The 57,671-nt window shown below is 50.8% G+C and carries 50 protein-coding genes (2 of these 50 cut by a window edge); 4 read left to right on the forward strand and 46 right to left on the reverse strand.

Annotated elements, in window-relative coordinates:
- The 3 genes from QW71_RS05910 to QW71_RS05920 form a co-directional block, all read right to left on the reverse strand.
- A protein-coding gene (locus tag QW71_RS05910) for a hypothetical protein (protein ID WP_039294721.1) crosses the window boundary here: on the reverse strand, nucleotides 1-558 show its 5' end (the start). The gene continues 945 nt to the left of window position 1, outside the view; the window shows 558 of its 1,503 coding nt (coding positions 1-558); its start codon is at nucleotides 556-558; the stop codon falls past the left edge of the window.
- A 192-nt stretch (nucleotides 559-750) separates the two neighbouring features.
- Nucleotides 751-2,490, reverse strand: coding sequence for an ABC transporter ATP-binding protein (locus QW71_RS05915; RefSeq protein WP_039294724.1), 1,740 nt, complete (start codon nucleotides 2,488-2,490; stop codon nucleotides 751-753).
- The gene (locus tag QW71_RS05920; RefSeq protein WP_039294727.1) at nucleotides 2,487-4,226 is read right to left on the reverse strand and encodes an ABC transporter ATP-binding protein; all 1,740 of its coding nucleotides are present in this window, start codon (nucleotides 4,224-4,226) and stop codon (nucleotides 2,487-2,489) included. Before QW71_RS05920 ends, QW71_RS05915 begins: the two co-directional genes overlap by 4 nt.
- A 170-nt stretch (nucleotides 4,227-4,396) precedes the next feature.
- On the opposite strand from QW71_RS05920, the gene QW71_RS05925 reads away from it, so the two are divergent.
- Complete coding sequence (locus tag QW71_RS05925; protein WP_039294731.1) at nucleotides 4,397-5,266, forward strand: LysR family transcriptional regulator; 870 nt, start codon at nucleotides 4,397-4,399, stop codon at nucleotides 5,264-5,266.
- 455 nt (nucleotides 5,267-5,721) lie between these two features.
- Here the strand turns inward: QW71_RS05925 and htpG are convergent, their stop codons facing one another.
- Nucleotides 5,722-7,605 carry a molecular chaperone HtpG gene (htpG, locus tag QW71_RS05930; RefSeq protein ID WP_039294734.1) on the reverse strand — a complete coding sequence of 628 codons (1,884 nt, stop codon included), beginning with the start codon at nucleotides 7,603-7,605 and terminating at the stop codon, nucleotides 5,722-5,724.
- Between the two features lie 224 nt (nucleotides 7,606-7,829).
- On the opposite strand from htpG, the gene QW71_RS05935 reads away from it, so the two are divergent.
- Nucleotides 7,830-8,282 (forward strand): GyrI-like domain-containing protein, encoded by a 453-nt coding sequence (locus tag QW71_RS05935; protein WP_039294737.1) that lies wholly within the window; start codon nucleotides 7,830-7,832, stop codon nucleotides 8,280-8,282.
- Between the two features lies 1 nt (nucleotide 8,283).
- Here QW71_RS05935 and QW71_RS05940 read toward each other — a convergent pair whose 3' ends face one another.
- Nucleotides 8,284-8,970 (reverse strand): MBL fold metallo-hydrolase, encoded by a 687-nt coding sequence (locus QW71_RS05940; protein ID WP_039294740.1) that lies wholly within the window; start codon nucleotides 8,968-8,970, stop codon nucleotides 8,284-8,286.
- Nucleotides 8,971-9,030: 60 nt separating this feature from the next.
- Entirely contained in the window at nucleotides 9,031-9,927 is an 897-nt protein-coding gene (locus tag QW71_RS05945) for a LysR family transcriptional regulator (RefSeq protein ID WP_039294743.1), read from the reverse strand.
- Nucleotides 9,928-10,046: 119 nt separating this feature from the next.
- On the opposite strand from QW71_RS05945, the gene dapA (QW71_RS05950) reads away from it, so the two are divergent.
- Nucleotides 10,047-10,922: a 4-hydroxy-tetrahydrodipicolinate synthase gene (dapA, locus tag QW71_RS05950; RefSeq protein WP_039294745.1), complete on the forward strand. Its 876-nt coding sequence runs from the start codon at nucleotides 10,047-10,049 to the stop codon at nucleotides 10,920-10,922.
- A gap of 444 nt (nucleotides 10,923-11,366) precedes the next feature.
- Here the strand turns inward: dapA (QW71_RS05950) and QW71_RS05955 are convergent, their stop codons facing one another.
- The 20 genes from QW71_RS05955 to sleB all read right to left on the reverse strand — a co-directional run bounded on the left by QW71_RS05955 (nucleotide 11,367) and on the right by sleB (nucleotide 33,489).
- Nucleotides 11,367-12,911, reverse strand: coding sequence for a DEAD/DEAH box helicase (locus QW71_RS05955; RefSeq protein ID WP_039294748.1), 1,545 nt, complete (start codon nucleotides 12,909-12,911; stop codon nucleotides 11,367-11,369).
- Nucleotides 12,912-13,084: 173 nt separating this feature from the next.
- A complete protein-coding gene (locus tag QW71_RS37800) occupies nucleotides 13,085-16,033 on the reverse strand; it encodes an EAL domain-containing protein (RefSeq protein WP_052769911.1) in 2,949 nt (982 codons plus the stop codon).
- A gap of 195 nt (nucleotides 16,034-16,228) precedes the next feature.
- Nucleotides 16,229-16,801 carry a phosphate propanoyltransferase gene (gene pduL, locus QW71_RS05965; RefSeq protein ID WP_039294751.1) on the reverse strand — a complete coding sequence of 191 codons (573 nt, stop codon included), beginning with the start codon at nucleotides 16,799-16,801 and terminating at the stop codon, nucleotides 16,229-16,231.
- A gap of 154 nt (nucleotides 16,802-16,955) precedes the next feature.
- Nucleotides 16,956-17,945 (reverse strand): dipeptidase, encoded by a 990-nt coding sequence (locus tag QW71_RS05970; RefSeq protein ID WP_039294754.1) that lies wholly within the window; start codon nucleotides 17,943-17,945, stop codon nucleotides 16,956-16,958.
- A gap of 236 nt (nucleotides 17,946-18,181) precedes the next feature.
- A complete protein-coding gene (locus QW71_RS05975; protein ID WP_019910496.1) occupies nucleotides 18,182-18,442 on the reverse strand; it encodes a stage V sporulation protein S in 261 nt (86 codons plus the stop codon).
- Between the two features lie 202 nt (nucleotides 18,443-18,644).
- Entirely contained in the window at nucleotides 18,645-19,439 is a 795-nt protein-coding gene (locus QW71_RS05980) for a TIGR00282 family metallophosphoesterase (RefSeq protein ID WP_039294761.1), read from the reverse strand.
- Nucleotides 19,440-19,700: 261 nt separating this feature from the next.
- Entirely contained in the window at nucleotides 19,701-21,242 is a 1,542-nt protein-coding gene (rny, locus tag QW71_RS05985; protein ID WP_039294762.1) for a ribonuclease Y, read from the reverse strand.
- A gap of 308 nt (nucleotides 21,243-21,550) precedes the next feature.
- Nucleotides 21,551-22,285, reverse strand: coding sequence for a regulatory protein RecX (locus QW71_RS05990; RefSeq protein ID WP_039294765.1), 735 nt, complete (start codon nucleotides 22,283-22,285; stop codon nucleotides 21,551-21,553).
- Nucleotides 22,286-22,420: 135 nt separating this feature from the next.
- A complete protein-coding gene (gene recA / locus QW71_RS05995; protein WP_039294766.1) occupies nucleotides 22,421-23,485 on the reverse strand; it encodes a recombinase RecA in 1,065 nt (354 codons plus the stop codon).
- Nucleotides 23,486-23,769: 284 nt separating this feature from the next.
- Nucleotides 23,770-25,059 (reverse strand): competence/damage-inducible protein A, encoded by a 1,290-nt coding sequence (locus QW71_RS06000; RefSeq protein ID WP_039294769.1) that lies wholly within the window; start codon nucleotides 25,057-25,059, stop codon nucleotides 23,770-23,772.
- Between the two features lie 59 nt (nucleotides 25,060-25,118).
- Nucleotides 25,119-25,706 (reverse strand): CDP-diacylglycerol--glycerol-3-phosphate 3-phosphatidyltransferase, encoded by a 588-nt coding sequence (gene pgsA, locus QW71_RS06005; RefSeq protein ID WP_039294770.1) that lies wholly within the window; start codon nucleotides 25,704-25,706, stop codon nucleotides 25,119-25,121.
- A gap of 150 nt (nucleotides 25,707-25,856) precedes the next feature.
- Nucleotides 25,857-26,348 carry a YajQ family cyclic di-GMP-binding protein gene (locus tag QW71_RS06010; RefSeq protein ID WP_039294773.1) on the reverse strand — a complete coding sequence of 164 codons (492 nt, stop codon included), beginning with the start codon at nucleotides 26,346-26,348 and terminating at the stop codon, nucleotides 25,857-25,859.
- A 233-nt stretch (nucleotides 26,349-26,581) separates the two neighbouring features.
- Nucleotides 26,582-26,743, reverse strand: a complete 162-nt coding sequence (locus tag QW71_RS40885; RefSeq protein WP_167347618.1) for a hypothetical protein — start codon at nucleotides 26,741-26,743, stop codon at nucleotides 26,582-26,584.
- A gap of 83 nt (nucleotides 26,744-26,826) precedes the next feature.
- Complete coding sequence (locus QW71_RS06015; protein ID WP_039294776.1) at nucleotides 26,827-27,786, reverse strand: RodZ domain-containing protein; 960 nt, start codon at nucleotides 27,784-27,786, stop codon at nucleotides 26,827-26,829.
- A gap of 29 nt (nucleotides 27,787-27,815) precedes the next feature.
- On the reverse strand, nucleotides 27,816-28,583 hold the full coding sequence (locus QW71_RS06020) for a DUF3388 domain-containing protein (RefSeq protein WP_039294778.1): 768 nt from the start codon (nucleotides 28,581-28,583) through the stop codon (nucleotides 27,816-27,818).
- 147 nt (nucleotides 28,584-28,730) lie between these two features.
- The gene (locus tag QW71_RS06025) at nucleotides 28,731-28,991 is read right to left on the reverse strand and encodes a DUF3243 domain-containing protein (RefSeq protein ID WP_036692667.1); all 261 of its coding nucleotides are present in this window, start codon (nucleotides 28,989-28,991) and stop codon (nucleotides 28,731-28,733) included.
- Between the two features lie 115 nt (nucleotides 28,992-29,106).
- On the reverse strand, nucleotides 29,107-29,874 hold the full coding sequence (ymfI, locus tag QW71_RS06030; RefSeq protein ID WP_039294785.1) for an elongation factor P 5-aminopentanone reductase: 768 nt from the start codon (nucleotides 29,872-29,874) through the stop codon (nucleotides 29,107-29,109).
- Entirely contained in the window at nucleotides 29,874-31,154 is a 1,281-nt protein-coding gene (gene yfmH, locus QW71_RS06035) for an EF-P 5-aminopentanol modification-associated protein YfmH (protein ID WP_039294788.1), read from the reverse strand. The genes ymfI and yfmH overlap by 1 nt, the downstream gene beginning before the upstream one ends.
- A 2-nt stretch (nucleotides 31,155-31,156) precedes the next feature.
- Entirely contained in the window at nucleotides 31,157-32,437 is a 1,281-nt protein-coding gene (gene yfmF / locus QW71_RS06040) for an EF-P 5-aminopentanol modification-associated protein YfmF (protein WP_039294789.1), read from the reverse strand.
- A gap of 185 nt (nucleotides 32,438-32,622) precedes the next feature.
- The gene (sleB, locus tag QW71_RS06045) at nucleotides 32,623-33,489 is read right to left on the reverse strand and encodes a spore cortex-lytic enzyme (RefSeq protein WP_039294792.1); all 867 of its coding nucleotides are present in this window, start codon (nucleotides 33,487-33,489) and stop codon (nucleotides 32,623-32,625) included.
- Nucleotides 33,490-33,662: 173 nt separating this feature from the next.
- Here sleB and QW71_RS06050 point away from each other — a divergent pair, with 173 nt between their 5' ends.
- On the forward strand, nucleotides 33,663-35,639 hold the full coding sequence (locus tag QW71_RS06050; RefSeq protein ID WP_039294795.1) for an AraC family transcriptional regulator: 1,977 nt from the start codon (nucleotides 33,663-33,665) through the stop codon (nucleotides 35,637-35,639).
- Nucleotides 35,640-35,713: 74 nt separating this feature from the next.
- Here QW71_RS06050 and QW71_RS06055 read toward each other — a convergent pair whose 3' ends face one another.
- The 20 genes from QW71_RS06055 to rbfA form a co-directional block, all read right to left on the reverse strand.
- Nucleotides 35,714-38,392: a DNA translocase FtsK gene (locus QW71_RS06055; protein ID WP_039294798.1), complete on the reverse strand. Its 2,679-nt coding sequence runs from the start codon at nucleotides 38,390-38,392 to the stop codon at nucleotides 35,714-35,716.
- 94 nt (nucleotides 38,393-38,486) lie between these two features.
- Nucleotides 38,487-38,702 (reverse strand): YlzJ-like family protein, encoded by a 216-nt coding sequence (locus QW71_RS06060; RefSeq protein WP_039294800.1) that lies wholly within the window; start codon nucleotides 38,700-38,702, stop codon nucleotides 38,487-38,489.
- On the reverse strand, nucleotides 38,699-39,433 hold the full coding sequence (locus tag QW71_RS06065) for an ATP-dependent Clp protease proteolytic subunit (RefSeq protein WP_235441405.1): 735 nt from the start codon (nucleotides 39,431-39,433) through the stop codon (nucleotides 38,699-38,701). The genes QW71_RS06060 and QW71_RS06065 overlap by 4 nt, the downstream gene beginning before the upstream one ends.
- Nucleotides 39,434-39,611: 178 nt before the next feature.
- On the reverse strand, nucleotides 39,612-40,631 hold the full coding sequence (locus QW71_RS06070; RefSeq protein ID WP_052769912.1) for an anti sigma factor C-terminal domain-containing protein: 1,020 nt from the start codon (nucleotides 40,629-40,631) through the stop codon (nucleotides 39,612-39,614).
- The gene (locus QW71_RS06075) at nucleotides 40,628-41,125 is read right to left on the reverse strand and encodes an RNA polymerase sigma factor (RefSeq protein WP_039294804.1); all 498 of its coding nucleotides are present in this window, start codon (nucleotides 41,123-41,125) and stop codon (nucleotides 40,628-40,630) included. Before QW71_RS06075 ends, QW71_RS06070 begins: the two co-directional genes overlap by 4 nt.
- Before the next feature lie 167 nt (nucleotides 41,126-41,292).
- Nucleotides 41,293-42,972 carry a ribonuclease J gene (locus QW71_RS06080; protein ID WP_039294807.1) on the reverse strand — a complete coding sequence of 560 codons (1,680 nt, stop codon included), beginning with the start codon at nucleotides 42,970-42,972 and terminating at the stop codon, nucleotides 41,293-41,295.
- A gap of 573 nt (nucleotides 42,973-43,545) precedes the next feature.
- On the reverse strand, nucleotides 43,546-44,421 hold the full coding sequence (dapA, locus tag QW71_RS06085; RefSeq protein ID WP_039294810.1) for a 4-hydroxy-tetrahydrodipicolinate synthase: 876 nt from the start codon (nucleotides 44,419-44,421) through the stop codon (nucleotides 43,546-43,548).
- Nucleotides 44,422-44,437: 16 nt separating this feature from the next.
- Complete coding sequence (gene dapG, locus QW71_RS06090) at nucleotides 44,438-45,658, reverse strand: aspartate kinase (RefSeq protein ID WP_039294812.1); 1,221 nt, start codon at nucleotides 45,656-45,658, stop codon at nucleotides 44,438-44,440.
- Between the two features lie 134 nt (nucleotides 45,659-45,792).
- Nucleotides 45,793-46,692 (reverse strand): dipicolinate synthase subunit DpsA, encoded by a 900-nt coding sequence (dpsA, locus tag QW71_RS06095; RefSeq protein WP_039294814.1) that lies wholly within the window; start codon nucleotides 46,690-46,692, stop codon nucleotides 45,793-45,795.
- A gap of 134 nt (nucleotides 46,693-46,826) precedes the next feature.
- Nucleotides 46,827-47,423 (reverse strand): dipicolinate synthase subunit B, encoded by a 597-nt coding sequence (locus tag QW71_RS06100; RefSeq protein ID WP_039294817.1) that lies wholly within the window; start codon nucleotides 47,421-47,423, stop codon nucleotides 46,827-46,829.
- Entirely contained in the window at nucleotides 47,424-48,320 is an 897-nt protein-coding gene (dpsA, locus tag QW71_RS06105) for a dipicolinate synthase subunit DpsA (RefSeq protein WP_039294820.1), read from the reverse strand.
- A 425-nt stretch (nucleotides 48,321-48,745) separates the two neighbouring features.
- Nucleotides 48,746-49,192: a dUTP diphosphatase gene (dut, locus tag QW71_RS06110; protein ID WP_200905892.1), complete on the reverse strand. Its 447-nt coding sequence runs from the start codon at nucleotides 49,190-49,192 to the stop codon at nucleotides 48,746-48,748.
- A complete protein-coding gene (locus QW71_RS06115) occupies nucleotides 49,170-50,435 on the reverse strand; it encodes a pitrilysin family protein (RefSeq protein WP_039294826.1) in 1,266 nt (421 codons plus the stop codon). The genes dut and QW71_RS06115 overlap by 23 nt, the downstream gene beginning before the upstream one ends.
- A gap of 79 nt (nucleotides 50,436-50,514) precedes the next feature.
- On the reverse strand, nucleotides 50,515-51,501 hold the full coding sequence (locus QW71_RS06120; protein WP_039294829.1) for a polysaccharide deacetylase family protein: 987 nt from the start codon (nucleotides 51,499-51,501) through the stop codon (nucleotides 50,515-50,517).
- A gap of 254 nt (nucleotides 51,502-51,755) precedes the next feature.
- Nucleotides 51,756-53,858, reverse strand: coding sequence for a polyribonucleotide nucleotidyltransferase (gene pnp, locus QW71_RS06125; RefSeq protein WP_039294832.1), 2,103 nt, complete (start codon nucleotides 53,856-53,858; stop codon nucleotides 51,756-51,758).
- Nucleotides 53,859-54,080: 222 nt separating this feature from the next.
- Complete coding sequence (rpsO, locus tag QW71_RS06130) at nucleotides 54,081-54,350, reverse strand: 30S ribosomal protein S15 (RefSeq protein WP_019910460.1); 270 nt, start codon at nucleotides 54,348-54,350, stop codon at nucleotides 54,081-54,083.
- Nucleotides 54,351-54,500: 150 nt separating this feature from the next.
- The gene (locus QW71_RS06135; RefSeq protein ID WP_039294836.1) at nucleotides 54,501-55,448 is read right to left on the reverse strand and encodes a bifunctional riboflavin kinase/FAD synthetase; all 948 of its coding nucleotides are present in this window, start codon (nucleotides 55,446-55,448) and stop codon (nucleotides 54,501-54,503) included.
- Between the two features lie 37 nt (nucleotides 55,449-55,485).
- Complete coding sequence (truB, locus tag QW71_RS06140) at nucleotides 55,486-56,400, reverse strand: tRNA pseudouridine(55) synthase TruB (protein WP_039294839.1); 915 nt, start codon at nucleotides 56,398-56,400, stop codon at nucleotides 55,486-55,488.
- Nucleotides 56,397-57,377 (reverse strand): bifunctional oligoribonuclease/PAP phosphatase NrnA, encoded by a 981-nt coding sequence (locus QW71_RS06145; protein ID WP_039294842.1) that lies wholly within the window; start codon nucleotides 57,375-57,377, stop codon nucleotides 56,397-56,399. The genes truB and QW71_RS06145 overlap by 4 nt, the downstream gene beginning before the upstream one ends.
- A 27-nt stretch (nucleotides 57,378-57,404) precedes the next feature.
- Nucleotides 57,405-57,671, reverse strand: partial view of a 30S ribosome-binding factor RbfA gene (gene rbfA, locus QW71_RS06150; RefSeq protein WP_039294844.1) — the 3' portion only. The gene runs 81 nt beyond the window's last position; only the last 267 of its 348 coding nucleotides appear in the window; its start codon lies off the right edge, out of view; it ends in the stop codon at nucleotides 57,405-57,407.

Consider the following 57,671-nt stretch of genomic DNA (forward strand, 5'->3'; position numbering starts at 1 on the left):
AAACAAGTCTACTCCGAAACATTTGGACAAGGACTTCAATCTTATTTGTCCGCCTCGATTAATATGCTCTTTGCAGGCATGAATAATGGACTGAATTCCTCTTTCTTTTATTTTATTGTTTTCATTATGATTCACTTGAAGCCAGTCATGCCAAGTGCTATCTTTTCCATAACCTACGCTATACAGAGTAGAGGTAGACTTTTTAAATTTCATATCATAATACCAACCCAGACCAATATTGTTCATTTCCTCTATGCTGTTGCTCTGAATATAATAATCAATTAATTTTTTCGTGAATTCTTCATCGAAAGTCTCATATTCTTGTAATAAGTTTTCGATTATTGTACAGATTCTCACGTAGTAAATAGCTATTTTCATTTTATTTTGCGAGGATTGACTGCCATCTGGTAAAATAATTCTTAGTTTTTTAAGCAGTACTGAATCATCCCTAAACACTGCTTGACCGCTTCCAATGTTATGTAACATCTCTAAGTCATTGTATGTATCTTCGCTAATTTTACCATCAAATGCTCCATGTTTTTTTAGAGCAATACTCATAGATAGAGCCTCCTAAATCTTAAAATGTTATTATTTGATAGTTATTTTTCCCAACCTTGTGATTCAATCTATAAATATTGCTAATTATAACTATTCTCTATCATAGTTACAAAGCAAAATTGAACATTACAAAAAGACTGCATCAGCAAAGTGTGCAGTCTTTTCGTAAAATATAATTAACGGCGAAGCTCGTTAAACCGCCATAAACTGGCTATTATACAAGCGGGCGTAATACCCACCGCTCTCCACCAGCTCCTCATGCGTTCCGCTCTCGACAATGTCGCCGTCCTTCATGAACAGAATGAGGTCCGACTCACGGATCGTGGACAGCCGGTGGGCAATCACGAAGCTGGTACGGCCGGAGATCATCGCCAGAAAAGCCTTCTGAATCCGCACCTCCGTCAGCGTATCAATACTGCTTGTGGCCTCATCCAGAATAAGCATCGGCGGATCGACGAGCATCACACGGGCGATGGTAAGCAGCTGCTTCTGGCCTTGGGAGAGATTATCTCCCGAGCCGCTTATTTTCGTATTATAGCCCTCGGGCAGCCGTTTGATGAAGCTGTGTGCATTCGCGGCTCTGGCGGCGGCAATGACCTCCGCTTCCGTTGCTTCCGGCTTGCCGTAAGCGATATTATCGCGGATCGAACCTCCGTACAGCCAGGTATCCTGCAGCACCATCCCGAAGTTACGCCGCAGACTGTCCCGGGTAATCGAAGTAATGTCCGTACCGTCAATCCGGATGGTGCCGCTGTCGACTTCATAGAAGCGCATCAGCAGGTTGACCAGCGTGGTCTTCCCCGCTCCGGTCTGGCCGACAATCGCCACGCGTGTACCCGGCTTCACCTCCAGACTGAAGTTCCGGATCAGCGGCCGTTCCGGGGTATAGGCAAAGCTTACCTTGTCGAAGGTAATCGTACCCTGACTTCCCTTCATCACTACAGCACCCGGAGCATCCGGATTCTCCTGCGGCAGATCCAGAATGTTGAAAATACGCTGCGCCGATGCCGTCGCCGACTGCAGCTGGGTAATGACCCCGGTAATCTCATTGAACGGCTTCGCGAACAGATTCGAATAGATCAGGAAGCTGGACAAATCCCCGACGGAAAAATGTCCCCCGATCACAAGCGCACTGCCGATCATCGCGATCACCGAGAAGGTAATGTTGTTTACAAGTCGTGTAGTCGGATTAGAGAGGGAGCCGTAGAATTGTGATTTGATCCCTGTCTTGTACAGCTCATTATTCCGCTCTGCGAAGCCTGCAAAAGAGCGGTCCTCATAGTGATAGGCCTGCACTACCTTTTGTCCGCCGACAAGTTCCTCCACATAACCGTTGAGCCCGCCGAGGATTTTGGCCTGCTCCCGGAACATCTGCTGCGAACGCATTGTAATGAAACGGGCAACGAAGAAGGTCGCCGGTGCAGACAACAGCACCACCAGCGTCATCACAGGGCTGATATAGAGCATTAGCCCGATAGCCCCGGCAATGGTCACGATCCCCGTCAGCAGCGTGGAGAAGCCCTGCAGCAGCCCGTCAGAGACAGCATCCATATCGTTCACGAACCGGCTGATGCTGTCGCCTTGCGGATGATTATCATGAAATTTCAGCGGCAGCGCGTCCAGCTTGTCAAACAGCTCGCGGCGGAGATCGTAGACTGTCCGGTAGGCAAGCTTATTCGTATAGTAAGTGAGCAGCCAGCCGAAGAAGCTGCCAACCAGATATACGGCTCCCAGGATCAGCAGCAGGCGGAAAATCTCCGGGAAGTCCACCTGATCGGGCCCGATCATATGGTCAACCGCGCGGCCGATCAGCAGCGGTCCGGTCAGGCTGGCAATCACACTCAGAATGGCGCAGATGACTGCCCCGATGGTTATTTTCCGGTATTGGCTTGTATATCTAAACAGCCGTTTCCAGGTCGCCCTGCTATTCATTGTACGGCCTCCTCGCTTGAGAGCTGGGACATGCAGATTTCCTGATAGACCCCGCAGCTCTCCAGCAATTCTTCATGGCTGCCGATACCGGCAATCCGCCCTTCATCGAAGACAATAATCTGATCCGCCTGTCTTACGGTACTCACCCGCTGGGATACAAGCAGAACTGTCCTATCTCCGCTGTTCTCGTTCAGTGCACGGCGCAAAGCTGCATCCGTGGCAAAATCCAGCGCACTGGAGGAATCATCCAGGATGAGTATAGGCGGACGCCCTACAACCGCCCGGGCAATCGTCAGCCGCTGCTTCTGTCCTCCGGACAAATTATGTCCTCCGCGTGCGACAAGGGTATCCAGTCCCTCCGGCAGCTTGGCAATGAACTCTTCCGCCTGGGCCACCGCTGCTGCAGACAAAATCTCTTCCCGGGTTGCAGAGGCCTTGCCCCAGCGGATGTTATCGGCAATTGATCCTGTGAACAGCATGGCCTTCTGCGGCACAATGCCAATTCTTCTCCGCAGCTGCTCCAGCCGGTACTGCCGCACATTCACACCTTCCACCAGAATTTCACCCTCTACTGCATCATAGAACCGCGGAATGAGGTTCACGAAGGTCGACTTGCCGGAGCCGGTACTGCCGATTAGTCCGACCGTCTCCCCCCGGTGTATGTCGACCGTGATATTCTCCAGCGCAAGCTCACCGGTTGTGTTATACCCGAACGAAACATTGCGGAAGGAGATTGCAGGCAGCGAATCATCACGCTTGGCCGCCGGCGCATCTGCCGCAACCTCGGCAACCGATGCCGTCATTGCCAGTACCTCGTTGACACGGTTGGCGGATGACGAAGCTTTGGTGAACAGAATAACGAGATTGGATACCACAATCAGCGCCAGCAGGATCTGGGTCACATAGTTAATGAATGCAATAATCTCCCCCTGTGACAGCCGCCCGGCATCGATATGAATGCCGCCTGCCCACAGAATGGCGATAATCGCCGCGTTAACCACCAGCGTGGTCATCGGGCCCAGCCAGGCGGATATACGTCCGACCCGGATTGCGGTCTGCGTCAAATCCTCAGAAGCTTCATTGAAGCGCTGCTTCTCCCGGCGGCTCTCGGCAAAAGCGCGGATGACCCGGATACCGGACAGATTCTCGCTAAGCACCAGCGCCAGACGGTCCAGCTTAGCCTGATATTTGCGGTAGAGCGGCGAGCTGCGCGTAATGATGAAATACAGAATGACTCCGAATACCGGAGTAGCCGCAATCAGGATCAGCGACAGCCGGAAATCCAGAATCATCGACATGATGATCGCCCCGATGCAGATGAACGGCGCACGGATAACCAGCCGGATCAGCATGGCAACGGCCAGCTGGAGCTGATTGACATCATTCGTGATCCGGTTGATCAGCGATGGCGTGCCGATAATATCAAGCTCTGCGTATGATAACGATGAAATATGCTTGAACATTTTGTTGCGCAGCGATGTGCCGAAGCCCTGAGATGCCCTGGCTGCGTAATACTGGCAGATCATGGAGCAGCCGAAGCCGAGGATGGCCATCAGCACCATCAGGGAGCCCATACGGTAGACATAGGCACTGTCCTGCCTGCCAATCCCGTTGTTGATAATCAGGGCCACAATCGTCGGCAGCAGCAGCTCCAGAATCGCTTCCAGCAGCTTGAAGATCGGCCCGATGATCACTTCTTTCCTGTAAGGCTTTAGAAAAACAGCAATTTTGAACACAGTAATCCTCACCTAACCTACGTAATATGTATTCGTTCTTGAAAAAAACAAAAGACCCGTTATGATTATGTCATACCTGCTTACATATTAATAATATTGGTTTCGTATCTTTGCCATATGAATTTCATATGGAATGTGATTGAAGACGCGGGACGGGAGGCTGTAATAACATGGATATCCGCCAATTGAAATATTTCCTGGCGATTGCCGAGGAAGGTCAAATCACCTCAGCAGCCAGGAAGCTGCAAATGGCCCAGCCGCCGCTCAGCCAGCAGCTGAAGCTGCTGGAGGAGGAGCTCGGGGTCAAGCTGGTTGAACGCGGTCCGCGCAGCATCCAGTTAACCGATGCGGGAATTATTTTGCGTAACCGGGCACAGCAAATTCTTGAATTAACAGATTCGACCACGAGAGAAATCAATGATTTTGCCAAAGGACTGAAGGGCAGCCTCTCGATCGGCACCGTCTCCTCCTCCGGAGCCACCCTGCTGCATGACCGGCTGGGCGAATTCCACAAAAACTATCTGGGCGTTACTTTTGAAATTCATGAAGGCAATACGTTTATGATCATCGATCTGCTGAACAAAGGCATCGTCGAAATCGGCATTATCCGCACCCCTTTTAATTCCAGCAACCTGGAATGTCTCTATCTCAATTCGGAGCCGATGATTGCCGTTATGACCCCTGTTTATGACTGGAATTCAAGCGAAACGGCTATTTCACTCGGAGAGCTTCAGCATAAGCCGCTTATCATTTACCGCCGCTTTGAGCAGCTCATTCGTGAGACCTGCCTGGAGCATGGCTTTGAACCGCAAATTTTCTGCATGAACGATGATGCGCGGACCACCCTGCTCTGGGCCAACGCCGGACTTGGCATCGGGATTATTCCCAAATCTGCCTTTGAGCTCGCGAATCACAGCAACCTGATCTATAAGGAGCTCCGGTGTGAAGCGCTGCATACCCGTGTAGCCGCCGTCTGGATCAAGGACAAGTATTTGTCGTCGCTGGCTACCAAGTTTATCGAGACTTTCCGGGTACGCTGAACGCTGAACCCTGAACATACCATTCCGGCTCCGCAGAAGTGCAGTTATCCGGCCCGGATATTCTGGAGGATGTATGTCCAGTTTCTGCTTCCTTCATCCTGTCCTTCAGGCCGCCTCTACCCTGCATCCCGCTGGCAGAACCCGGGATTCTGACGTTTCACACCGCATGGACTAAATGTTGTACATCTTACAACTCAGCTAACAGAATACCAAGGTGTTCACACAGATTGTTGTATGAAATACAAGAATTGTCCCGCTAATCCGCCCGGAGGAGCATAAATACTGCCTTTTATACAACAATCTTGAATTATAGCCGGGATTATAGTGGAATTGTTGTATTTTGGGCAGGATTTTATATTGACTCTACCCTTCAACCCAAAAACACCCCGCACTGGTCTGCACCAGTAGCGGGGTATTCTTGTATCGCAGGTCCTCTGGCCGGCGCGAACGCCGGTTTAGACCATGATTTTGCAAATATCGTTCGTGAACTGCACCGGATCGTTAACCTGCAGACCTTCGATCAAGAGCGCCTGGTTATACAAAAGGTTAGTGTAAAGACCCAGCTTCTCCTTGTCGCCTTCGGCAGCAGCCTTCAGCGATTTGAAGACATCATGGTGAATGTTGATTTCCAGCACCTTATCCGCTTGTACATCCTGGCCGCCGTTAGGCATAGCCTTGAGGATTTTCTCCATCTCGATGGTCAGCTCGCCTTCAGTGGACAGGCAGACCGGATGGGATTTCAGCCGCTTGGATGCTTTGACTGCCTTCACTTTGCCGGACAGGATGCCCTGCATCGCTTCGAACAATCCCTTATTCTCATTCTCTTCCGCTTCAGAAGGCTTATCCTCGGCACTTTCTTCAATCCCTAAGTCACCGCTGGATACGTTCTTGAATTCCTTCTCTTTGTAGGACATGATCATCTTGATTGCGAATTCATCGATATCGTCGGTGAAGTAGAGGATTTCGTAACCCTTGTCCAGCACCATTTCCGTCTGCGGCAGCTTCTCAATGCGTTCCACCGATTCACCGGAGGCATAGTAGATGAACTTCTGGTCTTCCGGCATTCTTTCCACATATTCAGCCAGCGTAACCAGCTTCTTCTCCTTGGAGGAGTGGAACATCAGGAGGTCCTGCAGCGTTTCTTTTTCCATACCGTAGTCATTGTAGACCCCGAACTTCAGCTGTCTGCCAAAAGATTTGTAGAATGTCTCATATTTCTCACGCTCATCCTTCAGCAGGCTCAGGAGCTGGCTCTTGATCTTGCTCTTGATGTTCTTCGCAATCAGCGTCAGCTGGCGGTCATGCTGCAGCAGCTCGCGGGAGATGTTCAGCGACAGATCCTCGGAATCCACCATCCCCTTGACGAAGCTGAAGTAGTCCGGCAACAAATCCCCGCATTTGTTCATAATCAGCACGCCGTTGGAGTAGAGCTCCAGGCCTTTTTCATATTCCTTGGTGTAGTAGTCGAACGGCGTATTCTCCGGAATGAACAGGATTGCGTTATAGACCACAGCGCCGTCGGCACTGATATGGATATGCTTCAGCGGCTTGTCGAAGCCGTAGCGTTTCTCCGCATAGAAGTTGTTGTAGTCTTCTTCGGTCAGCTCGTTTTTGTTCTTGCGCCAGATCGGCACCATGCTGTTCACGGTCTGCTCTTCAATGACATCGATGAATTCATTCTCGGCGTCCTCTTTAGGCTGTCTGCCGGTAATATCCATCTTGATCGGGAAGCGGATGAAGTCCGAGTATTTCTTGATGATCGACTTCAGGCGGTACTCTTCCAGGAACTCATCGTAGTTATCGTCTTCGGTGTTATCTTTGATCTTCAGCGTAATTTCGGTTCCGACAGCATCCTTCTCACAAGGCTCAATCGTGTAACCGTCCGCACCCTGGGATTCCCACTTGAACGCCTGGTCGCTGCCCAGCGCCTTACTGATCACTGTAACATCGTCAGCCACCATGAATGCGGAATAGAAACCTACCCCGAATTGTCCGATGATGTTGTGTCCGTCCTTGGCCTCATTATCCTTCTTAAAAGCAAACGAGCCGCTGTTCGCGATAATCCCCAGATTGTTCTCCAGCTCTTCCTGCGTCATCCCGATTCCGGTATCGGAAATCGTCAGCGTACGGCTTGCCTTATCGGCGGTCACTTTAATGTAGTAATCCTCTTTATTGAACACCAGGCCTTCGTCGGCCAGTGCTTTGTAATAGATTTTGTCGATGGCATCGCTTGCATTCGAAATCAGTTCCCGCAGAAAAATCTCCCGCTGTGTATAGATGGAGTTAATCATCATTTCCAGCAGTCTTTTGGATTCGGCTTTAAACTCTTTTTTGGCCATGAATAAATAAATCTCCTTTCAAAAATAACCTTCGGATTGCGGATCATCGTTTAGCACTCCACTCACCTGAGTGCTAACACTACCTTTTATATACCATATTCTCGTTTTTGATGTCAATATCTTGCTGCATATAGAGGTCCGCTCAAAAAAGAAATGAATTCTATTTTAGTCCATGTTAGCATTCGGAATGTACTCATTACAGCGAAAGAAAGGACAATGAAACGATGAAAATCCAGCTCGAAACGCTTCCTGCAACATGCATTGCTTATGTGCGCAGGGCAGGTCCCTATGGTCCCGGTAACAGTAAGGCTATGGAGACCTTAAAGGAATGGGCGCAGGCACACCGGCTGCTTACCGGATCAGCCATCCTCTTCGGGATTCCGCAGGACAACCCGGACACTACCCTGCCTGAACATTGCAGATATGATGCCTGTATCAGCGTACCGGAGAATAGCCCAGCGGATAAGTCTATTAATTACGGTGTAATTCCCGGCGGGACCTATGCGGTTGTTACTATTCAGCATACGGCTGAGGCTGTTCAAAAAGCATGGACGGAGATCCTCCCCGCCCTCTACGGCAGCGGACATCTGCTCGATTACCAGCGGCCGGTTATGGAGAGATATACAGGTGATATGATCAGCAATCATCTTTGCCAGTTATGTTTTCCTGTGCACTAAGTTAGAAGCCGAGTTTTCCGCCATGGTAGCAGTAATAGGATTGTGCGTTAAGAGCTTGTAACCGGTTCAGCGACTGCTCTGCATTCTCCAGGTCGATACAATACTGCGGATTCGCAACAGCCAATGCACTCCCCTCATTCACTGCCGCATCCCCGGTAATCACAGTGCCCAGTGCCGGGAAATACAAAGAAATATGACCAGACGTATGCCCCGGGGTGGCAAGGACCTGGCACTTACCATCCAGAATGTACTCGCCCTCCCGGACCGTCTGATTCACCGGAACATGCCGCAAATTCTTCAATAGCTGTACAAACTCTTCACCGGACGCCTGCTCTTCTTCAGGCATCTCCACTAGCAGAGCTTCTGCCTGGATCAGCCGCTCAGATTTCATCAGGCCTGAGATCGATGGGGTCTCCACTTCGCTCGCGATGATCGTAACGGACGGGTATTTCTCCACGAATTCATACAAGGCACCGATATGGTCATCGTCGTAATGGGTGATAATGATATTCTTCAGATTCCCGGGGGCATATCCTTGATTCAGCATCGCATTCTCTATTAGCGGCATGAACTGCGGGTACCCTGTATCCACTAAGGTTAACTCTTCCCCGGATACAATGAGACTCGGGCAAATATAATAGGGTTGTCCTTCATACTCAAACTGAATAGGTAGCTCAATAATGTTCATATGATCCTCCGCGTGTCTATATTAGAATATTGCATATTTCGCTTACTCAGGCTTCCACCCTCACAGTATAGCGGCTTTAGCCTTCGCATCCTCCCGCAGCATCTGGATCAGTGACTGGAGCGGCAGCGACTTCCACTTCTTCGGATGGAGCAGGAGCTGCAGATCGAAATGAATCTCCGGATGGGCAAAAGACAGCTCGGCGAGATTCCCCCGCTCGATCTCCTCCTCAGCCACAATTCTCGGCAGCAGCGCGATGCCCAGTCCGTTCCGCACACAACGCTTGATCGCTTCCAGATTCGACAGCTCAAAACCGATCCGGAACACAATCCCGTGCTCCCGGAGCAGGTTCTCGAACAGGCTGCGGTAGATACAGCTCTCCTCGGAGACAATCAGCTCACAGTTGTTAAGATCCTGCAGCGTAACCCGCGCCAGGCTTGCCAGCGGATGACTGGCAGGGGCCACAAGGACGAGCGGCTCTTCCCGGATGATTGTACGCTCAAGCAGGGTATCTGCCGTGCTGCGGTCCAGGAGGAGGCCGATATCAACCTCGCCGTCTCTAATCTTGGAGACCAGATTGGCCTCCTGCTCCGTTTGAAGATGAATGTTCAGTCCGGGGAACATGGTCCGCAGCTGCTGCAGGAACGGCGGCAAATAAAAGGCGGCAAGTGAATCAATCGTCCCGATCGTCAGCGTGCCGCCGATCTGCTGGGCAATTGTTTCTTTGGAGCGGTCGTACAGATCAAGAATCTCCACGAACAGCTTCAGCAGTTCTTCCCCCGGAGGAGTCAGGCGCAAGGCCCGGCCATGCCGCTCTATCAGCGGTACACCGTATTCCTTCTCGATCTTCTGAATCTGCATCGTTACACTGGACTGGGCATAGCCCAGTTCTTCGGCCGCACGGGTGAAGCTCTGCCGCTTCGCGACCTCGCGGAAGGTCCGCATATAGGTTAAGTCCATATCATCACCCTAACATCAATATTATTGATAACCTTCATCATTTATTATAGCTAACGACGATGCAATAATCCATGGTACAGTAGGATAAAAGGATTTTACAATTTTGGAGGACGATATTCATGTTAACAGAAGAACAGATTTATGGAATCTATGTTCCCGTGGTAACCCCGTTCCATGCCGCCGGCGAGATTGATCTGGAGTCGTATCAGCGGTATGTGAACAACATCATCAAGAACAGTATTCATGGTCTGGTCGTTAATGGAACCACTGGAGAATCGCCGACAGTCAACATACAGGAATTGCAGACACTCGTGGATGCATCACGGGAGCTTTTGAAGTCTAGCCCGATCCCGCTCGTGGTAGGTACGGGTACGAACGATACCGCTTCTACTGTAGCCCGCACAGAGCTTGCCGCGAACTCAGGTGCCGATGCCGCACTGGTTGTTGTCCCTTATTACAGCCGTCCTTCACAGGAAGGCATTATCGCCCATTTCCGCAAAGCGGCTGAGGTCGGTCTCCCGGTTATCGCGTATGATATTCCCGGCCGCGCCGGTGTCGGCATGTCCGTAGACACCGCCCGTACGATCCTGGAGATGAACAACGTAGTCGGGTTAAAAGACTGCTCCGGCTCTCCGTTGCTGGTCTCCGAGCTGTCCCGCCACGGCTCCAAGCCCGTGCTCTGCGGCGATGACTTGAACTTCTTCGATATGCTGGGCTGCGGAGCCGCCGGTGGCATGCTGGCCTCGGCCAATGTACATACCGCCTCCTATCTCAGCATCTACGAGCAGTACAGAGCCGGCCAGGTTGAGGCAGCCCGGGCTGCCTTTGATCAGCTCGTGCCGCTGATGAAGCTGCTGTTCAAGGAATCCAACCCGGCGCCAATCAAATGGCTGCTCAGTGCACGCGGCGAGATCTCCTCCGACACGCTCCGCCTGCCGATGACCTCTATCAGCGCTGCGCTGCGCGAAGAGCTGGGTGCTTATCTCGCCGGGTAACTTCTGCGCACAAATGGTAACGATAAAGGCAACATCGGCGAAACCCCCCCCCCTGCCGATGACCTCTATCAGCGCTGCGCTGCGCGAAGAGCTGGGTGCTTATCTCGCCGGGTAACTTCTGCGCACAAATGGTAACGATAAAGGCAACATCGGCGAAACCGCCGCTTCTCAGTCAGGGACTGGAAAGCGGCGGTTTTTGCTTGTTCTTCTACTAAGTAATGTTTGACGAGACGCTTCCTTACAATTTCTCACAGGTGGTGTGCTACCAAGATTAGCCCTTAACAATTTCAATACGCAATTGGTGAGGGGAATATGGCTAAACGAGCCGATTGTATACGATAAACCGAATACATTGCGCATCCGCAAAGGTTTTACATGAAATCAAATAAAGCAGCCTCCCAAGGGAAGGCTGCAGTTTATGTTTACATTATTCATCTCAAAGAGTTATTGAGATCTGCCTGCTTTGGCCGCAGGACGGCTGCCAGGTCTGTTGCCGGACTGGCTGGAACGGCCGTATTGGCCTCCAGCCGGCTTGTTGCTCTGGTTGCCGCCTGGACGGGCGGCAGATCTTTCGCCCGGCCGGCTGCCGGAGCCTGCTCTGTTGCCGGACTCGCCAGCAGGCCGGCTGCTGCCAGCACCGCTGCCTGCATAGCTACTGTCAGACGCGCTTTTCGCTCCGTTGCCTGCATAGCCACTGCCCGACGCGCTTTTCGCTCCGCCGTTACCGCCACCCTGCTTGCCTTGCGAGAACCATTCCGATTTCGGCTTGCGCGCCGGATTCGTTTTGGCTTTCTGCGACGGTTTGGCTGGTGCTTTGCCAGGACGGTCTGCCAGCAATGCCAAATTGCTCTTGGACATCGGATAAGCATGATCCTTGACTTCCGGAATCACCTTGCCGATCAGCTTCTGAATATCCTTCAGGTATGGAATTTCCTCAGCTTCGCACAGCGAGATGGCAACTCCGCTCATTCCCGCACGGCCGGTCCGGCCAATACGGTGAACATAGGTTTCCGGAATATTCGGCAGGTTGAAGTTGATGACATGGGACAGCTCATCAATATCAATCCCGCGCGCGGCGATATCTGTAGCTACCAGCACCCGTGTCGCGCCGCTTTTGAAGTTTCTCAGCGCATTCTGGCGGTCATTCTGCGATTTGTTGCCGTGAATGGCCTGGGCGGTAATATTGATCCGGGTCAGATCCCGGGTTACCCGGTCAGCTCCGCGTTTGGTGCGGGTGAAGACGAGTGCCGACACGATCGACGGATCCTGCAGCAGACGGTTCAGCTGATTCTGCTTATTGCCGTTCTCCAGCAAATAAATCGATTGCTCGATTCTGTCTACGGTCGAAGATACCGGAGTAATCTCGATTTTTACCGGATCTACCAGCAGAGTCTTCACTAGCTGGGAGATTTCCGTCGGCATCGTTGCCGAGAAGAACAGCGTTTGCTTCTTGGCCGGCATCTTGGCAATAATCCGCTTCACATCATGAATGAAGCCCATGTCCAGCATGCGGTCTGCTTCATCCAGCACAAGAATCTGCACGTACTGCAGATCCACATGTCTCTGGCTGATCAGATCGATCAGCCGGCCCGGTGTAGCAATCAGAATATCTGCGCCCTGGCTTAGCGCCCGCTCCTGGGCCTTCTGGGATACCCCTCCGACAATCGCTGTCGAGCGGATCGTAGTGAACTTGCTGTACGCCTGGATGTTCTCGGAGATTTGCAGAGCAAGCTCTCTGGTCGGAGTCAGAATCAGGGAACGGATACGTTTCGCTCCGCCGGTTCTGGCCGGCTGCTGGCTGAGCAGCTGAATGATCGGCAATGAAAAAGCTGCGGTTTTTCCGGTACCCGTCTGGGCACAGCCCAGAATATCTCTGCCGGCCAAGGCCGCAGGGATGGATTCCTCCTGGATTGGAGTCGGGGATGTATAGTTTTCCAGGCTCAGTGCCTTGAGAATCGGGGGAATCAAGTTCAAATCGTTAAATGTCATTTTATCTCCTTAATTTTGAGTACATATATTAGCAAGCCATTAATCACTGTATATATCATCTGCGGCGTCTCCACATAGCGCTCGTCAAAGTCATAACACATAATGATAACACGTTTAGCCATTAAAAAGAAGCGATACTTTCATCGCCCCTCTTCAAAACCAATATTTATCTGTTACAGCCGGACTTTTTTCAGCTGTTCTTTAATGCTTTTCACCGGGTCGCCCAGGAATATCCGGGTATGCGCAGGAGTGCCTTCACGGACTTGGATCTCCAGGTTATTCAGATTCCGGATCAGCTCCAGCCGTTCACTCTCCTCCATCTGAAACTGAACCCCGTACTCATACACAGCACCGTTCTCCAATTCATTGGTCCAGGAAATTTTCCCTAGCAGATTCGTTGGCTGATGCAGAATCTCGGTTTCAAACTTAAGCAGAATATTATCGTTCACCGGCAGCTTATAGCCCATCACGAATTTCAATCCGTCCGGCCCGATATTGGTCAGATATACCTCGGTGCTTCCAAGATCAACCTCCCTGCCCTTAAACATACTAATAGTCATTCCGGCAACAAGAGGGTTGGTTAGTTCTACCCTGAAATATTCCCGGCTGTTGTTGAAGAGCAGGATTTCTTTCACTCTCGGGCTTCGGTTACCCATATATTTCTGGCGAAGCAGCATTCCCAAGGCCTCCGGTGCCACCGGGCGGCTGAAATAATAACCCTGTATCTCGTCACACTGCTGCTTCTTTAAATACTCATATTGCTCCTCCGTCTCCACACCTTCAGCTACAACATTCATTTTTAGCGCTTTGGCCAGATTCAGAATACATTCAATAATGCTTCGGTTCACAGGGTCGGTCAATATTTCTTCCACGAACGCCTTGTCAATTTTCACCGTATCCAGCGCTAACCGCTTGAGCATATATAAAGAAGAATAGCCCGTCCCAAAGTCATCAAGTGAAACTTTAATCTTCCGTTTTCTAAGCTCCTCCAGCAATTGAATGACTTCTCTTTCATTGGTCATGAAGGAACTCTCCGTGATTTCAATCTCCAGATATTCGGGAGCCAGCCCGGACCCGGCGAGAATTCCATCAATCGTCTGCAGAATATTCTGCTGGAACAGCTGCTGCACCGAGAAATTAACGGATACCGTAATATGCGGCAGCCCCATCTCCTGCCATTGCTTGTTCTGCCGGCAAGCCTCCCGGAGCACCCATTCTCCAATAGGCACTATAAGTCCGCTCTCTTCTGCAATCGGGATGAACTCCGCCGGCGACACCAGCCCCCAGTCCGGGTGGTTCCAGCGGATCAGCGCCTCTGCACCGAGAATTTCCCGGGTCTGCGTATCCACTCGCGGCATATATTGCAGGAACAGCTCCTGTTTCTCCAGGGCTTTGCGCAGATCATTGGTCATGGTGAATATTTTGAAAGACTGGATGTTCAGCGATGAGGAATAGCACTGGGCCTGGTCCCTCCCCTGTGACTTGGCATGATATAGAGCCGAATCTGCATTCAGCAGGAGCCTATCAACCGAATCCCCATCCTCCGGGAAAATACTGATCCCCATACTCAGCGTGATATTAAGCTCAAAGCCTGCTATTAAATAATCTTCCTTGGTACGGCTGATAATGGACTCGGACAGGAAGATTGCTTCACGGTGGCTCTCCACTTCCGGCAGAATAATACAGAACTCATCCCCGCTTAACCGGTACGCCACCCAGCCATTTTCAAGGCTTTCCTGCAGTTTGACGGCAAACTGTTTGAGCAGCGTGTCACCTATAGTGTGCCCCAGAATATCATTGACGGCCTTAAAGCGATCCAGATCAATCAGGAGCACCGCAAGCTTTTTATTATAAAATGATGCCAGTCTTAACTGTTGATCCAGCCGCTCTTCAAACATCCGCCGATTGGGAAGGCCCGTAAGATAATCGTGATACGCCAAATACTCTGTTTCCCGCTCCGTTTCCTTCCGCTCGGTAATATCCAGAACAGTGCCAACGATTGCATCCTCATCTATGTGTAATATCCGGGTGTAATGTACTTCACAATAGATAAGGCTTCCATCCGGCTTGACGGCTCTATGTATCATTGTGCGGTTAAATTGCCCTTCCGTTAAACCCAGCATCTTGGTGGATACCGTATCGCGGTCCCCCGGGTAGATGGAATCCAATACCTGCCGTCCCATCAAGCTAACGTCTCCCAGCATTCGTTCAAGATGGGGATTAGCATAAATATAAATTCCATTTTGGACAATAAATACACCTACTATCGACTGCTCCACAATACTCCGGTATTTAGCCTCCGCTTCCAGCAGATGCCGCTCCATGGACTTTTGTTCCGTTACATTTTTGGCTATGCCATAGATACCCACCAGCTCATTAGCAATAATTACAGGAATATTCGTTACAAAAATATCGATAGCCGTGCCATCCTTATGCCTGGCTGTCAATTCATAGCTTCGCGGGCTTGCGGTTCTTATGACTTCTGCGATAACCCTTCTGGAGAGGCTGATCTGCTCCGGATCAATCAGGCGTTCAAAGCTGGCATGGACCAGCTCGCCCTCGGTATAACCAAACAGTCCGTTCAAAGCTGCATTGCAGGATAGAATCAAACCTTCAAGATTGCTGGAATATACCGCATCCGTATTATTTTCAAACAATGATTTGTAGTATTGGCCTTCTTCAATCAGTTGAAGCTGCAAAGCCTTCTTTTCCGTGATATCCTGAACAGTCCCAATCGCCTCACTGTCCCAAAACCGCGCACTTTCGGCGACATAACGGACCTCTCCGTCCGGGCGGATAATTCTATATTCTATTTGATAGGACTGCATGGACTCCAGGGATTTAGAAAAAGCCGATTTTACCCGCCCTGCATCCTCCTCATGGACCCTGGCAAATACATTATCTAAAGCCACCTCTGAAGAAAGCTCCTGGCCATAAATCGCATACATATGTTTCGACCACGTCATTCTTTGCAAAATCCGGTCGTATTCCCAGTACCCCACATTTGCCAATACCTGTGCTAATTCAAACCGCTTATTTCTTTCCGCCATTAATTCAGATAACACCACTGTCCCGGCTGCTGCCTCATCGGTTGAAGTTGAACTCGATTCCTTCTGGTTCATTGCTCCGCCTTCTTTCTGAATGCATTTTGGCAACCACCCACTTAACACCAGATACCGGCTTTTGGTGCATATAAGAATATTTTTCCAGATGCTACTCTAATTCCACAACAACGACGAAAACCCTTTATTCGACAAAAGCACAAAAAAAGCAGAGGATTTCTCCCCTGCCCGTTGCCTTGCAATACTATTATAAGACTAATCTACGATTTCAGCAGTATCGCCGTTATTGGCACCTGCAGCGTTAGCTTCGTCGGTGTCGATATGCATATCAAGCTTGAAATTGTCGGATACACGGGCGATTACGTTCTCCAGCACCAGGCCGCGTTCGCCTCCAAGGCGTACCTTCAGGAGCTGCTTGTCGGCAATGCCCCAAGCTTCTGCTTCAGAAGTGTGGAAGTGGATGTGACGGGCTGCCACAATGACACCTGTCTCCAGTTCAACTTCACCGGCTGGACCTTTGATAGTAATGCCTGGTGTTCCTTCAATATGGCCGGATTCACGTACAGGTGCCTTCACGCCGAGGCTGAATGCGTCTGTGCGCGATACTTCCAGCTGGGAAGCCGGACGGGCCGGGCCGAGAATTCTCACTTTGTCGAACTTACCTTTGGTACCGATTACTGCTACTTGCTCATTTGCTGCGAATTGTCCTGGCTGGGAAAGGGGTTTGAACTCAGTCAATTGGTAACCTGCTCCAAACAATGCTTCCACATGCTCCTGCGTAAGGTGAATATGTCGGGCCGACACACCTACGGATACAGTCTTGCTCATTTTTAAGTCACTCCTTGTATTTTCTCTAGTATCTGTACAAGCCACTGAACATTATACATCTTATTACCCACAAAAAAAAAGACCCTCATCACAATGAGCGCCTTTTTTTCGACATTTTACGATCCGATAAATGGATTATCATAGTTTTGCCATTTTATACCCCTTCTGTGTAGGGCGCCGGATTGGAGTCTGCAAAAGAAGGCAGATGATTTCTCAGGAAGGTCAGCGCATTCCCGCTCAACCAGCCTTTCACCTCATCCTCGGGATAGTACCTCAGCAGCAAGTCGGTAAACTCCGCATATTTCCCCGGATGCTCAAGGCCCTCGACCCACATCTCAATGCCGTCAAAATCTGAGCCGAACATGAGCTGCTTCGAGCCTCCCAGCGCGCAGACATGTTCAATATGCCTCCGCACATCATCCACCTTCGCCCCTCCCCCGTCACGTACAAACCAGGGCACAAAGGTTAATCCCATCCGCCCGTCCACCGCAATCAGCGCCTGAATCTGCCCGTCCGTCAAATTGCGGGGATGGCCGCAGATGGCCGCACTATTGGAATGTGAAGCTATGAACGGACGTTTACTGCGTTCCGCCAGCTCCCAGAAGCCTGCCGGTGCCAGATGGGACACATCCAGCAGCATGCCGCTTCCGTTGCACCACTCGATCAGCTTCCTCCCCTTCTCCGTGAAACCGCCATTGCGCTGCTCCAGCACACCATCCGCAGCCCAGTTGGCGTAATTCCAGGTTACCCCCAGGAAACGCACTCCCAGCTCAAAGCACAGCTGTGCATAGAACAGATTGCCCTCCAGACCGTCCACGCCCTCCAGAGAGAGCATCCCGAAGGCAGGGGCTGTAAGTATCTGTTCATCTGCCTCTTCCTTCCAGCGGAGCCACTGCAGGCCCTCTGGGCCAACTACCTTCTGCCGGAATAATTCAATTTGCCCGAGAACATCCTCAAACTTCGCTCTCCCGCGGTCCGCCGACAAATAAACCGCAAAAACCTGAAGTTCGACATTCCCCTCCACCAGCCGCTCTGCCGTCACGTCCAGACGGGGGTCATTCTTGAAATCTATCTCCGGACTGGCCTGCAGCTTGCTTAAGGCATCACAGTGGAAATCCGCCACTCTCAGCTTCTTGACACTCACTGTAAAGATCGTCTCCCTTCTCTTGAAGATCTGAATAACGGTGGAATCTCTTATTTATAAGTGTATGCCACAGCATCAGGGAAGAGACGGGACAGCAAGTGGACAATAGAAGGATTGGTTATCATGCAAAGCATATACATTCTTATATATCAAAATAACCCCACAAAGTGGGGCACCCCAAAAATACAAAAACCTGTTTACAGTGTAAACAGGCTCAATCTAAAAAGGTCATATAATTATCTGGGTTCAACAATAAGTTTGATCGCCGTCCGGTCTTCCCCATCAATCACTATATCCGTAAAAGCCGGGATACAGATCAAGTCGACTCCGCTAGGTGCGACAAATCCCCGGGCGATGGCAACTGCTTTGACTGCCTGGTTCAGTGCTCCTGCTCCAATAGCTTGTAGCTCGGCCGATCCACGTTCGCGAAGAACACCTGCTAGTGCGCCAGCAACGGAATTTGGATTGGATTTAGCTGATACTTTTAATACATCCATAGTAAGTACCTCCCCTGGGAAAATGATGGTGTTCTTCTTCCACTACAGTAGATGTTATTCGCGAGAGAAGATTTAATTCCTTCTTTTTGCGGACCTCTCTGGAGAAATTAGTTCAAAAGATACTCTTTTTCGATATAATAAATATCACACTTCACCCAAAACAAGCGACTTTTCCCGAAAACCCTGATTCTTTGTAAATCCTCTAGCTCATCACCCATTCATCTTCACGCAGCCGGATCTTCTCCAGTCGTGTCGCCTTACCCGTAGCTTCATCAAGTTCTGCAAATAAACCGTGCAGCTGCCATTTGCCTTCGTCGACTACAAACCGGGAGGGAAGCTGAGTTGTAAATTTATAGATGATCGCATCCTTTTCCATACCCAGAATTCCTTCTCTTGAACCAACCATACCCGCATCTGTTAAATAAGCCGTGCCTCCAGGCAGGATTACATCGTCATTGCTCTGTACATGAGTGTGCGTACCTACAACGATCGAGGCGAGGCCATCCATGAAATAGCCCATTGCAATTTTTTCGGAGGTAGCTTCAGCATGGAAATCAACCAGAATACATTTATGCTCTCTGCGCAGCTCTTCCACAATCTCCTCGCCAATGCGGAAAGGATCATCAATCGCCGGAAGAAAGGTGCGGCCCTGCAAGTTCACAATCGCCAGCTGTTTGCCGTTGCCTTTAACGACTGTGTACCCTCTGCCCGGAGTCCCCGGCGGAAAATTAGCCGGACGGATGATCCGCGGCTCGTCATCAATGAACTCAAAGATATCCTTGTTGTCCCAGGTGTGATTGCCCATCGTAATCCCGTGCACACCCCAGTTGAAAAATTCATTGGCTATAGCCGCTGTGATTCCTCTTCCGGCTGCTGCATTCTCACCATTGGCAATAATAATATGCGGCTGATATTTACTTTTCAAAGATGGCAGCATTTCACGCAGTGCCTTTCTGCCCGTATTGCCAACGATGTCACCTATAAATAAAACTTTAATGATTTTCTCCTCCTAAAAGTTTTGTAAGCATCAGCTTCTTGGATTTTCACTTCGTACAAAACTCGCATCGAAAGCATACTCTTAAGTTTTGTAAGCATCAGCTTTTGGAATACTCTTCGTACAAAACTTATTTATAAGTTTAATTTCACCGAATCTGCATGGTTCCAAACTCAGGGCTTACCCGCCCAACTATGGTTCAGCTCATGCGGCCGCTAGCGGTATGCAAGAAAAAAGGCCCCGCAGGGGGGCCGATTTCCTTGCTTATTTAGCGTATTCTACAGCACGTGTCTCACGAATAACGGTAACCTTGATATGACCCGGATAATCCAGCTCACTCTCAATCATCTTCGTAATGTCACGGGCCAGACGGAAAGCTTCCGCATCATCAATCTTCTCAGGCTGTACCATTACGCGGACCTCGCGGCCTGCTTGTATAGCATAGGATTTCTCAACGCCTTCGAAGGACTCGGAGATCTCCTCCAGCTTCTCCAGACGTTTGATGTACGTTTCCAGGGTTTCGCGGCGTGCGCCGGGACGTGCAGCTGACAATGCATCAGCAGCTCCGACCAGCATAGCAATCACCGAGGTAGCTTCGACATCTCCATGATGGGACGCGATACTGTTGATAACCACCGGATGTTCTTTGTACTTCTTCGCCAGTTCGACGCCGATTTCAACATGCGAGCCTTCTACTTCATGATCAAGCGCTTTGCCGATATCATGCAGCAGTCCGGCACGTTTTGCAAGCACGATGTCTTCCCCAAGCTCACCGGCCATAAGTCCAGTCAAATAAGCAACCTCCATGGAGTGCTTAAGTACGTTTTGACCGTAGCTCGTACGGAATTTCAGACGGCCCAGAATTTTGATCAGATCCGGATGCAGACCATGAACGCCAACCTCGAAGGTAGCTTGTTCACCGTATTCACGAATCCGCTCATCCACTTCTTTACGGGATTTCTCCACCATTTCTTCAATCCGTGCCGGATGGATACGTCCATCAGCCACCAGTTTCTCAAGTGCCGTACGGGCCACCTCACGGCGGATCGGATCAAATCCTGACAGTATAACCGCTTCCGGCGTATCATCAATAATAAGATCAATCCCCGTAAGAGTTTCCAGGGCGCGGATGTTACGGCCTTCGCGGCCAATAATCCGGCCTTTCATCTCTTCATTCGGCAATGTAACAACAGAAACCGTGGTTTCTGCCACATGATCAGCTGCACAGCGTTGAATAGCCAGTGTAATAATCTCGCGGGCTTTCTTGTCCGCTTCTTCCTTGGCCTGCTGTTCTATTTCCTTAATCATCTGAGCAGTTTCATGGCGAACTTCCTGTTCTACATTGCTGAGAATGATACTTCTGGCATCATCGATGCTCAGATTGGAGATACGTTCCAGCTCAGTAACCTGATTCTTGTAAATAACATCAATCTGCTGTTGGGTTTCATCAATTCGTTTCTCTTTGTTAGCTACTTGTTCTTCTTTTCGTTCAAGCGATTCCATTTTTTTATCCAGCGATTCTTCCTTTTGCAGCAAACGTCTCTCTTGCCGTTGGATTTCATTCCGACGTTCACGAGTTTCTTTCTCAGCTTCGGTACGGATTCTATGAACTTCGTCCTTAGCCTCGAGTACCGTTTCCTTCTTCAGCGCCTCCGCCTCTTTCTTCGCGTTCTCCACGATGACTACGGCTTCTTTCTCTGCGCTTGAAATCTTAGCTTCTGCAAGGGATTTACGAATAAAATAACCGAATCCAAAGAATGCTGCAGCTACAACGAGAACGATAATGACCCAGATCACTGTTTCCATCTGTTCACCTCCTCGTTGATATCCTCCAAGGCTTACCCTTGGGTATTTGTGCAGTTGTTAAACTATCCGTTCATCACCATACAAAAAACCGGTAATACACCGATTGCCATACTGCACATGCTGCACATGCACACTGCCCGCCTTATCCGGCGATTACATTTCATATGAGTTGTACGCGAACCGGAACATAAGAGTCTGCTTTTTGGGAAGGAAAAAGGATTCTTAGTTTATGCCGATTCATGTTATATTTTATTATTTATAAAAAGACATTGTCAAGAGAGTCGATAAACGCATTAAAGTCAAGAGAATCAATCCAGATCGAAAATCTCCTCTTCTTCCCCCGCAGAATCCTCTTCCGCACGTAGAATCTGGATCACCTGTCGTACCATTTCACCGGAGAATCCTCTGCGCATCAGAAACGCTCCAGTCTTGCGCCGCTTCTCATTTATATCTCCCCGGAGTAAATTCCATTTCTTCCGCCCGGTCTGCAGTGCGCTCTCCATTTCCTGCTCAGGGGTGATCTGATCCAGTGCTTCAGAGATCAGCGATTTATCAATCCCCTTCTCGCGAAGCTCCTGGCGGATCCACATTTTGCCCTTACGCTGGTTCGTGATGCGCTGTTCGGCCCACTGCTTGGCATACAGGGGGTCATCCAGAAGCCGCTCCTCCTGCAGCCGCAGCAGAACTTCGGCAATAACAGTCTCCCCTATTTCCTTCTCCCGTAAACGGCGGGCCATTTCCTGTGCCGTTCTGGGCTTGCGTTCCAGGTATTTCAGACCTTCTACATACGCCCGCTGGCGTTCATCGGCAGCAACAATTTCCTCCAGATCCGCCTTCACAAACGAGCTTCCGGAAATCATCCGGTATTTAATCATGACATCTTCATGAACAGTCACGTTATAGGCACCGAAATGAATTAAATAACGGTAATTCGACTTCTTCAGCCGCTCTACGCGCGTGATTATGAGTTCTTCATCTTCGGGAAAATCGGCCAGAATTTGTACATCCTGTTCATCCGGCTCAGAATCCAATTGTATCACCATAACTGTCACTCACCTCGTTAACATAGACATAATGCCCTATTAATTTACGAAAAAGCGCCCTGCTCATTCATCACAGGGCGCCTTATATCTTATCTTCATTATTATAATTAAATTGCTAAGGACCTGCAGCTTACATTATTCAATCTCAAGCAGCAATTTCTCTTCTTCCTCTTGCTCTGCAACCACATCAGCTTCTGTTGGTGCAGCTACCAGAGTAGATAAGTTACTTGCTTCGCGGATCTTATTCTCAATCAACAGGGCAATATCCTGATGTTCTTTCAGGAACTGCTTGGAGTTCTCACGGCCTTGGCCAAGACGCTCGCCCTCATAAGAATACCAGGCGCCGCTCTTGTTGACGATATCCATCTCAGTACCGATATCCACAAGGCTTCCCTCTCTGGAAATTCCTTCGCCGTACATGATATCCACATCCGCTTGCTTAAACGGAGGCGCTACCTTGTTCTTCACGACTTTGATCTTGGTGCGGTTCCCCACAACATCGTTACCCATCTTAATGCTCTCTACCCGGCGTACATCGAGACGAACGGAGGAGTAGAATTTCAAAGCGCGTCCACCCGGAGTGGTCTCAGGGTTACCGAACATAACTCCGATCTTCTCACGAAGCTGGTTAATGAAGATGGCAATCGTGTTGGATTTGTTAATGGCACCAGACAGCTTGCGCAATGCCTGGGACATCAGACGGGCCTGCAAACCTACATGGGAATCTCCCATGTCGCCTTCGATTTCGGCCTTCGGTACCAATGCTGCAACAGAGTCAATAACGATGATGTCTACAGCTCCACTGCGAACGAGAGCTTCAGCAATTTCCAGTGCCTGTTCGCCCGTATCCGGCTGGGATAGCAGCAATTCATCAATGTTAACGCCAAGCGCATTCGCATACTTAGGGTCAAGGGCATGCTCCGCATCGATGAAAGCAGCTTGTCCGCCAAGCTTCTGTACTTCTGCGATAGCATGAAGTGCAACGGTCGTCTTACCGGATGATTCCGGTCCGTATACTTCAATAATGCGTCCTTTGGGAAGTCCGCCAATACCTAGTGCAATATCAAGTGCCAAAGATCCGCTAGGTACAACTTCCACTTTCATGTGAGTGGATTCTCCCAGTTTCATGATCGAACCTTTACCGAATTGTTTTTCTATTTGACGAAGCGCCATATCAAGCGCTGCACGACGATCTGACAATCAGACCACTTCCTTCACTGTTTATAGTATTATAATAACGTGTTTTGGAGGTCTTGCCAAGCTTTTTTTCGAACATACATTCGTTTTTTTTGTCTCCCGGGTTAATACTCCCTTTTATTGTAAGCCTCCTTCCGGATGATAGACACACAGGGCTTAATCCTCAAAAGGTCTCACGCGGTGGATCATAGAGGTCACGCCAGCGGGGAATATAAACAAAGAACCGCAGCAGAGATTTCTATGCCACGGTTCTTCCGTATGAACAAATTATATACCGGCCCGGTTGATTATTGCAAGGCCGATCCTTCAAGCGGGGTTGCCACTTTGCGTTCCTCCAGCCGGCGCCAGAGGCGGTATAGCAAAGCCTTGACTGTACGTAAGCGGATGTTCTCGCGGGTTCCCTTGAGATTCAGCTCGTATACCTCCGTCTTCCGGCCGCGTTCAGCCAGTCCGACGAACACAAGCCCCACAGGCTTCCGTTCGGAATAGCCCGGCCCGGCTACACCGGTAACAGACAAGCCAAAGTCACTATCCCCGATCATCCGCACCTGCTCTGCCAGCACTTCGGCTACCTCACGGCTGACCGCACCGGGTGCGTCAGGACCCTCCAGCATAGCTGCAGGCACATTCAGCAGCTTCTTCTTCAAATCGTTCGAATAACAGACGATTCCCCCGGCGAACATGGATGCACTGCCCGGGATGTTCGTGATACTCTCCATCAGCAGTCCGCCCGTGCAGCTCTCAGCAGCACTAAGCGTCAGGCCTGCATCCGCCATCCAGTCGACAATCAGCTGTTCCAGCGGCACATCAATATTGGCATACAGATTCTCCGGCAGAATATCGGCAATCTTCTTCTCCAGCACATCAAGCTTAACCATAGCCTCACGCTCGGACGGGGCTTTGGTGGAAATACGCACTGTCACTTCGCCTTCCTTGGCGTAAGGAGCAATCGTAGGATCGCTCTGGCCGCGGATCAGGTCGATCAGCTTGTCCTCCAGCAGCGATTCGCCAATGCCTGCAAACTTAAGCATCTTGGAGTAGATCGGCATTTCGCTGGTCAGTGCATGCTGCTGCAGCCAAGGCTTGGCTTTATCTGTGAACATCGGCTTCATCTCCCGGGGAGGACCCGGCAGCACGATGTAATACTTGTTATCTTCTGCAAAAGCAATACCTACCGCAAGGCCGATTTCATTAGACAACGGTGTCGTTCCTTCAATCACCAGCGCCTGCTTGCGGTTATTCTCGGTCATGACAATCTTGCGGTCATCGAAGAAGCGCTGCACATGATCCATAGCAAGCTGGTCGATATGAAGGGTACGGCCAAGCGCCGCAGCAAGTGCATCTTTGGTCAGATCATCTTCTGTCGGTCCGATTCCGCCGGTGAACAATATAATATCCGCACGGTTCCGTGCAATCTCAATTGCTTCCATAAGACGGTTCTTGTTGTCTCCGACTACGGTCTGAAAATATACATCAATCCCTAACGCAGCCAGCTCTATTGAAAGAAACTGGGCATTGCTGTTTACTATCTGTCCAAGCAAAAGTTCTGTTCCAACGGCAATAATTTCCGCTTTCATAGCTGGCGTTCTCCTCCTGATTGTAGAAATCATGCAAAAATCAAGCAGCTTGGCAAACTTCAGGCATTATGAAGCTGCAGCAAGTCCTTGTTCTTCACAAAATAATCAATACCCGAATAGATGGTGATAATCGCTGCAGCCCAAATCGCAATATCATCCACCGGGATGCTGACGAACTGGAACGGGAAATTGTTAAGCAGAAGCAGCGAAATCGCGACAATCTGAGTGACTGTCTTTATCTTGCCCCATTTGCTCGCGGCCACTACTTTGCCTTCAAGCAGTGCCACCTGACGCAGGCCGGTCACGGCAAATTCACGGCTGATGATGACAATGGCAATCCAGGAATCGCATCTTCCCAGCTCAACCAGCGAGATCAAAACTGCAGAAACCAGCAGCTTGTCTGCAAGCGGGTCCAGCAGTTTGCCGAGATTGGTGACCATGTTATACTTTCTGGCTATGTACCCGTCTATTCCATCTGTACTGGCGGCAAGCAGGAAAATAACAGCTGCAATCAAATGATTAATTGAAAGCTGAAATGAGCCCCAATGTATCGGTTCCGGATAGAAACTGAAATCCACCAGCAGAAAAAACATCATAATCGGGATAAGACAAATACGTGCTAGCGTGATGCGGTTGGGCAAATTCACTGAAGTTCCTCCCCTGATCCATACGAATCCGATATTCCACAATTTTCTTCAAAACTGCTTTAGCTAGTATATTATAGCCATAAATAAGTGTCAAAAAAACATAAAATACCCCGCAAAGTAAGGTGCGTATACACTGCGGGGTACGTAAGCTTACTTTAAATTGTTAAACTGCAGATCGAGCGGCAAATCAGCTTTGCGCAGGAGCTGGATAATTTGCTGGAGATCATCACGGCTTTTGCCGGTAACACGGATCTGATCCCCCTGAATGGTGCTCTTCACCTTCAGTTTGGAGTCACGGATCAAGATGTTAATCTTCTTCGCGTTCTCCTGATCAATTCCCTGCTTCAGGCCCAGACGCTGGCGTACAGTGCCCAGAGAGGCGGGTTCTACTTTGCCGAAATCCATATTTTTCAGTGTAATTCCGCGCTTAACCATTTTCGACTGCAGGATATCAATAACCGCATTAAGCTTGTATTCATCCTCTGAAGCGATGATCAGCGCATCTTTTTCCAGCTTCAGACTGCTTTTGCTGTTCTTGAAATCGAAGCGGTTCTCAATCTCCTTCTCCGTCTGGTGAACCGCATTGGTCAATTCCTGCATATCCATTTTGGATACAATGTCGAATGAACTTTCCGAACTCATGATTCCACGTCCTTTGCTTACATTTAGTCTGTTCCTATTATATGAGAAAGGGACTCTTAAGTCTAATACTCGAGAGAAAGCACTGCCGGCATTACAAAATAACCCCACAAAGTGGGGCTCTGGCTTCCAGAGATAGAACGTATAAGAGATAAAGCGTATAACTATGTATTACGGATTACATTATAAAAAACACGTCTCCCGAAGCAAACTCCGGGAGACGCTCAATCCAGGCATTATCTGCTGCGTGCAGGAGCCCGGAACATATCCAGAATCCCGAGCACAATATGTGCCAGTCCGAAGCCCAGAATACCATAGCCCCAGGCACTCGGTGTCAGATAATATCCGAGGAGACTGACAATAATGCCAAGTCCTGTTACGATCCAGCTGACGGTCATGAGAGAATACACCTCACTTTGGAGTAAGAACTGTAAATCATTCCTAGGTTCTCCAATCCGCCGAAACCTATACATTGGATTAGCTATTCGGTAGTGGTACTCTCACCGTCAGCAGCCGCATTGGCTGCACCATCAGTGCCGGAGGCAGAAGTTCCGTCATCCAGCTCCAGGAGCAGCCGGGACGATGTTTTGCCATCGGTAATAACTTGTCCGTTCACTGAAATTGTAGTAGCCGGGGAATATCCGGATTTGATGTACATTCCTGCACTTCCGAGCGTAAAGCTCATATTATCGCCAGCCTTAGTGTTCCCGAAGCTTAGCTTCTCCCCCTTGGAGTTCTCGCCCTGGTAGACTTCAAGCCAGCTGACTCCCGTTGCGGCAATCTCTACCTGAACCGAGCTCCCCGCCGGTGCCGTAACCTTATAGATTGTCGTTTTGCCCGACTTGCGGTCTTCTGTAACCGTTATGGACTGCGTGGACGGAGTCGGGGAAGGCACCGGAGTTGCAGTAGGTGCAACAGTCGCAGTTGCTCCAGTATCCGTAGTAGCTGTAGCTGCTGCACCGCCGCCGGCCGCTGTGGCCGAAGCCTGAACCTTCGCCGGATCTTGCGTAGCGGCAGTCAAATTCCCCGAATCCGTTTTGTCTGCATCTTCTTTATTCATCGTTGAAGATGCATACAGATAAATGACCACTAGGATTAAGACAGGGAAGGTCCACATCAGCAAGGTAGGCAGCCACTTGGCATTCCGTTCCGTTTCAGGCTTGCGGCTCCGCTTCTGGATCACTGTCTCCATGGTGGTATCGACCGGAGCCGCAGGCACATTGCCGTGCTCCTCCATCAGTTCATCCGGGTTTACCCCGACCGCTTCAGCATAGGTTTTGATAAAGGCCCGGACATAGAAACTTCCCGGAAGCACTTTATAGTCACCTGCTTCGATGGCTTCCAAATATTTTTTGCGGATCTTTGTTACTTCCTGGACATCATCAAGACTCATCCCTTTTTGCAGACGCGCCTCCTTCAAATGCCGGCCCAGTTCCGACATACCATCACCCCCTAAAAATATAGTATATATTAAAGATCATCACTGTAGCTTGTCGTAAACGACTCGTACAATATCTCTTCGTTCGGCATATTGCGCAGCTCGATAATGATATCGAAATCATCAAAGGTGTATTCGGATTCCCGCACAAAAATATCCGGATGCTCAATCACCTTGGTGCTCGGCATACTCATAACATTCTGCAGCAGGTTGTAATGCTTCTCATTCGAACGTATGGTGCTGACAATTCCGTCAATGATGAACACATTATTGGGGTTCAGCTCATCATCCGCCAATTGGCTCCGTACCGTCTGCCGCAGCAGCGTGGACGAGACAAAGGTCCAGCGCTTCATGGCACATACACTCCCGGCAATAATAGATTCCGTCTTCCCTACACGCGGCATGCCTCGTAGACCTATAACCTGATTCCCTTCCCGCTTAAACAATTCACCGAGGAAATCCACCAGCAGTCCGAGCTCATCGCGGGTGAAGCGGAAGGTCTTGCGGTCATCCGAATCGCGGTCAATATATCGTCCATGACGGACGGCAAGCTTATCCACAAGGCGCGGAGAACGCAGTGCCGTAACCGTTATATTATCAACTTTTTTGAGCATCTCGCCCATCAGCATGATCTTCTCATCGTCACTTGTTTCCAGCAGCATCCCGCGGGTTTTGCCTTCAACACCGTTAATCGTCAGGATATTGACTTCCAGCATTCCCAGCATTGAAGCGATATCTCCAAGGAGACCGGGTCTGTTCTTATGTATCTTGTACTCCATATACCATTGTTTATATTCCACTTTTGCGCACCTCATAGATTCCTTTTCCCTGCATGTCGCTTCCGCTACACGGGTCATGTTAATGATATATAAAAAAATTTTGAAAGGCAAGGACACTGTTGTAATAATTGCAGAAAAGCTCCCGCAAGGGGAGCTTCTTCCGCATGCTTATGCGTTTTTCTTTGCCAGTTTGACCATGAGTCCAGCAATGGTATGCTTCTCATCATCCGTTCCGACATCCCAGAGCTCTTTGATAGCCCGGTTGGAATAGTTGCCCGGATCGACCTTCTTATCGAGGAACTCCCCGATTTCAAAAGCCAGCTTGGTGATGGTCTCGTCGCTCATCCCCATTTTTTCGGCCTGAATGACCCGGTCTCCCAAAAAGCTTTTCCAGGTATCAAAGTTCTTCACTACGGAATCTGTTGACATCTTAAATCCTCCTCAAGTTGTAATGATATTGAGATTTAAAAGCAACAGTTATAATATGTCTCAAGCCGGAACTTCTTATGCTGGAGCATTTCTCCAGAACTCATGCTGCCTGGCCTTAAGTAATCCAGCCGCCGTTCGGACTGATGATTTGGCCGGTAATATACCCCGATTCAGGCAGCGCCAGAAAATAAACCAGCGATGAAATATCTTCAGGAGAAGCAAGCCTCCCCGCAGGAATCTCATCCTCCAGCATCTTCACCTCATCCGCCTGCAGATTGGCCAGCATGGCCGTGTGGACCGCTCCCGGTGCAACAGCATTCACTGTGACCTTGGAAGGTGCCAGCTCCTTCGCCAGCGCCTTGGTGAAAGCGTTCACTCCACCCTTGCTGGCCGAATACGCCACTTCACAGGATGCGCCCGAAATCCCCCATACGGAAGAAACATTAATAATCCGCCCGTAACGCTGGGAGACCATATAAGGCATAAAAATCTGGCTGCACATAAAGGTGCCCTTCAGATTCACCGCCATAATATCGTCCCACTCTTCCTCCGTTACATCGGCCAGCATGCCATAATGCGCCTTCCCGGCATTGTTGACCAGGATATCCGGCATCATGCCGCTGGCCTCAAGCCGCTCGGCCATACGCACAAGCTGGCTGCGGTCCTTCATGTCTGCAGCCACAGTCATCACCTTTGCCCCCAGCGCCATGCACCGCCGGGCAACATCATTCGCCGCTTCATGCGAATTCATATAATGAATCACAATGTTCATGCCTACCGAAGCAAATCGCTCGGCGATGGCTCCGCCGATTCCCCCGCTGCCTCCGGTAATAAGCACTGTCATTTCTCCAATCGCTTTGCTGTCCTCTCCCGGTAATGCCATTAAGGACTCACCACAAGCGATACGGCCAGCTGCTCCCAGTCCACATGATTACGCAGCCGGTCATTCACTTCCTCCAGCGTGATCGATTCATAGAGGGGAAGCACTTCGAACAGATCTCCGCCGCGGAACTGGTAACGGGTGAACTCATGGGCAATGCTCTCCGGCGAATTCAGCATACGCAGATAGCCGCCGATTTTCTTTTTGCGGGCACGCTCGAAATCCTTCTCCGCGAAGCCCGTCTCCTGGATATGACCAACCTCTTCTTTGATCCGATCAAGCAGCAGGCCCGGATCTTTGGTATCGCCGCCGATTGCCGAGAACGCATACTGCGGGGAGCTGTTGAATTCGTGGCCGAAGCTGTCCGAGATCAGCTCCTCATCATAGAGCTTCTGATACAGCGCCGTACTGCTGCCGAGCAGCAGATCCAGCATCAGTCTGGTGGTCAGATCACGGCGAACTGCCGCCTCACCTGTGAGGCCATCCACCTTTTCCTTGAACCCGAACATCATTTTGGGAATGGAGACTGCGAGCCGGCTCTCCACATGCTTCGATGCCACCTCATACGGCTCCTGCTCGAAGATACGGGTGATTTCACCCTGCTTCTCATAATTTTTACCCTTTTGATTGTTGCGGATCAGTTCAAATACCTTCTCAGGATCGACACCGCCGACGATGAACAGCAGCATATTGCTGGGATGGTAAAAGGAGTTGTAACAGGTATACAGCGTTTCTTTGGTGATGGTGGCGATCGACTCGATGGTTCCGGCAATGTCAATATGAACCGGATGTTTGGCATACATCGCTTCGATCAGCCCGAAATACACACGCCAGTCCGGATTATCCGCGTACATGTTAATCTCCTGGCCGATGATCCCTTTTTCCTTCTCCACATTCTCATCGGTGAAATAAGGACGCTGCACAAAATCAACGAGGGTACTGAGATTCTGCTCAATGTTCTCCGTCGCCGAGAAAAGGTATACCGTCTGGTCAAAGCTGGTGAATGCATTCGCAGATGCGCCGTTGGAAGCAAAGGTGGCAAAGATATCGCCTTCCGGCTCTTCGAACATTTTGTGCTCCAGGAAGTGGGCGATACCGTCAGGCACTGTGGTTTCTTCCCCGCCAGCTACCTTAAAGTGATTGTCTACAGAACCATATTTGGTCGCAAATGTAGCGTAGGTTTTGAGAAAAGACGGCTTCGGCAGCACATACACCTGCAGACCGTTATCCATAACCTCATGATAGAGTGTTTCTTGAAGTCTTTCGTAATGGAGCTTTTCCACCGCTATTCCTCCTTCCCTGTCAGGAAATAAATCGTATCAAGCTGGAAGGTGTCAGCCGCTGCCTTCACTTCTTCCGCCCCGATGTGGTCAACCTGGTCCATCAGTTCCTGTGCAGAACGGTCTTTGCCGGATAACTGGCGGTTGAAATCAAACGAGATCATCTCAAATGCGGAGTCCTGAATTTCGGACAAAAGGTTGCGGATCATCGCTTTGGTCTGGCTCAGCTCCAGATCACTGATATTCCCGGCCTTCAGCTCATCCAGCTGCTTGCGGATAATATCAACGGCCTTGCCGTAATTCTGGGTCTCGATTCCCGATTGAATCGTCCCGATGCCCTTATGCCCGTCATAGCGGGAGGAAGCATAATAGGCCAGGCTCTCTTTCTCGCGCACGTTGACGAACAGCTTCGAATGCGGATATCCGCCGAGAATGCCGTTGTACATGAGCGCAGAAGCGTATCTGTCATCCTTGTATGTGATTGAGGTACGCAGACCCATATTCAGCTTGCCTTGATTGACATCCAGCTTCTCCTCCACCGTCCGCACTTCCGTAACCGTTACCGGGGTGAAGTCTGAGGTGTACGGCGCAGATTCGGAATGATGGGCACGGCCGAAATTGGCAATGACCAGCTTCTCCACTTCCTCCGGTGTAGTATCCCCCACCACGTACAGATCAAGGGTCGCTCCATTCAGCCAGGAATTATAGGACTGGTACAGCGATTCAGGGGTGATGGCATCCAGATCGGCTCTTTGTCCGAGCGGATGCAGACGGTATGGTTCAAGGCGGCACATTTCCTCAATGCAGCGTTCTGCCGCGTAACGGATTTTATCGTTCACAATCGCTTCCAGCTTCTTGCGGACGGTCTCGCGTTCTGTCGCCACATAGGAAGCGCGGAAGCTTCCATCCTCTAGCAATGGCCGGGTCAATACTTCTCCCAGAAAAGCGAAGGATTCTCCAAGCAGGCTCTCCTTGCTCTGTACAAAGGAGTCATTGATCGTGTCCATCCGGAACTGCACGATCTGATAATCGCCGCGTTTATAAATATCGAAGCCGAAACCGGCACCATAAAGCTCCTCAAGGCGTTCGCGGAACTGTGTGGTTTCAGGGTAGGAGGCTGTCCCCCGGCGGAGCACAAAAGGAACCAGCGCTGTAGAGGTGACGGTATTTTCGTCAAGCGGAACGCCGGCATAAAGTGAGATGGCGAACGTCTTGAACGCCTTGGTAGGCAGAACGTGTATGCGCATGCCTGCGGCGCTGCCATGTTGAAATCCATTATTTGTCAATTCCAAAACTCCTTTGCGGCGTGGGTAGATGCTATACAACAAGTTTATGAAGTATTATCCATTCTAAACCATTCCAAAGTAAGGAAGCAACCGGAAGACAGCATACCGGTTGCTCTCAGAAAAGATTTATACGGACGCTGTCATGCTGCCATTAATGCCTTGCTGTGCAAAAAACATTCCTACAGCTACATACAGAAAATATGCTCACCGATCGTCTTCACCTGCGGACGGCTCCAGATCCATTTGGAGGTGGCTGTCTTGGGATTGAAATAATAGAGGCAGCCGCCGGAAGGATCCCAGCCGTTAAGTGCCTGCTGCACTGCCTTGCGCGCCTGTTCATTAGGCTCCAGATAAATTTGTCCGTCTGCTACAGCCGTGAAGGCCCCCGGTTGAAAAATCACCCCCGAAGGCGTATTGGGAAAGCTCGGCGATTTCACCCGGTTGAGAATGACCGCCGCTACTGCTACCTGTCCTTCAAACGGTTCCCCGCGTGATTCACCGTAAACGGCATTAGCCATGATTTTCAAATCATTTTCGGACAGCCCCATCGTATTGCCGGAAGACAGCTCTGCTGTATTCGTTTTGGCTGTATCATTCTTTTTTGCCGCTGTGCCGGATGATGTAACCTTTTTGGCGGTCGATGTCTTGGGGGCCGTAGGTTTCCAGGCTGTTGTTGCATTGTACAGTTTGAGCTTTGTTTTGGCACCAACGACTCCGTCGGACTTCAAGCCGAATTTCCACTGGAACCAGGTGACGGCATTTTTGGTTTTGGCCCCGAACTGGCTGTCAATAGCACCGGCATAATAGCCCAGATGCTTAAGTCTCCCCTGGAGCTCATACACATCCTGCCCGGAAGATCCAAGCTTCAGCGGCGTTGTGCCAAAAGCGGGCAAGGCTTCTTCCCCTTCGTCAGGAGTTTCCGTTATAACTGGCGCTGCGGCATACGATTGGGCGTAAGTCACGCCGCGATCTTCAAAGAATACTCCGGCAAACGGTGCGGCGGCCAAGCCAAGGGTTAGTACGGCAAAGATCCACTGCTTATGTTTTGTCATTGGGGTTCGCTCTACCTTTCTCTTGTAAGTTCTGCATGAATGGCTAAAGTTATTATGACGACTGACAAGACATCCTATGCATTACCGTAAGACTGGCAAGTGCAAATCCGTTGCAACTGAGAACAATTATCAACTATACTTGGGTTATGAACCAACAGGAGTTGAGAAGAATCATGAATCTGAAGGACCATATCGTACTGTGGAACCACGCTTTAATAGAAGTTATTGATATCCGCAAGGCCTCTTTCACTTCGGGAGAACCTCCGCTGCTGTACCGCCTTCCAGCCAGTACATATATGTATGTCGTACGCGGCAGTGCAACTGTGCTTATAGATGAGATGTCATTTGAAATCAGCGGCGCCAGTGTCATTCATGGCGGCAAAGGCATGATGATCAAAATCCTCAAGACACAGGAAATCCTGGATTATTACTTAATTTTGTACAGATCCACACTTACCCTCCCCGGACGGCGGAATCTCACAGCACTTATGGAGCGCAGCCGGCCCTTTAGCAAAATTTACAATTTCACTCCGGACAATCCGCTTCCGCTGTACGAGATCCTGATCCAGATGTATGGCGAATGGCAGCAAGGCGGCGTACTCGAGCATCTGCATGCCAAAGCCTTGTTCTATCAATGGGTCCATGAACTGCTCCGGCAGCTCCAAGCGCAGGATATCCAGCCCCTCAAAGCGGATTCGCTGGACCATGCAGTACGCTACATGCACGATAGTTACAGCAAACCATTCACGCTGGATGCACTCGCCGGCACACTCGGAATGAGCCCGAGAACCTTGTCGAGGCTTTTCCGGATGAGGCTTCAGACCAGCCCTGCCCAGTATATGATTCAGATCCGTATGGATAAAGCCCGAGAGCTGCTGCTGAATACAGAGTCCACGCTGCATGATATTGCGCTTGCCGTCGGCTACCCGGATGCATATCATTTCGGCAAAATGTTCAAAAAGCATTTCGGCACCTCGCCGGTAAGGTACAAAAATTCCCTGCTAACCGTGTCAAACTGGCCGGAAATGCCATCCGTTGTGTCTGCTTATGACATTGCCTGTGAAGACACTCTCCGATATATTGATGATGATAATCATTATCAATATAACCCAAAAGGAGCGTCACCCATGTTCAGAACGGCTAAACCATCACTAATGCTCACCTTGTTGTTATGCTTCACCATAGTGTTAAGCGCATGTTCCGCAGGAGGTGCCAATACCACTACAACGGGCAATGCCAGCAACTCGGGAGCCGCCTCGCCTGCTGCGACTGCGGCCGCTACAACATCCCCTGATAACACTGCAGCCGAGGCTCAGACCCGGACCATCTCCACAGTCAAAGGAGACATAGAGGTTCCGGCTGATCCTCAGCGCGTCGTAGTCCTGTATCTGCTCGGCGATGTTCTCGCACTGGGTATCAAGCCCATAGGCGTATCTGATGTGTCCGAAGGCGCTGCCTTTGAGAATGAATTGAAGGATGTACAGAAGCTGGGCACCTGGTTCGAGGCTAGTCCTGAGGCTGTACTCTCGCTGGAGCCCGATCTGATCATTGTTCCTTCTGAGGAGACCTATGCAGCACTGCATGACATCGCACCGACAGTGCTGGTCCCTTATGAGAAGATGACGACCGATGAGCGGGTAAGGTTCATTGGACATATTTTCGGCAAGGAAGAACAGGCTACCGGCCTTTTGAACAGCTTCAATGCCAAAGTGGAGGACAGTAAGCAAAAGCTGCAGGAAGCGGGAATTCTCGGTTCAACGGTCTCCATCATGGAAGGCGGCGCAGACCGCAGCATGGTAGTGGTCATGAGCAAACAGTACGGCCGGGGTTCACAGGTCATTTATGAATATCTCGGAATGAAGGCGCCTGAGATTCTCCAGCAAAAAATTGATTCCAAGAGCGATATGGGCGGTGATTCCGTCTCCTTTGAAGTTCTGGCCGATTACAGCGGAGATTATATCTTCCGTTCTTCCTACGATGGGATGGCTGATCTAACTGCCGACCCGCTCTGGAACAGCATTCCGGCAGTCAAAGAAGGCCGCCTGATGGAGATTGACTTCGGATTATCCTATTACAGCGATATCTATTCGCTGAACGCACAGCTTGATTTCATTGTGGACAACCTGCTTGCAGCGCCCCGGGTGAAATAATTTTAGATTGACCACAAATTGCCTAACTTAAAAAAGATGACCCGTATCTACTTCTACGGGTCATCTTTTTTGGGTTATGAACTGATTCTGTTATGCTGATACTGTTCGAGTGACATCAGCACCTCACGCGGCTTGCTGCCCTCGTAAGGCCCGATCACGCTTCTAGCCTCCATGGCATCGATTAAGCGTGCAGCACGGGTGTAACCGACCCGCATGCGCCGCTGAAGCAGCGACACCGAGGCTTGCTTGGCTTCCAGCACAATCTGGACGGCTTGTTCGTACAATTCATCCTGTGGATCCTGATCCTCCGATAGGGTATCATCCACTTCAGGAACAAGGGATTCATCATAATTCGCTTCACCCTGGCTGCTTACATACTGCACAATTGTTTCCACCTCCTGATCACTCATGAAGGCCCCCTGGACACGGATCGGCTTGGAAGCGCCCATTGGCAGGAACAGCATATCCCCCCGTCCCAGCAGCTTCTCTGCACCCGGCATATCCAGAATGGTCCGTGAATCCACATTCGAAGACACTCCAAATGCAATCCGCGAAGGAATATTCGCCTTAATCAGTCCGGTAATGACGTCCACGGAAGGACGCTGTGTAGCGATGATCAGATGAATTCCTGCCGCCCGCGCCATCTGGGCTAGCCGGCAGATCGCATCCTCGACATCATTGGCCGCTACCATCATCAGATCGGCAAGCTCGTCCACGATCACTACAATATAGGGCAATACCGCTGCCGGATTATCCTTCATTAATGTATTGTAGCCTTCCATATTACGTGTACCTGACTTGGAGAACAGCTCATAGCGCTTCTCCATCTCCACCACTATCTTCTTCAAGGCAAGACTGGCCCGCTTGGGATCGGTAACCACCGGCGCAAGCAGATGCGGAATGCCGTTATATACATTCAGCTCGACCATCTTGGGGTCAACCATAAGGAACTTCACTTCATTAGGCTTGGCTTTATAAAGGATACTGGTGATAATGCCGTTAATGCAGACGGATTTACCTGAACCGGTAGCCCCCGCTACCAGCAGATGGGGCATCTTGGCCAGATTGCCTATAATCGTCTGACCGGAGATATCCCGTCCGAACGCAATCGACAACCGTGACTCTGCCTCCTGAAAAATCTGCGTCTCCATTACTTCCCGCATGGTTACAATTGAGACCTCGGAGTTCGGCACTTCAATACCGATGGCTGACTTGCCCGGAATCGGCGCCTCCATCCGGATATCCTTGGCTGCCAGCGCCAGCGCGATATCATCGGTAAGATTGACAATCCGGCTGACCTTGACTCCGATATCCGGCTGAATCTCATACCGGGTAACAGCCGGTCCACGGACCACTTCAAGCACCTTCGCCCGGACACCGAAGCTCTCGAGTGTAGCTTCCAGCTTACGGGCCGTCTGCATGTAGTCATTCTGGTCTCCAGCCTTGGCTCCGTTATTAGGCTTGGCCAGCAGCCGGAAGGATGGAAGCTTGTACGGCTTGGGCGGCGGCGGTGGCGGAACTGCCGGAACCACTTCACCATTCTCTGCCGTTCCCAGCAGCCCTTCCAGCTCAACAGGAGGTCCGTCCTCTGCAGCTTCATCCGCCGCTGCAGGATGCCCGGCAGCAGCAGGGAGAGCCTCATCGCCCGCACCTGTAACAGCACCGCCGCGTGCAGCCGGCGAGAACTCGCTCCACTCCTCCCGGTCCTCCGCATTCAGACCTTCCGAGCGGATGTGCTCGAAGAAGTCGCGGATGATCGGCGTAACCGGCTCCAGATCTTCTTCGGGGAATTCATCCTCGCCGAAATCCTCCGGCGGCATTCCCCTGCCTGCCGCAAGCCCTGATATTATCGGACCGTTCCGCGGTTCTGTCAGGATTACATCCGGCATTTCCCCGTCATCATATTCTTCTGTCCCGGGCTGCTGCTGATTACGGGCAGAGCCGCTGAACCAGCCGGCCACTCTTCCCAGCAGGTTCGGCTGTGCACGTCTAGGCAGCTGATTATTGTTCTCTTCTTCATCGTCTTCGTAGTAGTCATCATCATCTGCCGGCTGCGGTGCAGCAGGTGTGCTGTTTCCTGCAGCTCTGGGCACTACCGGAACCGCTGCAGGGCGGTTGGCTGATCTGAGCTTTATTCCTTCCACCAGCTTAACCGCTCTTACCCGGAGCAGCGTAAACAGCTCCACATAAGACAGATTGGTAATCAGCATGAAGCTGATCGCCAGCAGAACAATCATAAGCAGCTTGGCACCGAGATTGCCGAACAGCCACAGGAGAGCTGCATACTCCAGCGCTCCGATGTACCCTCCGCTGATGTCCTTGCCGAGCATGTACACGCTGCTCTCACCAGCGCCCGGAGACAGTGAACCCGAGAGGTCATTATGTATTTGGGCCAGCACATTGCCCGGATGCAGCATTCCGATCGGCCCCAGCTTCTGCTGCATAGCCGAAATCGTACTCATCAGGCACATGGACAGCAGCAGCAACAGCCCGCCGGTATACCGGCTGTTCCAGGTTGACGGCCATTTACGGTGAATCATGACCATCAGTCCATAGAAAATGCCGGCCAGGGGCAGCACAAAATAGAATCTGCCGAGTAAGTATCCCGCCATGCTTGAAAGTGAGCGCCCTACAGCCGCTTCACCTGACAAAGCAATGACGGAGATCGTAATAAGCAGAATTCCATAGATTTCATATTTTAAAACGCTGCCCAGCAGCGCTTTTTTCTTTTTCTTTTTTCTTTTTTTAGCCACGCCAGCCACCCCCACAACATTATACCATATAATGGCGTGGCGTACCTATGTTCTCTTTTGTCAGAAAATGCATCTATAGGCAGTATGTTCGCATTTATTTGTCTAATTGAATGACCGATCCGGGGGACAGGGCCGCGTCCAGATACCTGTGGAGCGGACACTGCAGCAGCCTGACAATCCGTGCCTGACCGCCTTCAAGCGGTTCGACCTGCATCAGCATCCCCTGATAGCTGACCTCCTGCACCGGCAGCGCATAATGAAAAGCCCCCTCAAACACCTGCTCCATCGGCAGAATCGTATACAAGGTCATTGCGGCAGCCCTCCCGGCGGCAGATGATCAGGCGAAAGTGATGCGTTTCCCGCAATCATTTGGTTCAGATGGGCCAGAGCAGCTCCTATACCGCCCACCTCATCCATAAGACCATATTTCACGGCATCCTGTCCGCCGACAGCGGTACCGATGTCACGGTTCAGCTCTCCGGTTTTGAACATCAGGTCTTTAAATTGCGACTCTGTGATGCGGGAATGCGAAGTTACAAATTTAACCATCCGTTCCTGCATCCGTTCCATATATTCAAAGGTTTGCGGCACTCCGATCACGAGACCGTTTATCCGGATCGGATGAATCGTCATCGTTGCACTCTCGGCAATGATGGAGTAGCTGGAGGATACCGCGATCGGGACGCCAATGCTATGGCCGCCGCCGATTACCACAGTCACAGTTGGCTTGGACAAGGAGGCAATCATCTCGGCAATAGCCAGCCCGGCCTCCACATCCCCTCCGACGGTGTTCAGGATAATCAGCAGCCCTTTAATATTCTTATTCTGCTCGGCGGCAACCAGCTGGGGAATGATGTGTTCATATTTCGTAGTTTTATTATGCGGCGGCAATACGAAATGTCCTTCGATCTGGCCAATAATCGTCATGCAGAAAATATCCGGCTCCCCTATAGGCACCGCCGTTTGCCCCAGCTCCTTCAGCACCCCCACCGGTCCGGGCAGCACAGGTTCACTGACCCCGGGTTTGATCTCTCCAGGCATAATCTCCTCGTTCTTGCCGCTGTTCATGCTTGCTTCTGTGAAGTCCATTGTGCGCAGCTCTCCCTTTCTGCTTACAGCACCCATCCGCTGCAGCCATACTATCTCCTGGTAGTATGACATTCCGGGGGACTCCCTTATGCAAATCCGGTTATAAAATATCAGTCTGTGTTTGTTCAAGTTAATAGGGATCTGCTACGGCACCAAGCACTGCCCCCCGGATATAGGGTTGTCCATTCAAGCTCTTCAGACCTGTGGCAGAGCCGGTGACAACAACTCCCAGAATCCGGACATCTGCGGCGTCAGGCTCAGCCTTATCCTTTTTGAGGTACCGGCTGATCCGGCTGTATTCGCTATAATAATTGTCTTTGTGCTGCAGCCCGGATTGAAGCAATCCCAGAAAATCCTCCGGCGACACCTCACCGCCATTGTCATTGGGTCCGGTGCCGAATCCATAGATGCCCGAGGAAGATGACACAGGCTGCGGACTTATCATTACGCCATCCCAACCCTCGTGGGGCTTCAGATAGAACCCGGAGCTATCGTCATACGTATCCACCCAATACCATACAGGTCTGGCCTCTTTGGGAAGCATTCTGTTTACCTCCTCGAAGGAATAGGGTTGATCAAAAGACAGCGCCATCTCAGCCAATTCATCCGGTTCCATCACGGTAAGCAGGTTAAGGTCATTGAGAATGGAACCGTCGTATTCCACGCCCGGGATGTAATAGGCCATCTCCTTTTGCCCATTGTGCGGGTTATACTGCCTTCTGTATGCATTGCTGTCTGTGCTCCCCGGCGGCCGGATTTCCTCCAGATTCGTTGTTCCCCCGTAAGCGCCGGAAGCGAACGGAAACCACCACTCGTTATAATTGAACCATTTCTCATTCCACGGAACAGGTACGCCTTCAATGATCTTGTATGTGTTCATTTCCAGCACTCCTGACAAGAATCCGCGGTTGTCTCTATAGCTGGACGTATATTCATTGGGACTGCTGATCATCAGATATTTCCATTCACTCATCTTTGTCTCAGCGGAACGGTGGGCCACCAGCTGTGCCGCACCGAAGAATATCGCAGTCAATGTTAGAAGGGTAACGAGCAGTGAAATAACAATACTGCGGATTAAGCTTTTACTTTTAGCTTTTTTTAGTGTCAGGGCCAGATTCTGATCCTCTTGTCCTTCCCATGGGGCTGTCATTTAGCCTCACCTCCATAAATATGTTGAAACTGCTGTCTGGCACGATATAGAGAAGCCTTTACTATCCCTTCTGTGACTCCCAGAAGCGCAGCAATTTGTTTATAGGAGAAATCCATTTCATACTTCAGCAGAATTAGCTGGCGGTTCGCCGGATTCATTCGGCCAAGGATCTTCTCAATAAGTATTTTTTGCTCCTGCTGCAGCAGCATGGACTCCGGAAGTTCGCTCTCCGGCGCTTCATAATCCTCCATTTCATCAGAATACCGGAACCGTGTCTGCCTCCGGCATAGATCATAATAGCTGTTAATAGCTACCCTGTAGAGCCAGGCACTGAACTTATGCTCCTCAATTCCGTCAATATACAGCAAGGCTTTGTAGACTGTATCCTGCACAATATCTTCAGCATCAGCATTGCCGGCGCCAAGCCGGATTAGATATCTGCGTATTTCCGCCATTTTGGATTGGAGCAGCTGCTCTCTGTTTCCAGCCCCCACTTTCGCACCCCCTTGGCAGTATAACGATTGAGCAACTTAAATGTTGTGTCCGCTGGCGAAAAAAATCTTATAGCTGCACAAAAAGCCCCTCCTCCCCAGGAAACCGTCCAATATTTCCGGGGAGAAGGGGCTATTGCCCTGCATATATTCTTAAATAACGCTTTGAATTATACTTCCATGATGATCGGCAGGATCATCGGTCTGCGGCGTGTCTGCTCATAGAGGAAACGGCCGAGCGAGTCTTTGACACTGGTCTTCAGAGAAGCCCACTCATTGACCTTCTCGCTCATCAGACGCTGCAGCGTACCGGATACAATCCGGTTAGCCTCGTCCAGGAGACCTTCAGACTCCCGTACATAGACAAATCCGCGGGAAATGATGTCCGGTCCGGAGACAATAGCACCATTCTGCTTGCTGAGTGTTACCACTACAACCAGAATTCCGTCCTGGGACAAGAGCTTACGGTCACGCAGTACGATATTGCCGACGTCGCCGACACCAAGTCCGTCAATGAGCACGTTGCCTGCAGTAACCTTGCCGGCTCTGCGTGCTGCTCCTCCGGATATTTCAATCACTTCGCCAAGCTCCGTGATGAAGATGTTGCTTGGTTCTACACCGACGGACTCTGCAAGAATTGCATGTCTGCGCTGCATCCGGAACTCACCGTGAATCGGAATGAAGAATTTCGGCTTCATCAGGTTGAGCATCAGCTTCAGCTCTTCCTGGCTGCCGTGACCGGATACGTGAACACCGGAGTTGGAGCCGCTGTAAATTACATTGGCGCCAAGACGGAACAGTTCATCAATGGTACGGCCTACATACTTCTCATTACCCGGTACCGGTGTAGCTGCAATAATAACGGTATCGCCTGGCATAATGTCTACCTTGCGGTGACTGGAGCGCGCCATACGCGTCAGCGCGGACATAGGTTCGCCCTGGCTGCCTGTACAAAGCACAACTACACGGTTGCCGGCCATTCTGTTCATTTCTTCCGGTTCAATCAGCATACCGTCAGGAATGTACAGATAACCGAGCTCGGAAGCAATGGAAACTACGTTAACCATACTGCGTCCGATGACAGTAATCTTGCGGCCTGTCGATTCTGCTGCATTCACCACCTGCTGGATACGGTGCACGTTGGAAGCAAAGGTTGCTACAACTACACGCTGTTCAGCTTTACGGAAAATATCTTCCAGAACAATACCGACATTCTTCTCCGAAGGTGTAAAGCCCGGCTTCTCGGCATTGGTACTGTCAGACAGCAGTGCAAGCACACCCTTCGATCCGATTTCGGCCATCCGGTGCAGATTCGCAAATTGACCGTTAACTGGCGTGTGGTCGAATTTGAAGTCACCTGTGTGGACAACATTCCCTTCCGGCGTCTCGATGCATACACCGACGGAATCAGGAATACTGTGGTTGGTTCTGAAGAACGTTACCTTAAGCGAGGTACCCAACTCAATTTCCGAATCTTCGTTGATCAGAATCCGTTTGGTTTCACCCAGCAGGTTCGCTTCCTTGAGCTTGTTATCCACAAGGCCAAGTGTAAGTCTTGTTCCATAGACTGGAACATTCAGGTTCTTGAGCACATAAGACAATCCGCCAATGTGATCCTCATGTCCGTGGGTAAGCACAATCCCTCTTACTTTGTCACGGTTCTCAGTCAGGTACGAGATGTCAGGTATTACAATATCAATACCGAGCATATCTTCTTCCGGGAATTTCAGACCGGCATCCACGACTACAATGTCGTTGCCGTACTGAATAACGTACATGTTTTTTCCGATCTCGCCGACTCCGCCTAATGCGAATATCGACAATTTATCGTTGTTGTTTTTTTTCGACAAATGAATCTAACCCTCCTATGATGTTGGACGTCATACTTTTATTTGTAAACAATGAGCTTCAATTATTTCAGCGGCGCTGTAGAATTTCTTCAAATTGCTGTTAACTTTCCTTATTCGACAAAGAAATTCCGATAAGTCTGTATAATTGCGCAAGGCGAAACTCCCGAACCGGGCAGTAATATCGTCTTGAAGCGGGCAAACGCCGTCAAAATTTCACCACCGCGCCCCTCGCGCGAAAATCCGGCATGTTTAGCACAGACTTATCCAAGGACCTATCCTGTCTCACAATGTAAAATTACATTGACGGAAGATTACCGCATATTTTATTTTAACCGCACCGAATCACTTAAGGACATTATACATGATTTTTTTGGCAAAAGACAAGTCATCCTGATCCCAGTCCTATTCTTTCCTTAACAAACAGCCATTATTTGAGGAAAAGACAAGCAAAAAAGCGGTTTATGGCTTGCGTTTTTTACATAGTCTTTATACCGATCTGACAAACTAAAAAAACCGGCCGCTCTGTAGAGCGGGTTAACGGTATAAATCTGCTTGAAAATATAGCGGTAATGCCTATTTCAGTAAAGCTGCAATAAAAGCTGCTTCCTCTTCCGTCGGAGAAACCAGAGGCAGCCGGACTGAACCTACGTCGATCCCGCGCAGACCCAGCGCATACTTAACCGCCGAAGGATTCGGCAGCGGCTGCGGGCATTCGAACAACCCCTTGAACACAGGAAACAGCGTCCGGTGGAGCTCACCGGCACGGCGGACATCCCCGGAAGTGAAAGCTTCGATCATCTCCAGCATCTGCGCCCCGACAATGTGGCTGGCTACGCTGATAATGCCGTGGCCGCCTACGGCAAGCGTGGCCAGACCCGCAGAATCATCCCCTGAGTAGACATGGAAATCATCCGGGCAGGCCGAGGCAATCAGGGTGATCTGATCCACCGAGACGCATTCCTTCGTAGCGACAATGTTCGGAATTTCGGCCAGACGCAGTGTAGTTGCGACACTTAGGCTCACCGTAGTGCGGCTTGGTACATTGTATAAGATGCAAGGCAGCGAAGTCTCGGCGGCAATGGACGAGAAATGCCGGTAGAGCCCTTCCTGATTAGGTTTGTTGTAATAAGGGACGACCAGAAGCACACCGTCCACGCCGATTTTCTCGGCTTCCTTCGTGAGCTCGATGGAATGTCTGGTGCTGTTGCTGCCGGTTCCGGCGATGATTTTGCAGCGTCCGCCTGCCTGCTTTTTGACAAAAGAAAACAGCTTCAGCTTCTCATCATCGGTTAAGGTAGGCGATTCACCCGTTGTTCCGCAGACTACCAGCGCAGCGGATTTCTGTTCTTCTATCAGGTAATCGACAAGCCTTGAAGTTGCTTCCCAGTTGATTTCTCCGTCCCCGTCGAACGGGGTTACCATTGCGGTTATTAATCTTCCGAAATCCACTTTGAATTCCTCCTTGTCAGCGGTGCAATTCAAACTTGGCATGCAGAGCGCGAACCGACTGCACCATATCTTCCTTCTTCACCAGAACCCAAATCGTTGTATTGGAGTCTGCGGATTGCAGAATCTGAATATTTTGCGAGCTGAGCGCTTCAACAATACGGGCCATGATTCCCGGCACCCCATTGATGCCTCCGCCGATAACGGATACCTTCGCACAGCCGGACAAGCTCCTAGGACGCAGCCCCAGCTCCTGCAGCACAGAGATTGCCTTCTCCGATTTGTCATCGAACACGGTGTAGAGAGCCTCGGACGGAGTCACATTGATGAAGTCTACGCTGATTCCATTATCCGCCATGCTTTTGAAAATCTGCAGCTGTACGCCGGTTCCGTTGCCGTCCGGACATTCCACGGAGATCTGTGTAATGTTGCTGACGTACGCAACGCCCGTGACAAAACGGTCAACGACTCCGTGCGAAACATCGCTGAAGCCTTCAGGATGGGTAACAAGCGTCCCTTCCGCTTCGGAGAACGTTGACCGAACACGTACCGGAATCTGAGCCTGCATAGCGATTTCTACAGCCCGGGGATGGATTACCTTGGCTCCCTGATAGGCCATATTGCAGATTTCCGTATAACTGACATAAGTAAGCTGCTTGGCATCTTCGACAATCCGCGGATCAGCGGTCAGAATGCCGTCGACATCGGTATATATATCGACCATGTCCGCACGCAGTGCGGCTCCGAGCGCTGTAGCCGAAGTATCGCTTCCTCCGCGGCCAAGGGTTGTGAAGTCACCAGCCTCGGTTTGGCCCTGGAACCCTGTTACTATTACTACTTTATGCTCACGCAGTTCGCGTAGAATGCGTTCTGTCCGCACATCCAGAATTCTTGCATTGCCATAGCTGCTGTCTGTTACGAATCCCGCCTGCGCCCCCGTAAGCACGGTAGAACGGATCCCTTCCTGCTCCAGCAGTCCGCACAGATTGGCCGCCGAGATAATCTCCCCGCAGCACATCAGCAGATCACGCTCGCGGTCGGGCAGCGAGTTCCCGCTTTGAGCCGCCAGATCCAGCAGTGTATCTGTAGCATAAGGCTCACCTTTGCGGCCCATTGCCGAGACTACAACCACCAGGCTGAACCCGCTGGCCAGCTCCCGTTTGACATGACGGATTACATGTTCTCTGGCCACCGGTGTGGAGAGCGAGGTTCCGCCGAATTTTTGCACCAAAATACCCATTTATAATTCCTCCATTACTTCTCTAAGCAAGCGCTGATAAATACGCAGAATAGCTGTTACATTCATAGAAAACGGCTCTTGCTGCGCTGGGTGCATACCTTGAAATACTGTATCATGTATTAACCTCTAACTGTTCATTCATTGCCCGGCGTGTGCAGAACCTCGTCCGAAATCGACTGCAGCAATGCACCAGCCATAATCTTCCCTGCACTTGCCGGTGCGACAATTCCTGGAAGGCCCGGAGCCAGGATTGCCTTAATCCCGCGCTTCTCCGCGTACCGGAAATCACAGCCGCCCGGAGCCGCAGCCAGGTCGATAATTACGCAATGCCCAGGCAGACACGATAGAACCTCCGCCGTAAGCATCATACCGGGAATAGTATTGAAGATCAGATCAGCCTCTTTCACATGAAGCTGCAATGCTCCGGTCATAAAAGGCTTCCAGCCCATTTCTTCTGCGCGGGCATAATGCTCCTGCTTCCTGACCCCCACGGATACCCTGGCTCCAAGGCCCTGCAGGGTCCTAGCCATCGTGAAGCCGGTTCTGCCCATGCCCAGCACCATTGAATTGGAGCCATGTATGGTGAAATCGGTGTTCTGAATGGCTATAACCAGCGCGCCTTCCGCTGTAGGAATGGAATTGTATATCGCCACATCATCCCTGTCCAGCAGCTCCACGAGTTTCAGTGAATGCCTGGTACACAAGGCACGCAAATAATCTTTGGCCATACCAGTATATACTATACAATCTGCACGCAGCGCCGCGATATGTCCGTCCAGCAGCTGCAGCGGACCGGAGGAATACAGCGCGTTAAGCTTCCCTTCCTCATCGCATCCTGCCACGGGCAGCACCAGCACATCGGCTGTGCCGAGCAGTTCTGCGGACATCGGTTCCAGACTCACCCCCGGAACCGGAGTCTTCCACTGGTCGAACCCCGCGGCACTTACTGCCGCATTCATCTCTACGCATCTGCGGATCACTTCGAGCTGTCTTGCGTCCCCGCCCAGGAATACGATCCTGATGCCAGTAAGCATAAGGAAGATGCCCCTTTCCTCAACCCAGATAAATGCTCCAACCTTACCCTGCTGAATAAAGTGTTGAACCGCCCTCAGAATGAGGACGGCAGATAGGTTACGTATGTGCTTGGCTGCTGTGAAGAGCCGTAATGCTATGCTGAATGAAACCGTTCGATAATCATAGGCTGCAGCTGGCTGCCTTGCAGGGCTGCATAACAAGCCTCAGGAATAAGGTCCATCCGGGCCACAAGCGAATTAGGCTTTGCAACCGGATTATCCTGGCCGAATGGCACAAAATAAATATTTTTAGTTACCAGCAGCTTAGCAATATTCGCCGCATTCAGGCCCAGGCCATCATTGGTAGAGATCGCCAGCACCAACGGGCGCCCGTTGCGCATCTGCGATTTGGCAGCCATCAGCACCGGACTGTCCGTCATGGCATTCGCCAGTTTGCTTGTTGTGTTCCCTGTGCAGGGAGCAATCGTAAGTACATCCAGCAGCTTCGAAGGACCCAGCGGTTCCGCTTCAACAATTGTAGAAATGATATCATTCCCCGTTATATCTTTCAACTGTTTTAACCAATTTTCCGATGTGCCAAAGCGCGTATCCGTGTTCAGCACAGATGCCGATACAATCGGCACCACGTTGGCGCCGCCATCCATAAACCGCTGAATCTGCGGCATTACCTCGGCAAAGGTGCAGTGCGAGCCGGTAATTGCATAACCAACTGTTTTTCCATGCCAATCCATTTATTCGTCCCCCCTGATTGAAGTCTCGCCTGATAACGACTGTACCAGCGCATTAGCCATAATGATTCCGGCGCTCTTGGGGGCCACAATACCGGGAAGTCCCGGTGCCAGCATCGCCTTGATCCCGCGCTTCTCGGCATAGCGGAAATCGCACCCGCCCGGTGCGGAAGCCAGATCGATGATCACGCAGTGCCGCTGAAGACGCGATAGAACCTGTGCGTTAATAATCATGCTTGGAATGGTATTGAAGATCAGATCCGCTTCCGGTACGTGAAGCAGCAGATCTCCGGTCATAAACGGCTTCCAGCCCATTTCCTCTGCCCTCGCATAATGCTCCTGCTTCCTTACGCCTACTTTTACACTTGCACCCATGCCTTGCAGTGCCCTGGCCATGGTGAATCCTGTCCTGCCCATTCCCAGTACCATTGAGGTAGAACCATGGATGGTGAAATCGGTATTCTGTATGGCCATAACCAGTGCACCCTCAGCCGTCGGGATAGAATTGTAAATGGCCACATCGTCCCGGTTCAGCAGCTCCACCAGCTTGAGTGAATGTCTGGCACACAGGCCGCGCAAATAGCTTTTGGCCATGCCGGTATACACGATAGCCCGGGAAGGCAGCGCAGCGATATGCTCTTCCAGCAGCTGCAGGCGTTCTGAAGCGAACACCGCATTAATATAACCCTCATCATCGCAGCCGACAGCCGGCAGCACCAGTACATCTGCTCTGCTGAGTAATTCTGCCGACATTTGTTCCAGGTTTACCCCCGGGCTTGGGGCATCCCACTTGTCGAACCCGGCAGCGCTTACCGTCCCATCCATTTCCACACATTTCCGAATCACTTCAATTTGTCTCGCGTCCCCGCCCAGGAACACGATCCTGATGCCAGTAAGCATAGGGATGACGCTCCTTTCCACATACACATTCGACTATAGAGCATCTTATGCCGTGTGGTGCGGATGGGTGAAGAGCGGAGATGAATTCCAGCCGGCGCCGAAATAAATCACTGAGTTTCTGCAATATTCAATCTATAATCAACTAAAAATATAAGTTCACCCGGCCTGAACCCAGCCGTGATCCGGCTAATGCAATTATCCCTGATATCGGAGCCTATACAACGGTTTAGGATACTATCAATCGCCGGGATGCCAGCGGGAGAAGCAGTATGAGATCGTTGCGCAAAGACAGACTAAAGGCTCAGCCAAATAGAAGCTAAAGCACCTAAGCATATAGCAAAACCTAAAAAAAGCTTGCGGTTACGCACCAAGTAGGTGCAGTTCCGCAAGCTTTTTAATTCAATCATAAGCATTGATCCCGCTAATTATTTACCCGTATGTCCAAAGCCGCCGGCGCCGCGCTCCGTTTCAGAGAGCTCACCAACTTCCACCAGCGTTACAGATGGCACAGCCTGGAACACCATTTGGGCAATCCGCTCATTGCGGGCAATCGCAAACGGCTCCTGACCCAGGTTGATCAGCAGCACCTTAATCTCACCACGGTAATCCGCATCGATGGTACCCGGGGTATTCAGGCAGGTGATACCGTGCTTCAGGGCCAGGCCGCTGCGCGGACGGATCTGCGCCTCCAGCCCGTCCGGCATAGCGAGTGAGATTCCAGTGGGGATTAATGTGCGCTCGCCCGGAGCAAGCACCACAGCCTCTGCTACAGCGGCATACAGGTCATATCCTGAGGCCTGTTCGGACATTTTGCAGGGCAGCAGCACATCCTCATTCCCGGGAAGCTTGTTAATTTGAACGTAATAAGACAAGATCATCTCTCCTAACATTGGCTATCGCTTTATCTGTTGAGCCTACCATAGCCAGAGACAACGGCTGTGCGAACATAAAGTCCAGCAGCGCATTGATATCCTCCATGGTCACGGCCCCTATTTTGGCAATCATCTCATCGAGGGTATCCTGCCGTCCAAGCATCAGCTCGTTTTTGCCCATCCGGTTCATCCGGCTGCTGGTGCTTTCCAGACTCAGGATCAGACTGCCTTTCAACTGCTCCTTGCCTTTGCGGAGTTCATCCTCACTCAGGCCGTTCACAGCAAGATCGTGCAGCATTTCTTTGATCAGCTCGGTAACCTCTTTGGTCTGCTTCGGCGCTGTGCCGGCATATACGGTGAACAAGCCGCTGTCGGCCTGGGCACTATGATACGAAAATACTGAGTACGCCAGACCGCGCTTCTCACGGATTTCCTGGAACAGCCGCGAGCTCATGCCGCCGCCGAAGGCATTGTTCAGCAGAGCCATGGGATACTGCAGCGGGCCGCCGCTCTTCACACCGGGCAAGGAGATGCAGATGTGATTCTGCTCTGTTTTCTTCTTGTGGAAGACCAGCTCCCCCTGATAATCCGGTTCAGTCAGCGAAGGCGATTCACCGTGGTTCGCGAACGAGCCAAAATGCTGCTCCAACAGCTCAATCAGCCTGTCATTAATATTTCCGGCTACGCTGATTACCGTATTCTCGATCGTATACTGCTCTTTCATGTATGCACGCAGGTCATCCGGCGTCATTTCCAGCAGACGTTCCTTGAGTCCGAGTATCGTGTAAGCCAGCGGGTGTTCGCCGTATGCTGCAGCACACATCAGCTCATGGACCAGATCATCCGGCGTGTCCTCGCACATGGAGATTTCCTCCAGAATGACATTCTTCTCCTTGGCCAGCTCTTCGGCATCCATCCGTGAACGGAAAAACATATCTGCCAGCACATCCACAGCAATCGGCAGATGCTCATCCAACACTTTGGCATAATAGCATGTATATTCCTTCGAGGTAAACGCGTTGACGTTGCCGCCAATCGCATCAAACTGTTCGGCGATCTCCTTCGCGCTGTACCGGTCAGTTCCCTTGAAGAGCATATGCTCGATGAAATGGGAAATCCCGTTGTTCAGCGGGTTCTCATTGCGTGAGCCTGTCTTGACCCAGATTCCGAAGGATACGGATCTTCCGGTAGGGATCTTCTCGGTAACCACCCGAAGTCCGTTCGATAATAATATTTTGTCCAATGTAAAATCCTCCTGGCACAGCCCCTGTATCTGTCTGTATTTATTATTCGCGCCTCTTATCCTATCAGAAATAGTCTGTTCACTCAACTTCCGGAGGTGTAATACGCTCTGTTGAGAGTGTCTGACTGACGGTTCCCAGTTGCAGACCCTTGGCTCTAATCCCGCGGATCATTCCCCTCAACGCCTGGGAAGAGGAGTCTGTAGGGTGCATCAGTACCAGGGTTCCGGGCTCCGCTTTGCTGCTGATCTTGGCAATAACCGAATCCGGAGAAGGATGGCGCCAATCGACTGTATCAAGCGTCCATAATACCGTTTTTAGTCCCAGTGAGGCTGCAATCTCCACCGTCTGCTGATTAAAATCTCCTGAAGGCGGAGCAAACCATTTGTTGGTTACCCCCAGGCTATCCTTCAGCAGCTTCTGTGTCTTCTCAATCTCGGCCGTTGCACGCGCGCGGCTGAGTGTACTCATGTTGGGATGTGTGTAGGCATGGTTCTCTACTTCATGTCCGCGCTTCAGCATTTCGGCTGCAAGCTCCTTGTTATGACTAAGCCAGCTTCCATCCAGAAAAAAGGTCACCTTGACCTTCTCCGCATCCAGAATATCCAGCATCGGCACAATATACTCGTTCCCCCACGCTACATTAATCATCAGCGACACCATCGGCTTGGCCGGATTGCCCCGGTAGATCGGCTGCGCCCCCAGATCACTCAGCGATACCTTCGGCTCTGTCTGGCGGTACACCAGTTTGAGGCTGTCCGCCGGGCCCCGCAAAAGCGCGTTCCGGTAGGTTGCCTCCACATCCACCTCAAGTCCGTTGTACCCCGGTATGGCTTTCCATACCCGGTCAACGACAGCATCGACAGGCTGCGCATTCAGCTCCGCTGCCTTGCCGGCAATCTGCGCGCGCAATTCATCGTTTGTTTGCTTTGGCATATAGCTCATCACGGCCGTATCGTCCTGCGGCTTAAGCCCGGCGATCATCTCTTTGACCGGCCCATTCGTGCTGCCGATCCCGATTACTACTGCAATGCAGGCCAGCACAAGCGCTGCTTTGTCCGTCTTCATGACGTCTTTCCTCCCCGGCAGAAACGGTCTGATCCGTCCCGGCACAAGGGTAGAAGTGCAAGGACGCTTTGTCCCAGCCTATGTATGAAAAACGCCGAATATGCATAACGCACAGAGTGCAGCCCACTGCCATTACAATCCGCACCAGAGTACTGCCGGTTCATTGCTAGAAAAAAAGAGCCAGAACGATACTGCTTCTGTCTCTTCTTCATACATTTAATTAGATTACCGGAAAACCGCAGGCGAGGTTATCCTTACGCCTTCGCTCCGCTTTCCGAAGTCAGCACAGCTTTGCGCGACAGATTGACGCGGCCCTGCTGGTCGATTTCGGTTACCTTAACGGTAATGGTATCGCCGATGGCAACAACATCTTCCACTTTAGCTACACGTTCTGTAGACAGCTGGGAAATATGCACGAGGCCGTCTTTACCAGGAATCAGTTCAACGAATGCGCCGAACTTCTCGATACGTCTAACAGTACCGACATAAATCTCGCCGACCTGTACTTCACGCACAATGCCTTCGATAATGCCGCGGGCCTTCTGGATCATCTCTTCGTTGGAGGAGCCGATGAAGACACGGCCATCTTGTTCGATGTCGATCTTTACGCCGGTTTCTTCAATGATTTTGTTAATGATCTTACCGCCAGCACCGATAACATCGCGGATTTTGTCCGGATTGATGTTGATGATAATGATTTTTGGAGCATATTTGGACAGGCTTGTTCTTGGCGCAGAGATTGCTTCATTCATTTTACCCAAGATGAACATACGTCCTTCTTTGGCCTGCTGGAGCGCATCCTGCAGAATTTTACGGTCGATTCCGTCGATTTTGATATCCATCTGAATCGCCGTTACGCCTTCTGCTGTTCCCGCTACCTTAAAGTCCATATCGCCGAGGTGATCTTCCATACCCTGAATATCTGTCAGGATGGAGACATGCTCTCCATCTTTGATCAGACCCATTGCAACACCGGCTACCGGCGCCTTGATTGGCACCCCTGCATCCATCATCGCCAGGATACTGGCACAGATGCTCGCCTGGGAAGTCGAACCATTGGATTCGATGGCTTCCGATACGAGACGGATGGTGTACGGGAATTCAGTTTCACTTGGAATCACTTTGGACAATGCGCGTTCACCCAGTGCGCCGTGGCCGATTTCGCGGCGTCCCGGTGCTCTCAGCGGACGGGCTTCCCCTACGCTGAACGGAGGGAAGTTGTAATGATGCATAAAGCGTTTGGTTTCAGCCGGATCGATTCCGTCAAGAATCTGTACATCCCCCAGCGCACCCAGTGTACAAACGCTAAGGATCTGTGTTTGTCCGCGTGTGAACAGACCGGAACCGTGTGTACGCGGCAGCAGCGCTGTATCGCATTCAATCGGACGAATCTCATCCAGCTTACGGCCATCCGGACGTACCTTATCATGCGTGATCAGACGTCTTACTTCGTCCTTCACGATATCATGCAGCACTTCCTTAACATCTTTAAGAAGTTCTGGTGTCTCTATGTATTTCTCTGCGAAATACTCCACCGTTTCATTATTAACCAGATCGATAGCATCCTGACGGGCATGCTTCTCGGCAATCTTCACGGCGTCAACCAGACGGCTCTCCGCGTAGGCACGAACCTGCGCATTTACATCAGCGTTAACCGCATGCAGCTTCACAGCCATCTTTTCTTTGCCGGCAACAGCAACGAGCTGCTCAATCACAGCTACGATCTTGCGGACTTCATCATGTCCGAACATGATTGCTTCAAGCATTACATCTTCAGTGACTTCATTGGCTTCAGCTTCAACCATCATGATAGCGTCCTTAGTACCAGCTACAACGACATAGATATCGCTGATTGCCTGCTGGGCTACATCAGGGTTGATGATGAATTCACCGTTAATACGTCCTACAGCTACGCCCCCGATTGGACCGTTGAAAGGCACATCGGAAATACTCAGAGCAGCGGAAGTACCGATCATAGCTGCAATATCAGGCGCACAGTCCTGATCCACGCTCATAACCAGGTTCAAGACTTGCACGTCATTGCGGAATCCTTCAGGGAACAATGGACGAATCGGACGGTCGGTCAGACGGCTCGACAGGATCGCCTTTTCACTTGGACGTCCTTCACGCTTAATGAATCCGCCCGGGATTTTACCCACTGCGTACAATCTTTCTTCGTAGTTAACCGTAAGCGGGAAGAAATCCAGATCTTTAGGCTCACTGGATGCTGTAACCGTACACAATACTGAAGTATCTCCGTACCGCACCATAACGGCTGCGTTCGCTTGTTTGGCCAGACGGCCTGTTTCCAGCACAAGGCGTCTTCCGCCCAGCTGCATTTCCACACGTTGTTCCATAAAACCCCTCCTTGAATGATAGTAATTTGTTCTGTATGTTCTACAAGCAAAAACGGCTTGTCCTCCATGAGGTGATCTAGCCGTTTTTGCGAATAATATCCACTTATCTACTGTAAAAGTTTACCCTAAATTTTCAAAAAGCAACCCGGCTGTCCCGCTGTCGCTCGTAAGAAGGACATACGGTATACAACCAGGCTGCTTTAGGGTTGATCTTATGGAAAATTAACGACGCAATCCCAGTTTTTCGATCAGGGCGCTGTAACGTCTGATGTCTTTGTTCTTCAAATACGCCAGCAGTTTACGACGTTGTCCAACCATCTTCAGCAGTCCGCGACGGGAATGATGATCCTTCTTGTGCGTGCGCAAGTGGTCAGTCAAATTAACGATGTTCTCCGTAAGGATAGCAACTTGCACCTCCGGGGATCCAGTGTCGGATTCGTGAGTTTTGTGCTCGTCGATCAATTGGTGTTTACGTTCTTGAGTCAATGCCATCCTGTTCACCTCCTTCATTATAATCGCCAGTAGCCTCGTCACCGTCGGTGAGAACAAGCAACCAAGCTAAGGTTATGCTGCTGTCATTCCAGCAACGTTAATCAGTATAGCACCTTCAAAGACAAAAGTAAACGGCATGTCCGGGAAAGATTAGGAATGATATCCCAGAAGCCCTTTGGCTGTCTCGGCATCTGCGCCGATCTGGGCGATTAAGGCCTGGATGGACTCAAACTTGCGTTCAGAACGGATAAAGGATACCAGCTCTACCTTAAGCTCCTGCCCGTAAATATCTCCCGCAAAATCAAACAGATGCACTTCGAAGCTTGGGGCAATCATCCCGTCATGAAACGTAGGCTTCACGCCGACATTCATCACACCGTACAATACGTCTTCCTTGTAAAATACCCTGACGGCATACACGCCTTTGGCCGGAATGACATAGCGGTCTTCGAGCTGCAGGTTTGCCGTTGGAAACCCGATGGTCCGGCCCCGCTTCTCTCCATGACCCACAATTCCGCGCAGGTGATAACAACGTCCAAACCAGGCATTGGCTTTATCCAGTTCCCCGTTCAGCAGGCACTTGCGGATGCCGGAGCTGCTGACCTTCTCTCCTTCGAGAAGAAACGGGGAGACCGTTTCTACATTCATAACACCCTGCCCCAGCTCCCGAAGCGTGTCCGCATCACCTTCGCCCTTATAGCCGAACCGGAAGTCGAAACCGACCACGGCGGTTACAATCTGCAGCGGCAGCAGCATTACAGAGACAAAGTCCACCGGGCTAACCCGGGAGAGTTCTTCATTAAATGCAATAATGTATAAAATATCAACGCCCATCCCGACAAGCAGCTCCTGCTTGTCCCTGGAAGGTGTCAAATATCCTTCATAGTCACCTTTACCCATAACATCCTTAGGATGGGGGTAAAAGGTCATGACAGCTGCAGGTACACCTGCCTGGCGGGCAAGAGCTACAGCAGATGTTATGACGCTGGCATGTCCGCGGTGCAGTCCGTCGAACTGCCCCAGGGCAACTACTTGAGGCTGCGCCCACTCTGCTGCCGTCTCCGGCAACATAGGATAGCTTAAGGTTACGGTTCTCACGCTGTTTCTCACCTACATTCACAAATAAATTAAAAGTTTAAGCCTGTGCAAACACTTTAACAGGAGCAATCGCACCGGCGGCTTCTAAAGCATAGATGCCCAGAAACTCCCCTTGCAGATCATAGAGCCGGAAATCTCCGCTGCTCTTCACTTCAGGTGCCACAAAGCGGGGCGACAGACGCTGCCCTTGCAGGGCTGCTTTCTTCTTCTCCTCGGCTACCGTATGTTTGGGCAAATGCGAAATCGCCTCATCGGCGGCAATTAAATGCTCTTCCAGCGTACCTGCTTCCTTATGTTCAGCAATTTGCTCCAGGGTCAGGCAATGACTGGCAGATATCCCTGCCGACATGGTCCGCTCCAGCTTCACCATCACACCCGGCACTCCTAGCGCACGCCCGATATCCACGCATAGGGTACGGATGTACGTTCCTTTGGAGCATAGTACCCGGAACGTGATATCGGGATAATTGCCGCTCCAGACCATATCCTGCATTTCAATCTCATAAATTTCCACTTCACGGCTCTTACGTTCCACCGTCTTGCCTTCTCTGGCCAGCTCGTACAGACGCTTGCCATCCACCTTCACTGCTGAATACATCGGGGGAACCTGTGAAATCACACCTTTGAAGGAATTCAGGACAGCCAGCACTTCAGCTTCCGTAACCTGAACCTCTTCAACTGATTCCGTAATCGTCCCTGTTAAATCCTCTGTATCACTGGCAAGTCCCAGCCGCAGCGTAGCAACATACTCCTTGGGAAGCTCCTGGATGTACTCAACCACCCGCGTAGCCCGTCCCAGGCACAGCGGCAGCACTCCGGTCACCTGGGGATCAAGTGTACCGGTATGTCCTATCCGCTTCATGCCGAGAATCCGCCGCGCCTTGGCCACAACATCATGTGAAGTGAACCCTGCCGGCTTATATACGGCCAGAACACCTGTAAGTTCACTCATAAATGACGTTTAACCTCCTCAAGCACCTGCGCTACCGCCTCTTCAAGACTTCCGTTAATGCGGGCTCCCGCAGCACGCGTGTGCCCGCCGCCGCCGAAGACCTGCGCCAGCGCCGCGACATCGACCTTACCTGCTGAACGCAGGCTGGCCTTCACCGCATGCTCATCGATTACCTTGAACAGAATGCCTACTTCAACCCCGCGGATATTACGCGGATAATTGACAATCCCTTCAAGATCCTCGTTGGCCGCATTACAGTCCAGCATATCCTGCGGTGTAACATACACCCAGGCAATATCCCCTTCAGGACTGAGCTGCAGTGTACTAAGTGCCCGGTTGAGCACCTTCACCTGCGGAAGAGTCATCTCTTCAAGCAGGGTCTCTGCCAGTTCAGGTCCATTCACGCCTAATGCCAGCAGTTCGGATACAGCCGCCATCACTTTAGGCGAAGTGTTGTTATAGCGGAAACCGCCGGTATCAGTTAAGAGTCCGGTATAAATGGCCGTGGCAATATCGATATCCCATTCCACCTCAAACGTCTTCAGCAGGTCGAACAGAATCTCTGCTGTCGCAGCCGCATCCGGCTTGATGAGCGTTACGGCACCGTACCCATTATTGGTGGGATGATGGTCTATGTTTACGATAAGTGCATCACTGGTGAAATGACGCTGGGTAAGTCCTACACGCTGAAAATCCGCACAGTCGACACAAATGACATTGCTGTACTGGCGCGGCAGTTCGCCCGCAGCAGACAGATTGACAATTTGATCGGCATGCCATAAATATTCCATACGTTGCGGAATCTGGCCCTCGTTCAGCATACAATATTTTTTGCCCAGACATGAGAGAAGCCAGCCCACCGCGAGGGTGGAGCTGACTGCATCTCCGTCCGGCTGAACATGCGACACTACAAGATAATCGTCGTGTTCCAGCAGAAACTTACGGGTCTGCTGGAGACTTTGTTCATAGCTCTGCATTCGCCGTCTCCTTTATGTTCCGTAGCTCTATTCGGTTTTGCCGATTTCTCCGAGCAGCTTCTCAATATGACTTCCGTAAGCAACGGATTCGTCAATCTTGAAGATCAGCTCAGGAGTATGGCGCAGGCGGATCGCTTTGCCAAGCTCCGAGCGGAGAAAGCCATTGGCTTTCTCAATCGCTTTGAGCGAGTCAGACTTCTGCTCCTCGTCCCCGAATACGCTCAGGTATACCTTGGCCTGTGACAAGTCGTTCGTCACATCTACGCCAGTTACAGTTACGAACCCGACACGCGG

It is taken from the genome of Paenibacillus sp. IHB B 3415 (assembly GCF_000802655.2).
Lineage (GTDB): Bacteria > Bacillota > Bacilli > Paenibacillales > Paenibacillaceae > Paenibacillus_AQ > Paenibacillus_AQ phytohabitans.

Excerpts from the sequence above, each read along its gene's own strand:
- QW71_RS05945 (WP_039294743.1), bottom strand. The coding sequence starts at position 9,927 with ATGGACTTAACCTATATGCGGACCTTCCGCGAGGTCGCGAAGCGGCAG.
- dpsA (WP_039294820.1), bottom strand. The coding sequence starts at position 48,320 with ATGCTTACTGGCATCAGGATCGTGTTCCTGGGCGGGGACGCGAGACAA.
- rny (WP_039294762.1), bottom strand. The coding sequence starts at position 21,242 with ATGGAAACAGTGATCTGGGTCATTATCGTTCTCGTTGTAGCTGCAGCA.
- QW71_RS06060 (WP_039294800.1), bottom strand. The coding sequence starts at position 38,702 with ATGACCTTGTATACGATTCTGCCGATGGAGCAGGTGTTTGAGGGGGCT.
- rpsO (WP_019910460.1), bottom strand. The coding sequence starts at position 54,350 with ATGGCATTGACTCAAGAACGTAAACACCAATTGATCGACGAGCACAAA.
- htpG (WP_039294734.1), bottom strand. The coding sequence starts at position 7,605 with ATGGCCAAAAAAGAGTTTAAAGCCGAATCCAAAAGACTGCTGGAAATG.
- QW71_RS05935 (WP_039294737.1), top strand. The coding sequence starts at position 7,830 with ATGAAAATCCAGCTCGAAACGCTTCCTGCAACATGCATTGCTTATGTG.
- QW71_RS05955 (WP_039294748.1), bottom strand. The coding sequence starts at position 12,911 with ATGACATTTAACGATTTGAACTTGATTCCCCCGATTCTCAAGGCACTG.
- truB (WP_039294839.1), bottom strand. The coding sequence starts at position 56,400 with ATGAGTGAACTTACAGGTGTTCTGGCCGTATATAAGCCGGCAGGGTTC.
- QW71_RS06015 (WP_039294776.1), bottom strand. The coding sequence starts at position 27,786 with ATGTCGGAACTGGGCCGGCATTTGAAGGAGGCGCGTCTGCAAAAAGGG.
- QW71_RS05925 (WP_039294731.1), top strand. The coding sequence starts at position 4,397 with ATGGATATCCGCCAATTGAAATATTTCCTGGCGATTGCCGAGGAAGGT.
- QW71_RS06050 (WP_039294795.1), top strand. The coding sequence starts at position 33,663 with ATGAATCTGAAGGACCATATCGTACTGTGGAACCACGCTTTAATAGAA.
- sleB (WP_039294792.1), bottom strand. The coding sequence starts at position 33,489 with ATGACAAAACATAAGCAGTGGATCTTTGCCGTACTAACCCTTGGCTTG.
- pnp (WP_039294832.1), bottom strand. The coding sequence starts at position 53,858 with ATGGAACAACGTGTGGAAATGCAGCTGGGCGGAAGACGCCTTGTGCTG.
- QW71_RS05915 (WP_039294724.1), bottom strand. The coding sequence starts at position 2,490 with ATGAATAGCAGGGCGACCTGGAAACGGCTGTTTAGATATACAAGCCAA.
- QW71_RS06000 (WP_039294769.1), bottom strand. The coding sequence starts at position 25,059 with ATGAAAGCGGAAATTATTGCCGTTGGAACAGAACTTTTGCTTGGACAG.
- dapG (WP_039294812.1), bottom strand. The coding sequence starts at position 45,658 with ATGGGTATTTTGGTGCAAAAATTCGGCGGAACCTCGCTCTCCACACCG.
- QW71_RS40885 (WP_167347618.1), bottom strand. The coding sequence starts at position 26,743 with ATGACCGTCAGCTGGATCGTAACAGGACTTGGCATTATTGTCAGTCTC.
- QW71_RS37800 (WP_052769911.1), bottom strand. The coding sequence starts at position 16,033 with ATGAACCAGAAGGAATCGAGTTCAACTTCAACCGATGAGGCAGCAGCC.
- QW71_RS06100 (WP_039294817.1), bottom strand. The coding sequence starts at position 47,423 with ATGGATTGGCATGGAAAAACAGTTGGTTATGCAATTACCGGCTCGCAC.
- QW71_RS05940 (WP_039294740.1), bottom strand. The coding sequence starts at position 8,970 with ATGAACATTATTGAGCTACCTATTCAGTTTGAGTATGAAGGACAACCC.
- QW71_RS06025 (WP_036692667.1), bottom strand. The coding sequence starts at position 28,991 with ATGTCAACAGATTCCGTAGTGAAGAACTTTGATACCTGGAAAAGCTTT.
- QW71_RS06010 (WP_039294773.1), bottom strand. The coding sequence starts at position 26,348 with ATGAGTTCGGAAAGTTCATTCGACATTGTATCCAAAATGGATATGCAG.
- QW71_RS06145 (WP_039294842.1), bottom strand. The coding sequence starts at position 57,377 with ATGCAGAGCTATGAACAAAGTCTCCAGCAGACCCGTAAGTTTCTGCTG.
- QW71_RS05975 (WP_019910496.1), bottom strand. The coding sequence starts at position 18,442 with ATGGATGTATTAAAAGTATCAGCTAAATCCAATCCAAATTCCGTTGCT.
- dpsA (WP_039294814.1), bottom strand. The coding sequence starts at position 46,692 with ATGCTTACTGGCATCAGGATCGTATTCCTGGGCGGGGACGCAAGACAG.
- QW71_RS06070 (WP_052769912.1), bottom strand. The coding sequence starts at position 40,631 with ATGACAGCCCCATGGGAAGGACAAGAGGATCAGAATCTGGCCCTGACA.
- QW71_RS05990 (WP_039294765.1), bottom strand. The coding sequence starts at position 22,285 with ATGGTGATACAATTGGATTCTGAGCCGGATGAACAGGATGTACAAATT.
- pduL (WP_039294751.1), bottom strand. The coding sequence starts at position 16,801 with ATGAGCAAGACTGTATCCGTAGGTGTGTCGGCCCGACATATTCACCTT.
- QW71_RS06065 (WP_235441405.1), bottom strand. The coding sequence starts at position 39,433 with ATGCCTGGAGAGATCAAACCCGGGGTCAGTGAACCTGTGCTGCCCGGA.
- QW71_RS06120 (WP_039294829.1), bottom strand. The coding sequence starts at position 51,501 with ATGAAGACGGACAAAGCAGCGCTTGTGCTGGCCTGCATTGCAGTAGTA.
- ymfI (WP_039294785.1), bottom strand. The coding sequence starts at position 29,874 with ATGGCATTACCGGGAGAGGACAGCAAAGCGATTGGAGAAATGACAGTG.
- dapA (WP_039294745.1), top strand. The coding sequence starts at position 10,047 with ATGTTAACAGAAGAACAGATTTATGGAATCTATGTTCCCGTGGTAACC.